General features: G+C 33.0%; 45 protein-coding genes, 5 pseudogenes and 1 riboswitch (1 of these 51 running past the window's edge). Of the genes and pseudogenes, 17 read left to right on the plus strand and 33 right to left on the minus strand.

All coding sequences use genetic code 11. From position 1 onward, the window contains the following. Positions 1 to 1954: vWA domain-containing protein (locus tag LQ608_RS09310; protein ID WP_239751467.1), on the minus strand; the 1954-nt coding region annotated here is incomplete at its 3' end. A 311-nt stretch (positions 1955 to 2265) separates the two neighbouring features. On the opposite strand from LQ608_RS09310, the gene LQ608_RS09315 reads away from it, so the two are divergent. From LQ608_RS09315 to LQ608_RS09330, 5 genes and pseudogenes are all read left to right on the plus strand, one after another. Continuing rightward, positions 2266 to 4131, plus strand: coding sequence for a BglG family transcription antiterminator (locus tag LQ608_RS09315; RefSeq protein ID WP_239751470.1), 1866 nt, complete (start codon positions 2266 to 2268; stop codon positions 4129 to 4131). A gap of 79 nt (positions 4132 to 4210) precedes the next feature. After that, positions 4211 to 5597 (plus strand): annotated as a pseudogene (locus LQ608_RS09320) (PTS fructose transporter subunit IIC); the annotation flags it as partial. A gap of 143 nt (positions 5598 to 5740) precedes the next feature. Beyond that, positions 5741 to 6175 (plus strand): annotated as a pseudogene (locus LQ608_RS12555) (PTS sugar transporter subunit IIA); the annotation flags it as partial. A gap of 84 nt (positions 6176 to 6259) precedes the next feature. Next, positions 6260 to 6359, plus strand: a riboswitch (TPP riboswitch). Positions 6360 to 6468: 109 nt separating this feature from the next. After that, the gene (locus LQ608_RS09325) at positions 6469 to 7221 is read left to right on the plus strand and encodes a 3-oxoacyl-ACP reductase (RefSeq protein WP_239751472.1); all 753 of its coding nucleotides are present in this window, start codon (positions 6469 to 6471) and stop codon (positions 7219 to 7221) included. 30 nt (positions 7222 to 7251) lie between these two features. Continuing rightward, a complete protein-coding gene (locus tag LQ608_RS09330) occupies positions 7252 to 8559 on the plus strand; it encodes an NtaA/DmoA family FMN-dependent monooxygenase (protein WP_239751475.1) in 1308 nt (435 codons plus the stop codon). Here LQ608_RS09330 and LQ608_RS09335 read toward each other — a convergent pair. Continuing rightward, a complete protein-coding gene (locus LQ608_RS09335; protein ID WP_239751479.1) occupies positions 8556 to 9479 on the minus strand; it encodes an AEC family transporter in 924 nt (307 codons plus the stop codon). The two genes, LQ608_RS09330 and LQ608_RS09335, sit on opposite strands and share 4 nt — an antisense overlap. 402 nt (positions 9480 to 9881) lie before the next feature. On the opposite strand from LQ608_RS09335, the gene LQ608_RS09340 reads away from it, so the two are divergent. Continuing rightward, the gene (locus LQ608_RS09340; RefSeq protein WP_239751482.1) at positions 9882 to 11126 is read left to right on the plus strand and encodes a Glu/Leu/Phe/Val family dehydrogenase; all 1245 of its coding nucleotides are present in this window, start codon (positions 9882 to 9884) and stop codon (positions 11124 to 11126) included. 108 nt (positions 11127 to 11234) lie between these two features. Here LQ608_RS09340 and LQ608_RS09345 read toward each other — a convergent pair whose 3' ends face one another. Further along, positions 11235 to 12161: an osmoprotectant ABC transporter substrate-binding protein gene (locus LQ608_RS09345; RefSeq protein ID WP_239751483.1), complete on the minus strand. Its 927-nt coding sequence runs from the start codon at positions 12159 to 12161 to the stop codon at positions 11235 to 11237. Between the two features lie 192 nt (positions 12162 to 12353). Between LQ608_RS09345 and fni the strand changes: the two genes are divergently transcribed. The 5 genes from fni (at position 12354) to LQ608_RS09370 (ending at position 17720) form a co-directional block, all read left to right on the plus strand. Next, on the plus strand, positions 12354 to 13394 hold the full coding sequence (fni, locus tag LQ608_RS09350; RefSeq protein WP_239751485.1) for a type 2 isopentenyl-diphosphate Delta-isomerase: 1041 nt from the start codon (positions 12354 to 12356) through the stop codon (positions 13392 to 13394). Between the two features lie 230 nt (positions 13395 to 13624). After that, a complete protein-coding gene (locus tag LQ608_RS09355) occupies positions 13625 to 14599 on the plus strand; it encodes an SMP-30/gluconolactonase/LRE family protein (protein WP_239751487.1) in 975 nt (324 codons plus the stop codon). Between the two features lie 119 nt (positions 14600 to 14718). Next, positions 14719 to 15642, plus strand: a complete 924-nt coding sequence (gene mvk / locus LQ608_RS09360) for a mevalonate kinase (RefSeq protein WP_107509294.1) — start codon at positions 14719 to 14721, stop codon at positions 15640 to 15642. 5 nt (positions 15643 to 15647) lie between these two features. Next, positions 15648 to 16631: a diphosphomevalonate decarboxylase gene (mvaD, locus tag LQ608_RS09365; RefSeq protein ID WP_239751489.1), complete on the plus strand. Its 984-nt coding sequence runs from the start codon at positions 15648 to 15650 to the stop codon at positions 16629 to 16631. A 12-nt stretch (positions 16632 to 16643) separates the two neighbouring features. Continuing rightward, complete coding sequence (locus LQ608_RS09370; protein WP_239751491.1) at positions 16644 to 17720, plus strand: phosphomevalonate kinase; 1077 nt, start codon at positions 16644 to 16646, stop codon at positions 17718 to 17720. Positions 17721 to 17869: 149 nt separating this feature from the next. On the opposite strand, the gene LQ608_RS09375 is transcribed toward LQ608_RS09370, so the two are convergent. Beyond that, positions 17870 to 18340, minus strand: a complete 471-nt coding sequence (locus LQ608_RS09375) for a peptide-methionine (S)-S-oxide reductase (RefSeq protein ID WP_239751493.1) — start codon at positions 18338 to 18340, stop codon at positions 17870 to 17872. Positions 18341 to 18483: 143 nt separating this feature from the next. Between LQ608_RS09375 and LQ608_RS09380 the strand changes: the two genes are divergently transcribed. Both LQ608_RS09380 and spn read left to right on the plus strand, forming a co-directional pair. Beyond that, a complete protein-coding gene (locus LQ608_RS09380) occupies positions 18484 to 18960 on the plus strand; it encodes a GNAT family N-acetyltransferase (protein WP_239751494.1) in 477 nt (158 codons plus the stop codon). Between the two features lie 133 nt (positions 18961 to 19093). Beyond that, positions 19094 to 19426 (plus strand): SPIN family peroxidase inhibitor, encoded by a 333-nt coding sequence (gene spn, locus LQ608_RS09385; protein WP_239751497.1) that lies wholly within the window; start codon positions 19094 to 19096, stop codon positions 19424 to 19426. A gap of 54 nt (positions 19427 to 19480) precedes the next feature. Here the strand turns inward: spn and gtfB are convergent, their stop codons facing one another. The 7 genes and pseudogenes from gtfB to LQ608_RS12570 form a co-directional block, all read right to left on the minus strand. After that, complete coding sequence (gene gtfB / locus LQ608_RS09390) at positions 19481 to 20800, minus strand: accessory Sec system glycosylation chaperone GtfB (protein WP_239751499.1); 1320 nt, start codon at positions 20798 to 20800, stop codon at positions 19481 to 19483. Continuing rightward, positions 20793 to 22298, minus strand: a complete 1506-nt coding sequence (gene gtfA / locus LQ608_RS09395; RefSeq protein WP_239751501.1) for an accessory Sec system glycosyltransferase GtfA — start codon at positions 22296 to 22298, stop codon at positions 20793 to 20795. Before gtfA ends, gtfB begins: the two co-directional genes overlap by 8 nt. Positions 22299 to 22328: 30 nt before the next feature. Next, positions 22329 to 22505: a hypothetical protein gene (locus LQ608_RS09400; RefSeq protein WP_239751503.1), complete on the minus strand. Its 177-nt coding sequence runs from the start codon at positions 22503 to 22505 to the stop codon at positions 22329 to 22331. Between the two features lie 107 nt (positions 22506 to 22612). Further along, positions 22613 to 23053, minus strand: coding sequence for a hypothetical protein (locus LQ608_RS09405; protein WP_239751658.1), 441 nt, complete (start codon positions 23051 to 23053; stop codon positions 22613 to 22615). A gap of 1263 nt (positions 23054 to 24316) precedes the next feature. Then, positions 24317 to 26482: pseudogene (locus LQ608_RS12560) on the minus strand (hypothetical protein); the annotation flags it as partial. 627 nt (positions 26483 to 27109) lie between these two features. Beyond that, positions 27110 to 29560 (minus strand): annotated as a pseudogene (locus tag LQ608_RS12565) (hypothetical protein); the annotation flags it as partial. Positions 29561 to 32110: 2550 nt separating this feature from the next. Further along, positions 32111 to 32212: pseudogene (locus tag LQ608_RS12570) on the minus strand (YSIRK-type signal peptide-containing protein); the annotation flags it as partial. A gap of 303 nt (positions 32213 to 32515) precedes the next feature. Between LQ608_RS12570 and LQ608_RS09415 the strand changes: the two are divergent. Beyond that, positions 32516 to 32977 carry a MarR family winged helix-turn-helix transcriptional regulator gene (locus LQ608_RS09415; RefSeq protein ID WP_239751505.1) on the plus strand — a complete coding sequence of 154 codons (462 nt, stop codon included), beginning with the start codon at positions 32516 to 32518 and terminating at the stop codon, positions 32975 to 32977. A 215-nt stretch (positions 32978 to 33192) separates the two neighbouring features. Beyond that, the gene (gene trhO, locus LQ608_RS09420; RefSeq protein ID WP_239751507.1) at positions 33193 to 34140 is read left to right on the plus strand and encodes an oxygen-dependent tRNA uridine(34) hydroxylase TrhO; all 948 of its coding nucleotides are present in this window, start codon (positions 33193 to 33195) and stop codon (positions 34138 to 34140) included. 144 nt (positions 34141 to 34284) lie between these two features. Here trhO and LQ608_RS09425 read toward each other — a convergent pair whose 3' ends face one another. The 18 genes from LQ608_RS09425 to LQ608_RS09510 form a co-directional block, all read right to left on the minus strand. After that, positions 34285 to 35019: an SDR family NAD(P)-dependent oxidoreductase gene (locus LQ608_RS09425; RefSeq protein ID WP_239751509.1), complete on the minus strand. Its 735-nt coding sequence runs from the start codon at positions 35017 to 35019 to the stop codon at positions 34285 to 34287. 17 nt (positions 35020 to 35036) lie between these two features. Then, positions 35037 to 35462, minus strand: coding sequence for a MarR family winged helix-turn-helix transcriptional regulator (locus LQ608_RS09430; RefSeq protein WP_237687708.1), 426 nt, complete (start codon positions 35460 to 35462; stop codon positions 35037 to 35039). A gap of 253 nt (positions 35463 to 35715) precedes the next feature. Continuing rightward, positions 35716 to 37119: a 6-phospho-beta-galactosidase gene (gene lacG / locus LQ608_RS09435; RefSeq protein ID WP_239751515.1), complete on the minus strand. Its 1404-nt coding sequence runs from the start codon at positions 37117 to 37119 to the stop codon at positions 35716 to 35718. Between the two features lie 18 nt (positions 37120 to 37137). Beyond that, positions 37138 to 38871 (minus strand): lactose-specific PTS transporter subunit EIIC, encoded by a 1734-nt coding sequence (locus tag LQ608_RS09440; RefSeq protein WP_239751650.1) that lies wholly within the window; start codon positions 38869 to 38871, stop codon positions 37138 to 37140. Positions 38872 to 38873: 2 nt separating this feature from the next. Further along, positions 38874 to 39188, minus strand: a complete 315-nt coding sequence (locus tag LQ608_RS09445; RefSeq protein WP_239751516.1) for a PTS lactose/cellobiose transporter subunit IIA — start codon at positions 39186 to 39188, stop codon at positions 38874 to 38876. Positions 39189 to 39212: 24 nt separating this feature from the next. After that, entirely contained in the window at positions 39213 to 40193 is a 981-nt protein-coding gene (gene lacD / locus LQ608_RS09450; RefSeq protein ID WP_239751519.1) for a tagatose-bisphosphate aldolase, read from the minus strand. 4 nt (positions 40194 to 40197) lie between these two features. Continuing rightward, positions 40198 to 41130, minus strand: a complete 933-nt coding sequence (locus LQ608_RS09455) for a tagatose-6-phosphate kinase (RefSeq protein ID WP_239751521.1) — start codon at positions 41128 to 41130, stop codon at positions 40198 to 40200. A 12-nt stretch (positions 41131 to 41142) separates the two neighbouring features. Next, complete coding sequence (gene lacB, locus LQ608_RS09460) at positions 41143 to 41658, minus strand: galactose-6-phosphate isomerase subunit LacB (RefSeq protein WP_239751523.1); 516 nt, start codon at positions 41656 to 41658, stop codon at positions 41143 to 41145. 17 nt (positions 41659 to 41675) lie between these two features. Beyond that, positions 41676 to 42104: a galactose-6-phosphate isomerase subunit LacA gene (gene lacA / locus LQ608_RS09465; protein WP_078357462.1), complete on the minus strand. Its 429-nt coding sequence runs from the start codon at positions 42102 to 42104 to the stop codon at positions 41676 to 41678. Positions 42105 to 42292: 188 nt separating this feature from the next. Then, a complete protein-coding gene (locus LQ608_RS09470) occupies positions 42293 to 43048 on the minus strand; it encodes a DeoR/GlpR family DNA-binding transcription regulator (RefSeq protein WP_239734779.1) in 756 nt (251 codons plus the stop codon). A gap of 308 nt (positions 43049 to 43356) precedes the next feature. Further along, on the minus strand, positions 43357 to 44010 hold the full coding sequence (locus tag LQ608_RS09475; protein ID WP_239751525.1) for a GntR family transcriptional regulator: 654 nt from the start codon (positions 44008 to 44010) through the stop codon (positions 43357 to 43359). Positions 44011 to 44031: 21 nt separating this feature from the next. After that, positions 44032 to 45309: a TRAP transporter large permease gene (locus LQ608_RS09480; protein ID WP_218702832.1), complete on the minus strand. Its 1278-nt coding sequence runs from the start codon at positions 45307 to 45309 to the stop codon at positions 44032 to 44034. After that, positions 45306 to 45770 (minus strand): TRAP transporter small permease, encoded by a 465-nt coding sequence (locus tag LQ608_RS09485; protein WP_239751527.1) that lies wholly within the window; start codon positions 45768 to 45770, stop codon positions 45306 to 45308. The genes LQ608_RS09480 and LQ608_RS09485 overlap by 4 nt, the downstream gene beginning before the upstream one ends. Positions 45771 to 45781: 11 nt before the next feature. Continuing rightward, positions 45782 to 46768 carry a TRAP transporter substrate-binding protein gene (locus LQ608_RS09490; RefSeq protein ID WP_239751529.1) on the minus strand — a complete coding sequence of 329 codons (987 nt, stop codon included), beginning with the start codon at positions 46766 to 46768 and terminating at the stop codon, positions 45782 to 45784. A gap of 31 nt (positions 46769 to 46799) precedes the next feature. After that, positions 46800 to 47582: a carbon-nitrogen family hydrolase gene (locus LQ608_RS09495; protein WP_239751652.1), complete on the minus strand. Its 783-nt coding sequence runs from the start codon at positions 47580 to 47582 to the stop codon at positions 46800 to 46802. Next, a complete protein-coding gene (locus LQ608_RS09500; protein ID WP_239751531.1) occupies positions 47582 to 48235 on the minus strand; it encodes a DUF2848 family protein in 654 nt (217 codons plus the stop codon). The genes LQ608_RS09495 and LQ608_RS09500 overlap by 1 nt, the downstream gene beginning before the upstream one ends. 123 nt (positions 48236 to 48358) lie before the next feature. Next, on the minus strand, positions 48359 to 50947 hold the full coding sequence (locus LQ608_RS12525) for an AAA family ATPase (RefSeq protein ID WP_239751533.1): 2589 nt from the start codon (positions 50945 to 50947) through the stop codon (positions 48359 to 48361). Between the two features lie 16 nt (positions 50948 to 50963). Then, the gene (locus LQ608_RS09510) at positions 50964 to 51485 is read right to left on the minus strand and encodes a hypothetical protein (RefSeq protein WP_239751534.1); all 522 of its coding nucleotides are present in this window, start codon (positions 51483 to 51485) and stop codon (positions 50964 to 50966) included. 328 nt (positions 51486 to 51813) lie between these two features. On the opposite strand from LQ608_RS09510, the gene LQ608_RS09515 reads away from it, so the two are divergent. Further along, the gene (locus tag LQ608_RS09515) at positions 51814 to 51918 is read left to right on the plus strand and encodes a type I toxin-antitoxin system Fst family toxin (protein WP_107509316.1); all 105 of its coding nucleotides are present in this window, start codon (positions 51814 to 51816) and stop codon (positions 51916 to 51918) included. Positions 51919 to 52029: 111 nt separating this feature from the next. Here LQ608_RS09515 and LQ608_RS09520 read toward each other — a convergent pair whose 3' ends face one another. The 3 genes from LQ608_RS09520 to LQ608_RS09530 all read right to left on the minus strand — a co-directional run bounded on the left by LQ608_RS09520 (position 52030) and on the right by LQ608_RS09530 (position 55831). Further along, positions 52030 to 52686, minus strand: a complete 657-nt coding sequence (locus LQ608_RS09520; RefSeq protein WP_239751536.1) for a hypothetical protein — start codon at positions 52684 to 52686, stop codon at positions 52030 to 52032. A gap of 61 nt (positions 52687 to 52747) precedes the next feature. After that, complete coding sequence (locus LQ608_RS09525; RefSeq protein ID WP_239751537.1) at positions 52748 to 53026, minus strand: hypothetical protein; 279 nt, start codon at positions 53024 to 53026, stop codon at positions 52748 to 52750. Positions 53027 to 53605: 579 nt separating this feature from the next. Further along, positions 53606 to 55831: a beta-glucosidase gene (locus tag LQ608_RS09530; RefSeq protein WP_239751539.1), complete on the minus strand. Its 2226-nt coding sequence runs from the start codon at positions 55829 to 55831 to the stop codon at positions 53606 to 53608. 140 nt (positions 55832 to 55971) lie between these two features. On the opposite strand from LQ608_RS09530, the gene LQ608_RS09535 reads away from it, so the two are divergent. After that, entirely contained in the window at positions 55972 to 57183 is a 1212-nt protein-coding gene (locus tag LQ608_RS09535) for a helix-turn-helix domain-containing protein (protein WP_239751541.1), read from the plus strand. A 136-nt stretch (positions 57184 to 57319) separates the two neighbouring features. On the opposite strand, the gene LQ608_RS09540 is transcribed toward LQ608_RS09535, so the two are convergent. Next, positions 57320 to 57671 carry the 3' portion of a YfiT family bacillithiol transferase gene (locus LQ608_RS09540; protein ID WP_208143477.1) on the minus strand. The gene runs 161 nt beyond the window's last position, so only the last 352 of its 513 coding nucleotides appear in the window; its start codon lies off the right edge, out of view; the stop codon is at positions 57320 to 57322.

Consider the following 57671-nt stretch of genomic DNA (forward strand, 5'->3'; position numbering starts at 1 on the left):
CTTCCGTACTTGGTTCTTCTGTGCTCGGCTCTTCTGTACTTGGTTCCTCCGTACTTGGATCCTCAGTGCTAGGCTCTTCCGTGCTTGGTTCTTCTGTGCTTGGCTCTTCTGTACTTGGTTCTTCCGTACTTGGCTCTTCTGTACTTGGTTCCTCCGTACTTGGCTCTTCAGTGCTTGGTTCCTCTGTACTTGGTTCCTCTGTACTTGGTTCCTCAGTACTTGGTTCTCCCGTACTTGGCTCTTCTGTACTTGGCTCTTCCGTGCTTGGCTCTTCGGTGCTTGGTTCTTCCGTTCTTGGTTCTTCCGTACTTGGCTCGTCCGTCCTGGGTTCCTCGGTGCTTGGGTCTTCCGAGCTTGGCTCTTCCGTACTTGGTTCTTCCGTGCTCGGCTCTTCGGTACTTGGCTCCTCGGTGCTCGGCTCTTCTGTACTTGGTTCCTCGGTGCTTGGTTCCTCTGTACTTGGTTCCTCCGTACTCGGTTCTTCTGTACTTGGCTCTTCGGTGCTTGGTTCTTCCGTACTTGGCTCTTCCGTACTTGGTTCCTCTGTACTTGGTTCTTCCGTACTCGGTTCTTCTGTACTTGGCTCTTCCGTGCTTGGCTCTTCCGTGCTTGGTTCCTCGGTGCTTGGTTCCTCCGTACTTGGTTCCTCTGTACTTGGTTCCTCCGTACTTGGTTCCTCTGTACTTGGCTCTTCTGTACTCGGTTCTTCTGTACTTGGTTCCTCGGTGCTTGGTTCTTCAGTCGAAGGGTCACAATTTAATGTATTAGCATTAATCATGCCTTCTTTTAATAATTGTCGGTCGTTACCAAATTGAACAAATCCACTCGTAACAACAGTGTTGTTTTCAGTCACTTTTTCTTGTTCTTTTAATTTATAATTTACTTTTACATTTCTTATATTACTTCCAGCTTTTAAATCAAATGTAACTTTATTGCCTACTTTTTGATATTGAATATTTTCTCCAGTATCAGTAGTTATATTAAATTCTTTTAAGTCGAAATTCTTATTAATGTTAAGTTCAACTTGTGTTTTAGGTACAGAAAGAATTGAATTTGCTATTAATCCTGATAACCTTTTTGCAAAATTATTAATATCATTTTCAGCAATAAAATGACCTTCACTTGATGCACTATTAGCTAATCCATTTTTAATATATGGTGAAACTTGAGATTGATACTTATCATAATACTGTGTAGGTGAAGACAGCTGATTTATACTTTCCCAGAATCCTACTGACATTTCATAATCAGATGAATTTATAGTTCCCATTAAATTTTGAACTTGTGAAAGTGCCCCTTTATAATCTTGATTATATTCTAATGAGTATGAATCCCCAGTTGTATAATCAGAAGTTTGATTATTTAGTTTATGTACGTACCCATCTAACTGAACATTGGCAACTCCATCAGTTATTAATAAAAATACAGTCTTTCTATCTTCTGACTCATTAGATCTTATACTTTTATATTGATCAATTGCATATTGAAGTCCTGTAGCAGTTGGTGTCCCGCCAGCAAGAACTAAATTATTATAAGCAGTTGTTAAGTCTTTATTCCTACTTAAGTTTTGTAAAGTTTTAGTGGAAACAGGAGTACCCCCTACTGTAGCAGTGTTTCCATTAATATATTTAACTTGATTACCACCTTGATAAGAAGTGAGCATTACTCTGTCTTCAGGATCCATTTTTTGCACGGATTGTGTAACTGCAGACTTAACACTTGCTATATTATCTTTAAAACTACCACTAGCATCTTGAATGATTACTAGATCCACCGGTCTTTTGTCTTCTTTAATATCAAAAGAAAAATTACCTTCTACCGGCCTCATGCACATGTTATCTCCATCACCTACTCTTATTGAGTGTTCGATTGGTTCATCTTTTGCTTGTATAAATTGGTCAAAATAACCAAAAATTAATAAAAAGGATGCAAATAAAAATATTGTTTTCTTCATATATCCTCCTAATGTCATTTTATGGAAATGTATTTAATGGCATTATACTATAATTAACAATCGATTTGTATGATTTTATGTAAAATATTTTCCAGTTAATAATAATATTAATTTATATTTTTTAATAAATTCTTTCATTTTGAATTAATTGAATATTTATATTCTTATTTCTAAAAATTACCAAAATCCCATTAGTTATATCTTTATATTGAAAGAACAATAAATACTTATCAAACTTGTTTATCATATTTTTAATGCTTACAATGTAATGGAAACGGAATAGAATGATTTGGGGAATGTGGTGAAAGAATATGTTAGATAGACACGTTAAGTTAATTAAATTATTACTACTAAATAGTGAAAGTTATTTAAACGGGAATGAAATAGCTGACTATTTAAACGTTTCTAACCGAACTGTAAGAAACGATATTAAATATATTAATACTGAAATTATTGAAAATGTCATTATAAGTGTTAAAGGTCGTGGATATAGGTTAAACAAGGAGCTATATAGCATAAATGAGATTGAAAATATTTTAATACAATATACTGAAAAGAACGGGCAAACGATGATAAAGCTTGCTTATCAACTGCTTATGTATAAACAATCTGTTACTTTAGATCAATTAGCGCAAGATTTTAATTTAAATAAAAATGAAATTATAGACTATATTGCACAAATTCAATCTTGGTGTGAGTCTTTTGATATTTCAATTAAACTCGTTAAAAGAAAAGGTGTAACAATTAAAGGTAATGAAATGGATATACGAAATGCAATTCTCCATTTAAATCAGCTTTCTACTAATGATGTCAAAGTAGAAGATTTTATTATTCATGAAATCCCAAAAGCACATAGTCAGCTAATCATGTATATTATGGAACAACATTTAAATGAACAAGGTATCCAAACTTCTAAAGTCCATATACGACAATTACTTGTACACCTTATTATTATTTTCAAAAGAATTAAAGAATCAAATGAAAAATGGGACATTAACGAAGAAGCACTCGTCATTTCCCGGGCAATTATTCAAGACATTAATCAACAATTAAAATACAATTTAAGCGATGAAACAGCAAAGTTATTTTCATTCTTTATTAGTTATTATTTTGATAAATACGATCTAGGATTTAAGCATATTTTCATCCAAAGTTATATAGATAGACTGATACACCAAATGAATCTGAAAGTTGGCATCGATTTCGAGCATGATGACTTACTTCGTGAAAATATTTATTCACATTTTAGTAGAACTTATTTAAGGATTGTAAAAAATATTTATATAAACAATCCACTTACCGATGATATTAAACGACAATATCCTTTTGTTTTTAATGCATTATATGAAACAGTTAATCATCTTGAGTCCGATGCACACCTTAATTTAAGCGAAGATGAAATTGCCTTTTTAGCATTACATTTTCAATCATCAATTGATAGAAACGTACAAGAACACTTCAATATTGTCATCACGTGCTATTACGGTCTCGGCATTTCAAGTTTATTAGAAGCACGCATACAAAAACTTAACGACAAAATTAACATTACAGATACACTAAAACTTGAAGACGTTCCTCAATATCATTTTTCTAATACTGATATACTCGTTACGACACATGAAATCGATATGGCAAACGTACCTGATTCAGTTGAGGTCGTGCACGTTTCTCCATTATTTTCTGAAGATGATGCAAATAAAATTCAAACCATTTTAAATCAAAAGCAAAACCCAATCCTAAAAAAAGACGCCTTATCACCTATTGAATTTGTATCTCAACCTATTCAACAAAATGAAACTACAACTGTAGATATTTTTGAACAAACTCAAATTATATTGGAAGATAAACATGCTATAACGAATGGTTATATAGAAAGTGCTTTAGAACGCGAAAAATTTTCTTCTACTTATATAGGAAACAATATTGCGATACCACATGGTGATCCTACACGTGTTCTTAAATCTCATGTATTGATGTTTAGACATCGGCAAGAGGTACCTTGGAAGCAACATAAAGTAAAAATGATTTTCTTTTTAGCAATTGCTGATAGAGATGCTCAAGTTATGAAAAAAATCATTCATAGTATAGCTGCACTTAGTGAACAAGATGTAGAATATTTATTAAAACTTGATGACGAACAATTCAAAAATAAAATCATAAAACGATTTAAAGAATAATTGCCACTACTAACGGCAATTATTCTTTTTTATCAGCTTTTGAATGCGTTTACAATTAACTTAAGAAGGAGATGACGTTATGAAAATATTAGCTATAACATCTTGTCCAAACGGGATAGCACATACATACATGGCTCAAGAAAAATTAGAGCAAGCTGCTAAAGAAATGGGCATAGATATAAAAGTAGAAACACAAGGTGGTGTTGGGGCAGAAAATGTACTAACATCAAAAGAAATTAGAGAAGCAGACGGCATCATTATTGCTGCTGACAGACAAGTTGATTTATCACGCTTTGACGGGAAACGATTAATTAACGAAAGTGTAAGAGAAGGTATCCACAATCCTCAACTACTTATTCAACGCATCATTGATCAAGACGCTCAAATACATCATGATAAAAATGGTAATAAACAAGCAGATGATGATAATGATCAAAAAAGTGGTCTACAAATGGTATACCAACATTTAATGAATGGTGTTTCCTTCATGGTTCCATTCATTGTAGTTGGTGGTTTATTAATGGCTATAGCATTAACATTAGGTGGAAATGCTACGCCAGAAGGATTGAAAATTCCAGAAGATTCATTTTGGAAATCTATAGAAAATATTGGTAGCTTAGCATTTAGTTTCATGGTTCCTATACTAGCTGGTTATATTGCGGTCAGTATTGCCGATAAACCTGGTCTAGTTCCAGGTATGATTGGTGGTGCAATTGCCGCTGACGGAAGTTTCTATGGCAGTGAAGCTGGCGCAGGTTTCTTAGGTGGTATTGTTGCTGGTTTCTTAGCTGGTTATATAGCAAAATGGATTAAAAACATCAAAATTCCAAAAGCGATGGCACCTATTATGCCAATTATAATTATTCCGATTATATCTTCAATAATAGTAGGACTTATATTCATATTTGTTATTGGAGCACCAATTGCCAGCATTTTTGAAGGATTAACAACATGGTTAAAAGGTATGCAAGGTGCAAATAGTGTCATCTTAGCCCTTATTATTGGTGCAATGATTGCATTTGATATGGGTGGTCCTGTAAATAAAGTAGCTTTCTTATTTGGATCAGCATTAATTGCTGAAGGTAACTATGCAGTTATGGGTATGGTTGCAGTAGCAGTATGTACGCCACCAATTGGATTAGGACTAGCAACATTCTTTAATAAACGTAAATTTAATAAAGGTGAAATTGAAATGGGTAAAGCTTCATTCACAATGGGACTTTTCGGTATTACTGAAGGTGCTATCCCATTTGCAGCCCAAGATCCATTACGAATTATTCCAGCAAATATGGTTGGCGCAATGGTCGCTGCCGTTATAGCATCTATAGGTGGCGTTGGAGACAGAGTAGCCCATGGTGGACCAATCGTAGCTGTACTTGGTGGTATAGATAAAATATTATGGTTCTTTATAGCCGTTATTGTCGGAAGCATCGTGACAATGCTAGTAACATTACTTTTAAAGAAAAAAGAAAAATCATTAGTCACAACTGATACTGCAGATTCAGACAGTAACCTTACATCTTCTTTCATGGGAACTGAAGATGATGATCATAAAGAAGAAACAACATCAAACACTGAAAAGAAAGAAGAAAATACAGAAACGTTCGAAGTATTTGATAAGAATGTTATAACAATTGAAAATCGTAACATGTCTAGAGATGAAGCTATAGATAAACTTATTCAAAACTTAAAACATCATAACTATATTGAAGATGAACAAATTTTGAAAGAAGGCGTACTTAAACGTGAGTCAGAATCAACGACTGCAATAGGTATGAATGTAGCCATCCCGCACGCTAAATCAAATGTCGTTAAACAACCAGTTGTAGCAGTACTCAATAATAAAAACGGTGTAGATTGGGAAAGTTTAGACCATACACAACCAAAAATCATCTTCCTAATCGCCGTACCAAATGACAGTAGTGATACACACTTAAAACTACTACAAAGACTATCACGTACACTCATGGACGACGAAACACGAGAACAATTAATAAATGCAGATAGTACTGATAAAATATATAATATATTGAAAGAAATATAATTTGAAGCACTCAGTATGAATCTTTGCATCTCTTAGACTAACTTGACATACTTACCTAAAAACTATACATTGAAAATAATTAAATAGATGCACTAGGGGTGTTTTAAACTGAGATGAGTATTTACTCAAACCCTTCGAACCTGAACTAGTTCATACTAGCGTAGGAAAGTGTTGGTGAAATGAATTTGTAGGGATGAATATGCCCTTTTATAAATAGCTTTCTAATTTTACACAACTTTCTTAGGAGATGGTTGTGTATTTTTTTATTTAAATTTTGATTAGGAGTGATTTAAATGACGAGAACAGTATTAGTTACAGGAAGTAGTAGAGGTTTAGGTGCAACAATTGCACGTACATTAGTAAATGAAGGTCATCAAGTTATCATCAATTACAACAACAGTAAGGAATCCGCCGAACATCTTGTTGCTGAACTTGGGAATGAACGTGCTATTGCTATTAAAGCAGACGTTACAAACCGTAAAGAAGTTAATCAATTAATATCAGAAGGAACAAAACACTTTGGACAAATTGATGTTGTTGTTAATAATGCACTCGTTAACTTTAAATTTGATCCTGTTAAGCAACAACCTTTTATCGATCTTTCTTGGGAAGATTATCAACAACAAATTGATGGTACTTTAAAAGCTGCTTTTAATATCGTTCAAAGTGTGGCGCCTCAATTTATTGAAAGAAAACATGGAGCTGTTATAAGTATTGGAACAAACCTATTCCAAAATCCCGTTGTGCCATATCATGAATATACAACTGCAAAAGCCGGATTAATAGGTTTCACACGCAATATTGCAGCAGAATTAGGCCAATATGGTATTACTGCAAATGTAGTATCTGGTGGCTTACTAAAAACGACCGATGCAAGTTCAGTTACAACACCTGATGTGTTTGATTTAATTGCCCAGTCTACGCCTCTAAAAAAAGTTACTACTCCACAAGATGTTGCAAATATGGTGAGTTTTTTAGCGTCAGATAAAGCAACCGGCATAACAGGTCAAAACTATACTGTTGATGGTGGTTTAACGATGAACTAGCATTTCAAACGAGAATTAAGGAGAATATGAATGAAAAAATTCAATCATGAACAACTAAACATCGGTGTCTTATTATATGGATGTGGACATCATCAAGCTGCATGGCTTATGGAAGATTCATATATCGAGCAAATTGGAGATATTTCATACTATCAGTCATTGGCTCAGCTTTCAGAAAAAGGATTATTAGATGCAGTGTTTTTTGCTGATAATCAATCGTTCCCTGCTAATGCAGACAGTGAAATGCCAGCATTTTGGTTAGATCCAATCGTGAATTTAACTGCTATATCTCAAGCAACAAAACATATTGGATTAGTTTCAACAATATCAAGTTCTTTCTCAAATCCTTATACTGCAGCTAGACAACTTTTAACGCTTGATCATGCTACTAATGGACGCGTCGGTTGGAACTTAGTTACATCTATGTCTGACTTAGAAGCACAAAATCATAGTATGTCTGCTCTCCCACCACACGACAGAAGGTATCAACAAGCTTATGAGTTTGCTGATTTAATGGATAAATTGTTCACTTCTTGGCATAAAAAAGATTTCATACATTCGCGAACAACAAATCAATTGATTAAACACGAACATATTCATTCTTTTAATCATTCTGGAGAGCATTTCCAAGTCAATGGACCTTTATCGACACCAAGCAGTCCACAAGGTAAACCTGTTGCTATGCAAGCAGGCGCTTCTAAACAAGGAATTGCTTTAGCAGTCAAACACGCTGATGCTGTCTATTCTGTTTCTTGGAATTTGAAACAAGCAAAAGCCTATAGAACCAAATTAAACAACGCGATTCAACAAAGTAACACTCCAAATAAATATATTAAAGTATTCCCTGGATTAGTAACTTATGTGGCTGAAACGCATGAAGAAGCTTTGCTTAAAAAAGAAAAATTAGATAAACGTCTTCCAATAGAAAATGCTATAAAACAACTCAGCACTTTTGTAAGACAAGACTGTACAAAATGGTCATTAGATGAACCCGTTCCGGAATTGCCTCCAGTAGAATCATTCGATGGTCCAGTAGGCAGATATGAAACTATTTTAGAAATTATCGAAGACACCCAACCTACAGTAAGAGCATTATTAGGTTACCTCAATGCTGGTGGTGGGCATCTTACTTTAATAGGGACACCTGTTGAAATTGTAGATGAAATGGAACGTTGGTTTAAATTAGGCGTAGCTGACGGCTTTAATTTAATGCCCCCTACTCTTCCATATAGTTTAGAAGACTTTGTGAAATTTATTATTCCAGAGTTACAACGTCGTGGACTTTATCGTGAATATTACTCAGGAAATACTTTTAGAGAATGTTTAAATTTACATTAAAAAATAATATGAGATAAATAAATGACGATAACTACAGAAATCGAGCTGAATAAAGTAGACATAAAGACAAGTTCTGCCGCCAATTCTGGATAATTATCATATTCTTGAGCAATAACCGAACTATTTACAGATGTCGGCATAGCTGAAGCAATAAATAAAGTTTGTGCAATAATACCATCCAACCCCATGCATTTTATAATAACAAGTGCAATCGCTGGACCAACTATCAGTCGAACAAATATATAAATATAAGATGACGACCATCTGAAGTTAATTTTAATGTTCGCAATTTGAGCTCCTAATAGAATTAAAGCAACTGCAATCATGGCGTCAGACAAATAACTAACTGTTGTCCACATAAATTCAGGAATTGGAATATGATTGTAGTTTAGGATGATTGCTAGTAAAAGCGCATAAATAATCGGCATTTTAAAATAATTAATGAGTGCTTTAAGTTTACCTATTTGAACAGATTGAATCGCAAAGACACCATATGTAAACGTAAAGATATTTTGTAAAGTTAACACAATCACTTGCGCTGACATTGCTAAAGGATCACTCTTAAAAACAATATCATTTAAAGGTGCACCATAATTACCAGAGTTAAAAAAGAGCACGCTGTTCGTCAATGTCGTTTCTTTACCTTTATCTAAATTTTGTATTTTGGCCAATGCGAAAGCAACGATATATAACATCACGATGTAAATAATAAAGAAGATAACAATAGAAAACAGTAAATTAACAGCTAAGTCAGCTTTGTAGAACTTCGCAAAAATAAACCCAGGAACGAACACGTTAATATTCAACTTAGCTAATGTTCTCAAGTCTAACTTAACACGCTTTTGTAGAACATAACCTAATCCTGTCATTAGAAAGATAGGTACAACAACAGTAAGTAAAATATTCAACATTTCAGCCAAAAAAACACCCCCTCTTTCGAGTAACATATGCTATTGATTACATTTATCATAACATTATTAACAACTTGTTGGAGGGGGGTGTTTTCAACGGGTGCGTTATAACAAAAACGAGGCTAGGACATTTAACTTGTCCTAGCCTCGTTTCACACTATAATAAATCTTTACTCGTTATATTTGAAACAGCTCATAAATTTACTATAGCACGTTTTCCATTTAATCCCAATTAAAAGGCATTACTTCTCTTTTAAAGAATATTTACTATATAAATAAAAATTATAAAATTTTCGAATTTTTTAGTAAATTCTGTTTATTTTATTGAAAAATATTTTCATAAGTACTATGATTAGTTTTAATATGTTTTTTTTAAAACATAGTTTTTATACATACGAAGGAGAGTCAATCATGAGTGAAAAAAGTAATCTTGTTACTTCAACACAGAATATTATTGAAGAAGCATTATATAAATTAGGTTATGATGAAGGCCTTTACGAGCTTATTAAGGAACCTGCTAGATTCTTAAAAGTTCGCATACCAGTAAAAATGGATGATGGTTCAGTACAAACTTTTACAGGCTATCGTTCTCAACATAATAGTTCAGTAGGACCGACTAAAGGTGGCGTTCGTTTCCATCCAGATGTCGACGAAAATGAAGTCAAAGCTTTATCTATGTGGATGACTTTGAAATGTGGCATCGTTAATTTACCTTATGGTGGTGGTAAAGGGGCCATTCAATGTGACCCTCATAATATGAGCAAGACAGAGCTTGAACGATTATCTAGAGGTTTTGTCAGAGCTATATCTCAAATTGTTGGACCTTCTAAAGACATTCCGGCACCTGATGTGTACACGGATGCTCAAATCATGTCGTGGATGATGGACGAATATAGTTTGATGCATAAAGTAAATGCGCCAAACTTTATCACAGGTAAACCGATTGCATTAGGTGGTTCACTTGGACGTGAACAAGCGACTGCATTAGGTGCTGTTATTACAATCGAAGAAGCGGCTAAACGTAAAAATATTAAAATAAAAGATTCACGTGTTGTCATTCAAGGGTTTGGTAATGCTGGTAGCTTTATCGCTAAAATTCTACATGATAAGGGTGCGAAAATTGTCTGTATTTCTGAAAGTCGCGGTGCATTATATGATCCTGATGGTTTAGATATTGATCATTTATTAGAACTGCGTAAAGAACATGGTAGAATCACACCTTTATTTGATAATCTTATTACAAATAGTGAATTATTTGAAATTGATTGTGATATTTTAGTACCAGCAGCGTTAGCTAACCAAATCACTACTCAAAATGCCGGTGATATTAAAGCAACTATTGTAGCTGAAGCTGCTAACGGCCCTACTACACAGGAAGCTACACGCATCCTTACTGAGAAGGGTGTATTATTAATTCCTGACGTATTAGCTAGTGCTGGTGGCGTAACTGTTTCCTACTTTGAATGGGTTCAGAACAATCAAGGTCTTTATTGGACTGAAAAAGAAGTCAATGATTTATTAAAAGAAAAGATGGTTGAAGCTTTTGATAAAGTGTATGAAATATCTCAAAGTCGACATTTAGATATGAGATTATCTGCCTATGTCGTAGGAGTTAGACGAACTGCCGAAGCAACCCGTTTCAGAGGTTGGGCTTAGCATGATATATAAAGGAAGAGGCTGGGACAAATTATTGTCTCAGCCTCTTATCATTAGATTCGCATTAGTTAACCGGATGTGATTTCTGACTTACTTCTGCTTTTACATTTATTCGAAATAATTATGTTTTTTTAGGAACTTTTCTGCAATAATAGCTGGTTCTTCTTTTTCACCATCAGCTTTAAAATTTAGTTCTTGCATTTTTTTCGTAGAAACTTTATCAAGTAATTTTTCGATAGATTTTTTAGATTTCGGATTTTCTTTTAAATATTCATTTGTTGCTAATGGACTTGCATCATAAGGTGGGAAGAAATGACGATCATCTTCTAAAGTCACTAAATCATAAGCAGCAATTCTTCCGTCTGTCGTATAACCAAGTGCTGCATCGATACTCTTATTCTTCAATGCATCATATACGAGTCCAATTTGCATTGATCTTATATGTTCAAATTCAAATCCATAAGCTTTTGTAAATGCTGGATAGCCGTCACCTTTACGCTTTATCCATGTCGCGTCACTTGCAACTCTTAGTTCATCTTTATGTTTTTCTAAATCTGATACCTTTTTCAAATTATATTTTTTAGCTGTTTCTTTAGTTACAGTAAAGGCAAAAGTATTTTCAAATCCATATGAATCAAAAAATGTTTGGTCAAATTTCTTTTGAAAACCTGTCTTAACTGCTTTTTCAGCTTTTTTAGTATTTGTAATAGGATCAGAATCAAGCGCGCCTACTAAATCAGTACCTGTATATCTTGTAGCAGATATTTGAGCATCATCATTTAAAATCGCATTATGTTCAATGGCTGCAGAGCCAAGATTATTTACAATAACTGGTTTAACTTCCCCATTCGTATCATGTTCAATTTGTAGTCGAATCATATGTGCCATAATTTGAGATTCACTTGTCGCAAGCGCAGTTATTTTAACACTGTCAGCTGATGCTCCACCTAACCCCGGCAATGAACACCCACTTAATAATAATGTACAAATCATAATTAAAGTAAATTTTTGAAGTTTAATAACGTTCTCCTCCATAAGTTATATATCTATAGTATTTACTATTTATATTAACACAAATAGCTAATTCTGTTTTTCTAGTCTATATGAACGGCAGTCTACACGGTGTCTAGAATGATATTGTTTAGTTTATATTCAATATGACAACTGCTATAATATGTATGAGATAAAATAAATCATTAAACATTTAGATGCACGGAGGATAAATGAATGGACGACTCACTAAGAAGTAAAAGAAAGAATGAACATATTCAATTAGCTTTAGATACTTATCAATATGCAGGTACTGATTTTGATAAAGTACAGTTAATTCATCAATCCATTCCTTCAATAAATAAAAATCAAATCGACTTATCTGTACAATTCCCTCACTTCACTTTCAAATATCCTATTTATATTAATGCGATGACAGGTGGAAGTGAAAGAGCAGCAACAATAAATAAGGAATTAGCACAAATTGCGAAAGCATGTGATATTCCAATGGCAGTCGGTTCTACACATTCAGCTTTAAAAGATTCTAATGCTGAATCTAGCTTCACAGTTGTACGAGATGAGAATCCTGATGGACTAATTTTTAGTAACGTTGGAGCAGATATCGAATACGCTAAAGCAAAAAAATCAATTGAATTATTAAGTGCAGATGCCTTACAAATTCATGTTAACGCACCACAAGAATTAATTATGCCTGAAGGTGACACTGAATTTGAAAATTGGTTAACAAACATTCAAGAAATCCAAGAAAACATTGATATACCAGTCATTATTAAAGAAGTAGGCTTTGGTATGAGCGCCGAAACAATTAAAAAGGTAAAAGATATAGGAATTCAATATGTTGATATAAGCGGTAGAGGTGGAACTAACTTTGCAGATATTGAGAACCAAAGAAGACCATTAAAAGACATGGCATTCTTAAATCAATGGGGACAAAGTACAGTACAAAGTTTACTAGAAGCTAAATTATTAAACACAGATATCCATGTACTAGCAAGTGGCGGTGTTAAGAACCCATTAGATGCTATAAAATCATTAGTATTAGGTGCAGAAGCAGTCGGCCTATCTGGATACGTACTTAAATATCTAGATGAGTATGGAGTAGAAGATACAATAGAACATATGAAACAATTTATAGAACAAATGCACGTAATAGCAAACTTGTTGAATGCATCTAAAGTATCAGATTTAAGATCAGTCGGTTATGTATTGTCACCAGATTTACAAACATATCTAGAACAACGCTCAAAAGTAATATAATTTCAAAAAACGTAGCAGCTTTTTCTAAATCAGGAAAAGCTGCTTTTCATTTTATATTTATGTATTTATCCTATACACCCCCACTATCTCCTGTATATAAGACTTTTTTACGATATAATATTCATTTTCAATGTAAGATATAAAGTGATAATATTAAACATATATCTTAATCGTATCTTTAAAGTGCACGTGTGCTTTTTTATAGAGTATAAATTGAAGGAGAGTTGAATATGACTAATCAAGATATTCCATCTTTATATTACACAGAAGCCTCTAAAAGTGCTGTTCCACTTCTTGAGAGTGAACAACATATACAAACTGTTACTGCTGAGCCTTGGCTAAAAATTTCTGACGAGGGTCTTCAATTAGAAGGCTTGTGTTTTGATAGAGATCATAATCTTTTTTTATGTGAAGTATTTGGCGGAACCATTTTTAGAGTAGACTTACCTGAGAAAAAAGTGAATACTGTATTCAAATCTGAGAAAACAAACCCAGCTTCTGTTAAAATACATAAGGATGGAAGCTTATATTTGTCTTACTTAGGTGATTTCAAAAATTCTGGTGGTGTTATATCCACTGATTCGAATGGTAATAATCCTCAAAGTATTGTTTCAGACATTGATACTGAATATTGTATTGATGATTTAGTATTTGATAGTAAAGGTGGTTTCTATTTCACTGATTTTAGAGGTTACTCTACTAACCCTCTTGGCGGTGTTTATTATGTTTCACCCGATCATCAAACGATTACACCTATCATTCAAAACATGGCTGTAGCAAACGGCATTGCATTAAGTACAGATGAGCGTATCCTTTGGGTTACTGAAACAAACGCCAATAGATTACATCGTATTTCTTTAGAAGAAGATGGTGTTACGATTGAACCATTTGGCGCATCAATTCCTTATCATTTTACTGGTCATGAAGGTCCGGATTCTTGTTGTATAGACAGTGATGACAACCTTTATGTCGCTATGTACGGTCAAGGAAGAGTTCTTGTATTCAACAAAAATGGTTACCCTATTGGACAAATATTAATGCCAGGTCGAGATCAAGGTCACATGTTAAGATCTACACACCCTGCGTTTATCCCAGGTACAAATCAATTAATCATTTGTGCTAACGATATAGAACGTGGTGGCGATTCTTGGTTATTTACAGCAAAAGGCTTCGCAAAAGGACATAATAGTTATCAATTTCATTAAAAGTGTAATTTATATACATTAATTAGTTAAAGTTTTTGAATATATGGTGACAGAGCTTTATAATAATATAGTGTTGTTTAACAAAAATAAAATAGGAAATATTAAAGGTGATTGAAAATATGGCACAAATAGGATACGGGGAAGCAAATGGTAAAGTCATTTTAATAGGAGAGCATGCTGTTACTTTTGGACAACCAGCAATAGCAATTCCATTTACAACAGGTAAAGTGAAGGTAACAATTAAGTCTCTTAGTAAAGATGACGCTTCATACATTAATAGCGATGTATATGAAGGTCCGTTGCAACAAGCGCCTGAACATATAAAAGCTGTTACGACTCGCTTTGTCGAAAAACATCATATAGAAGACTCTATAAATGTTACTTTTGAAACGAATCTTCCCCCTTCAAGAGGATTAGGTTCCAGTGCTGCTATGGCTATCGCCTTTGTAAGAGCAAGTTATGATTATATAAATAAGCCACTTACCGACGAATTATTAATAGAAGAAGCGAATTGGGCAGAACAAATCGCTCACGGCAAACCGAGTGGCATCGATACTCAAACAATTGTTTCTAATAAACCTGTATGGTTCCATCAAGGAAAAGTAACAACTTTAAATCCTTTAGCATTAAAAGGATATATGGTTGTAATAGACACTGGTGTTAGAGGCTCTACAAAGAAAGCAGTAGAAGATGTCCATAACTTATGTGATCATAATGAGCAATATATGCGATTCATCGAACATATTGGCAATCTCGTATATGAAGCAAACGAAGCAATTGAACGTCATGATTTCAACCAATTAGCACATGTGTTTGAGCTAGCTCAAGATAATTTACGTAAGCTTACTGTCAGTCATGATAATATCGAAGCATTACTTGAAATAAGCAAAACACAAGGAGCAACTGCTGGTAAACTCACTGGCGGTGGTCGCGGCGGTAGTATGATTGTACTCGCACAAAACCTTGAAATAGCTGAAAAAGTGGCAACAAGTGCTGAAAAATTCGGTGCACATCATACTTGGATTGAAAACTTAGGAGGTTAACGAGATTGAATATTAGTGGCAAAGCCCGTGCACACACAAATATTGCTTTAATTAAATATTGGGGAAAAGCCAATGAGGACTTAATCATTCCCATGAATAATAGTTTATCCGTTACACTAGATAAATTTTATACAGAAACTAAAGTAACATTTAGTCCTGATTATAAAAAAGATACTTTAATATTAAATGGACAAGAAGTTAGCGAAGAACAATCTAAGAAAATTTATCGTTTTATGGATATCGTTAGAGAACGTAGTCAATCATCATTACACGCACACATCGAAAGCGTCAATTATGTACCTACTGCTGCTGGTCTTGCATCTTCTGCAAGTGCATATGCAGCCTTAGCAGCTGCTTGTAATGAAGCGTTAGATTTAAACATGTCAGATAAAGATTTATCTAGATTAGCACGAAGAGGTTCTGGTTCTGCTTCAAGAAGTATTTTCGGCGGATTTGCTGAATGGGAAAAAGGAATCGATGATGAAACATCATATGCACATTCAATAGAATCAGATGGTTGGGAAGACGATTTATCTATGATATTTGTCGTTATTAATAACCAATCTAAAAAAGTCTCTAGCCGTTCAGGTATGTCTCACACACGCGATACATCTCGATTCTATCAATATTGGTTAGATCATGTAGATGAAGATATTGCATCTGTAAAGCAAGCAATTAAACAGAAAGACTTCAAACATTTAGGTGAAGTCATAGAAGAAAATGGATTACGTATGCATTCTACAAACTTAGGTGCACAACCACCGTTTTCTTACTTAGTTCCTGAAAGTTATGAAGTTATGGAAATTGTCCACAAATGTAGAAAAGCTGGATATCCATGCTATTTCACAATGGATGCTGGACCAAATGTTAAAATTTTAGTTGAAAAGAACAACCAACAATATATAATAGACGCTTTACTTGAATCTTTTAATGAAGAACAAGTTATTGCGAGTGACATTACTCACACAGGTATTGAAATTATTGAATAAGGAAGAGATAAAATGATTCAAGTCAAAGCACCAGGAAAGCTGTATATCGCTGGAGAATATGCAGTTACAGAGCCTGGATATAAATCTGTATTAATCGCAGTTGACCGATTTGTGACGGCAACTATTGAAGATACTCATTCAACTTCAGGATTTATCCATTCTAAGACTTTACATCATGAACCGATTACTTTTAAGAGAGAACAAGATAAAATAATCATTTCTGATACAGATGCAGCAGATCAACTTAAATATATTACACAAGCTATTGAAGTGTTTGAGCAGTTTGCTAAAAGCTCAAACGTCACTTTAAGACATTACAATCTTACAATAGATAGTAATCTTGATGATTCATCAGGACATAAATATGGATTGGGTTCTAGCGCAGCAGTATTAGTATCCGTTATAAAAGCATTGAATGAATTTTACAATATGCAATTATCCAACTTGTACATCTATAAATTAGCCGTTATCGCAAACATGAAATTACAAAGTTTGAGCTCATGCGGTGATATTGCTGTTAGTGTTTATACAGGTTGGTTAGTTTATAGTACATTTGACCACGATTGGGTAAAACAACAAATCGAAGAAACATCTGTATTGGATGTTCTATTTAAAAACTGGCCAGGCTTACACATAGAACCACTTCAAGCACCAGAACATATGGAAGTACTAATCGGATGGACAGGTTCACCAGCCTCTTCACACCATTTAGTAAGTGAAGTTAAACGCTTGAAAGCCGATCCAACAATATATGGACAATTTCTTGACCAATCGCAAACATTTGTCGAGCAACTTATAAAAGCTTTTAAAACAAATAATATTCAAGGCGTACAAGAAACAATTAGAAAAAACCGCACAGTCATCCAATATTTAGATTCATTCGCTACAATAGACATCGAAACACCACATTTAAAAAAATTATGTGAAATCGGCGAAAAATATGGCGGCGCAAGTAAAACATCTGGCGCAGGTGGCGGTGACTGTGGCATAACAATCGTTGAAAATGATAAAAACAAAAGAAAAATATTTGAAGAATGGTCTAATAACGACATCAAACCACTCAATTTCAGCATTTATCACGGACAATAAAATATACCAAAAGAACCCCTTTGCTGAACGAATAAACACGTTGAGCAAAGGGGTTCTTTCGATATAGAATAAATTAATCTACATCTTCAACTAAAACTCATCTCTTCCTAATCAAAAACTAAGCACATCCATCGGTTTAGGACTGTGCTTTATTTATATTTATTCATTAATGTTTTTGGGATATGACAATAATCATTGGGAAATTTATCTAATCTGTCTTGATGTTCTTCTGCACTTTTTACATAATTCATCAACATCTTAACTTCAACTGCAATTTTTTCTGCATCGTATTGATTTTTAATAAATTGACGAGCAGTTTCTAAATGTTCTGGTTGCTCACTATAAATGCCTGTTCTATATTTCAAACCTACATCTTCACCTTGTTTGTTCACACTATAAGGATCAATAATTTCAAATAAATAACTCATCATATCATCAACTGTTACAATTTCAGGATTAAAGTTAACCTTTACACATTCTGCATAGCCATCATACTCACCTTCAATTGTACTACTATTGCCATTTGCCCTACCTGCTTCAGTCTCTATTACACCTGGTAAAGTCTTCAAAAAAGCTTGCACTCCCCATAAGCAACCACCAGCTACATATATTGTTTCCATCATTAACGCTCCTAAAAATAAGATACACTCATTATACAAGAAAGTTATATAAATACATTGAATTTCAATTGTTATGTTACAATACATTAACTCAATTTTTAAAATTTAGCTGTTTCACAATAAATTGGAGAACGAGGTGTTATATGAAACTAGTAGCTTATGATGACGCATACTATGATAAAATAGAGAACTTTCAAATCAATTCTTCACAATTAGAATTCACTAATGCACCACTTGATAACATAAGATTAGCAAAACAAAACCCTAATAGGCATTGTATATTGGGAATATCCTACCAAAATGATTTAGTTGTATTCTACGTCTTACATGAAGATTGTGAGTTTACAAATTACTTTTCGACCCCAGCAGAATCAACGATATTTATAAGATCTTTATCAACCGACGAACGTCACCTTAGAAAAGGTTATGCTAGGAAAAGTTTAGAACGCTTAGACGCATACTTAATTGAACATATGCCACATATCAAACACATAGCTTTACTCGTAGACATACCAAATCAAATTGCCTATCAATTATATACTAGTCTCGGCTTCAAAGACGTGAAAGTAGAAGTAGATAATGATGGGGATATTCAATTATTGATGGAAAAAAGCTTATAGTAAAGCAACTTATCTACTACCTACCTCCTAATCCTTAACTATTTCTTAACTAATATTAAATAACTTTTAACTGCCTCATTTTTATGTTTTTTTATATTATAATCAACTCATCAAACGATTTGGAGATGATTATATGAATATTAAAAAGTTAATTCCTGTTACTTTAGCAACTGTTATTTTAGGTTTTGGGGCAGCTAATATTACTGAAGCGAATCATGCTGATGCGAGAACTCATTCTCAAAATGGACTCACTTTACATGATGATACTCGCTTACCATTCCATACCAATCAAAATTTAGCAGCGCTTTTGAATAAGGATACAGATGCTTTAACTAAAAACCAACTTATTGATTATTTTAAAATGTTAGGGTTTAAAAATGTAGGGCAAGTTATACAAACTGCTGAAAAACAAAATTTAGATGTATCTGAATTTAATCAGTACAGAAATCACACAGGTTGGGAATAATAAAAAAGCAGGGACAAGTACACGTCCCTGCTTTTTTAAATTCTTGTCGAATTTCTATTTAAATCCTTCTTTAAATGTTGATTTATTTATTGATCCCGCATGTTCTAATTGACGATTTAATCTATCATTTATTACTGATTCATTATTATCAAGTTCTTTCAAAACCTCAACTAAATCATGATATTTTTCTAATGAATATTGATTTTCTGTAGCAACATAATTTTCATTATGTACCGTTTCTTTATATCCTAATATTAATAATTGATAGTCAAATGCTGCTTTAACTGCATCCAAAATTTCATTTCCTTTATTAATATCTAAATAAATATCGCATTTGTTATACAACGAAATAATTTTTTCTTTTGGAGCGTTCGGAAATAACGTTACATTAACGTAACTATTTAGTTTCATTAGTTTTTGTGACATTTCAGTTAAAGCTACAATATGAAATTGGTATTGAGGGAGACTATTAACTAAGTCTTCTAAATTAGGTATTTGATCAGAGTTTGTTAACGTTAATACATTATGCGAATGTTGATTCTGACTCACAAAATCATATACATACCCTAATTCTAAAATTTGATTTTTATGTTCCTCATCTACAAGTTCAATTAAATTGTTATATTCATTTTTACTCGGTGCTATCACGTGGCAGCCTCGCAATTTTTTAGAGAGCATCAATTTCATATTTCCCGGTAAATTACTATTCGATTTCTCTTGCCAAAACAAATAATCATTACCTTCAACCTTCAAGTCATGCAGTACAGCACATGGAATGGATAAAGAATTTATTAAGAAACTGTCCATAGGCATATTAGCTACTTTTAAGTAAAAAATAATAAACTGCACTTTTGAATGAAAAATATATTCTTTCTCTTGCCATTTTAAGATGATATCATTTGTTATAAAATTCTCTGTAATAATTTCTTGATTTTGATCATTGAACCAACGTTTGATGATTCTACGTTGATTTTCGTCTACAATTAATTGAGCATATTTTAGACCATTCTTATTATAGTAGTCTATTACTTGAGTTTTGCTATATTTATTTAGCCATTCAATGCGTTCAACAATTCTAAAGCCAAAATTATTTTTATAAATAATTCTTCCTTTAGTTTCACCCATATCCTTAATTTCTGCTGAGTTATTATTACCTTCTATTTCCCAAAATCGTGGAACATTAACTTGATTAAAAAACAATGCCTCTGATGATTGATCTTGATTACATGCAAAAAATTGATATGGTGTTAAAATATTTGAAGGTAAAAATCCATCTTCTTCAATCACAATTGTTACATTGTCCATATCAACATTTTTGAATGTTTTATAAAGAACTTTTGTTTTAGTATTGAATGATTCAAAAAGATTAATCATATAGCACCTCTTCAATTAAATTAAACCATCTTTGTCTTATTTTTTCTGTTTTAAAAGTTTCAGCAATCTCATAAGAATGATGATGATATGGATCCTGATCATTTTTGAAAAATTGAATAATGGCATTAGCTAAATTATCTACAATTTGTTGTTCAGATTGTTCATTTGTATTTATAGGTATTAAATAACCATTTTCATCATTACTTATAAAAGTTGTATTACCATAATCAACTTTAAAGCCAATCATTCCTAATCCTGAACCAATTGCCTCCATTAAAGTTAATCCAAACCCTTCGCTAGTTGAACCAGATAAAAACAACTCATATTCAGCATACACATCTTTTAAATCCACGTGTCCTAAAAGAGATATATAGTGACTTGCGTCATTTTCATTGATGATTTTTTGTAATGAACTTCTTTGACCACCTTCACCATAAATATCAAATTCAATCGCTGATATAGTTTGTTTGGCAATAACGACTGCTTTAATCAACCAATCTATATGTTTTTCAGAAGCTAATCTCGAAGCCGTAATAATTGAATTAGGACGTCTACTAAATGGCCTAATAATGTTATCAATACTACCAACTGGTATTGTGTATATTACTGGAGTAACATTGTAATATTTTCTGAATTGTCTCGTTAGCAAATCTTTTTGTCGGTCCGTTGCAGCGATATAAAAATCAATTTGCTTAGAATTTGAAAACACATATTCATAATGGTTATTCCATAAAATATGTTTATCTGATGTTGAATTTTCACTATAATGTTCCGCATGAATAACGATCCCTAACTTAGATTCACCTTTATTTTGAATTATAGATTGTGCAAATCCTTTGGAACGATCAACAATCACAATATCTTTGGAGGATAGTCTAAGCGACTCCATAAAATAAGCTACAAATTCTTGTTTAGAATATAAGATTTTATCCTTAAACATATATAATTCGCTAGTATCATTAATATACTCATTATAAGCAATAGACCCATCTTCATTGTAAAATTGTCTCATATATATTTTCGCTCTATTTTCATAAGGTGCATAATACTCTGAAAAAATTCTAGTATAAGAATAATAGTCTTTCCTAATTAATTTACCTCTAGATACAAATTCAGCTCTATCAACAAATGGCTGTCCTTGTTCCTTCAAATAACAAAGGACATACGTTTTATCTACATCATTAAAAAGTTTAATCGTCTTATTTTCTTCAACTTGGTGTGTTATCTCCATATCAAGTGTTTTAATCAAATCATTCACAGTATAAGAAGTTGGTGCAATTTTAATGTCAGTAAAATATTGGTATAGCCAAATAATTTCATCATCAAAAAATCCTAAATGACTCGTTAAAGACTGCAAATTTTCATGAGCAAAAAAATCTAAAAACACAAATTTAAAGTTTTCATTTTGTTTCCTTAACATATTTGCCCTATATAATTGTGCATACTCAACACCACTACTCGCCCAACCAATACCATAATTAATATTATAAATTGTCATAAAAAGCCCCTTCGCTACATATAAAAATCATTAAATAAACACTCTAAAAATACTAAACAACATAAAACTCACAATCATAAAAGTCCCTATAAACTTCAAAGATAAAAATTGTTTCTTCTCCTTGAGTTCCTCTTCAGATTCTTTAAATTGAAGTAACTCCTCTTCAATTTCCTTATTAATTTCTTCTAGATCTTTATAGTTTTCCATAAACTATCCTTCTCCTTTTACATTTGTAATAATTATACACTTTTCACACATTTATCACAAAACAAGCTAAGAGAAAAACCCTTAGCTCATTTAAAAAATTCAATAAATCATGAAGACTGATTATCACGTTTTTTTCTACGACGATTTTTAAATAAGAAAATTCCACCCATAGTAGCAAGTATTCCACTCATTAAACCAGAATTTTCTTTCACAACATCAGCTTCAGGTAATTTATCATCACTAGCTTGTTTATCCTTTTCATCATTACCTCTATCTTGATAATCACTTTGATCATCTAAGTTAGAAATAACCAAACGTTCATCATCAGCATTCAACTTTATATCATCAATTGAACTATTTGAATCACTTACTTCAAGCGTGTTCTCTACATCACTATTCTGAGATAATCTAGAAACACTCATAGTCTCCGAAGTTTCTTGAGATTCATTTGCACTTAAAGACTCACTCTCATTTGGTGACACAGAAATACTTTCTGACTCACTTGAATTAATCACTTCAGATGTATTTAGCGATTCACTTAAAGACACTCTTATTTCCTCGGAAATGCTAGACGATTCAGATGTACTTATTGATTCACTCTCGATTAGAGATATCGACTCACTTAATGATTCTGACGTGCTTAAGGATTCTGATGTACTTAATGATTCACTTTCACTAATAAACTCAGACTCACTTAATGACTCCGATGCACTCATTGATTCAGAAGTACTTAATGATTCCGACGTACTCAATGACTCGGATGCACTTAAGGATTCTGATGTACTTAACGATTCTGACTCAATCAAGGTCTCAGAAGTACTCAATGATTCGGACTCACTTAATGATGTTGACTCACTCAATGACTCAGACGTACTCAATGATTCTGATTCGCTTATTGATTCCGATGTACTTAATGATTCGCTTTCACTTAAGGATTCCGATGTACTCATTGATTCGGATTCGCTTAATGATTCTGATGTACTTAATGATGTTGACTCACTCAATGATTCTGACGTGCTCAACGATGTCGACTCACTCAAGGATTCGGATGTGCTCAATGATTCACTTTCGCTCAATGACTCAGATGCACTAATAGACTCGGATGTACTCAATGACTCGGATGTACTCAACGATTCGGACTCACTAATAGATCCCGACGTGCTTAACGATTCTGATTCACTGATTGATTCAGACGTGCTCAAAGATTCGGATTCGCTTATTGATTCAGACGTGCTCAATGATTCTGATTCACTAATTGACTCAGACGTACTTAACGATTCTGACTCACTAATAGATTCTGATGTACTTATAGATTCCGACTCACTCATTGACTCGGATGTACTTAAAGATTCACTTTCACTTATAGACTCGGATGTACTCAATGATTCACTTTCGCTTAATGACTCAGATGTACTCAATGATTCTGATTCACTGATTGATTCAGATGTACTTATTGATGTTGACTCACTCAATGATTCGGACTCACTTAATGATTCCGACGTACTTAATGATTCTGACTCACTCAATGATTCTGACGTACTTAACGACTCGCTCTCACTCATTGACTCGGACTTACTCAATGATTCTGATTCACTTAATGAATCAGACGTACTCAGCGACTCACTTTCACTCATTGACTCGGACGTACTAAATGATTCGCTCTCACTCATTGACTCCGATGTACTTAACGATTCGGACTCACTCAACGACTCAGACGCACTCAACGATTCTGATTCACTTAATGACTCGCTTTCACTTATTGATTCAGACTCACTCAATGATTCGGAGGTACTCATTGACTCGGATGTACTTAATGACTCTGATTCACTCAACGATTCTGATGTTCTTAATGATTCCGACTCACTTAATGACTCAGATCCACTTAATGACTCTGACTCACTTAATGACTCACTTTCACTTATAGACTCTGATGTACTCAACGATGTCGACTCACTCAATGACTCGCTGGTACTAAACGATGTCGACTCACTTAATGATTCAGACGTACTCAACGATTCACTTTCACTAATTGACTCAGACGTACTCAATGATTCAGATTCGCTCAACGATTCAGATGTACTTAATGACTCTGATTCACTTAATGATTCTGATGTACTTAACGATTCGGATTCACTTATAGACTCGGACGTACTTAACGATTCACTCTCACTGATTGACTCGGATGCACTCAATGACTCTGATGTGCTTAATGATTCACTCTCACTGATTGACTCGGATGCACTCAATGATTCTGATTCGCTTATTGATTCAGACGTACTTAGAGACTCACTTATCGATTCGGACGTACTCAATGATTCACTTTCGCTCAATGACTCAGATGCACTTAATGATTCGGATGTACTTAACGATTCACTCTCACTCAATGATTCTGATTCACTTAAGGATTCCGACGTGCTCAAAGACTCGGACTCACTAATTGACTCAGATGCACTCAACGATTCACTTTCACTTATTGATCCCGATGTACTTAAAGACTCACTTTCACTCAATGACTCGGACGTGCTCAAAGATGTCGACTCACTCAATGATTCGGAAGTACTTAATGATTCGGAAGTACTTAATGATTCGGATTCACTCAACGATTCGGAAGTACTTAATGATTCGGATTCACTCAACGATTCAGACGTGCTCAATGATTCCGATGTACTTAATGATTCCGATGTACTTAATGATTCCGATGTACTTAATGATTCGCTCTCACTCAAAGATTCCGACGTGCTTATAGATTCTGACTCACTAATAGATTCTGACTCACTTAATGATTCTGACGTACTCAATGATGTCGACTCACTCAATGACTCAGACGTACTCAATGATTCTGATTCACTTATTGATTCCGACGTACTCAATGATTCTGACGTACTCAATGATTCACTTTCTCTCAATGACTCTGATGTACTTATTGATTCACTTTCACTTAAAGACTCTGATGTACTCAATGACTCGGATGTACTGAATGATTCTGACGTACTTAATGATACTGACGTACTCAACGATGTCGACTCACTCAATGACTCGGACGTACTTAAAGATTCACTTTCACTTAATGACTCAGACGTACTCAACGATTCTGATTCACTTAATGACTCGGATGTACTCATTGACTCCGATGCACTTAATGATTCTGATTCACTGATTGATTCCGACGTACTTAACGATTCACTCTCACTCAACGATTCCGATTCGCTTAATGATTCGGAGGTACTTAATGATGTTGACTCACTCAACGATTCGGACTCACTCAATGACTCAGACGCACTCAATGACTCCGAAGTACTTAACGATTCACTTTCACTCATTGACTCTGATGTGCTTAACGATTCACTTTCGCTCAATGACTCAGATGTACTTAATGACTCACTGGTACTCAACGATTCACTTTCACTGATTGATCCTGATGTACTTAAAGACTCACTTTCACTTAATGACTCTGACGTACTCAACGATTCACTTTCACTAATAGATTCTGATGTACTTAATGACTCGGATTCACTTATTGATTCTGATGTGCTTAACGATTCTGATTCGCTTATTGATTCCGACGTACTTAACGATTCACTCTCACTTAAGGATTCTGACGTACTTAACGATTCACTCTCACTTAAGGATTCTGACGTACTCAACGATGTCGACTCACTCAATGACTCAGAAGTACTTAACGATTCACTTTCACTCATTGACTCTGATGTACTTAATGATTCACTTTCACTTATAGACTCTGATTCGCTCAATGACTCGGAGGTACTCAATGATTCAGACTCACTCAATGACTCAGACGCACTCAACGATTCCGACTCACTCAAGTACTCGGACGTACTCAACGATTCGGACTCACTCAATGACTCTGACGTACTCAATGATTCAGATTCACTTATTGACTCCGATGTACTTAGCGATTCGGACTCACTAATAGATTCTGATGTACTTAGGGATTCCGATGTACTCAACGATTCTGATTCGCTTAATGATTCAGATGTACTTATTGATTCTGACTCGCTCAATGACTCGGACGTGCTTAATGACTCACTGGTACTTAACGATTCTGATTCACTGATTGATTCTGATGTACTTAATGAAGTTGACTCGCTCAATGACTCTGATGTACTTAATGATTCCGCTGCACTTAATGACTCTGATGTACTCAACGATTCGGACTTGCTCAATGACTCGGATGTACTCAATGATGTCGACTCACTCAAAGACTCAGACGCACTCAACGATTCCGACTCACTCAAGGACTCTGACGTACTTAATGATTCACTTTCGCTAATAGACTCAGACGTGCTTAATGACTCACTGGTACTCAACGATTCTGATTCACTCAATGACTCAGATGCACTTAACGACTCGGACTCACTAATAGACTCGGATGTACTTAATGATTCGCTCTCACTCATTGACTCCGACGTACTTAGCGATTCACTCTCACTTAATGACTCCGACGTGCTTAACGATTCACTCTCACTCAACGACTCGGATGTACTTGTTGATTCACTTTCACTAATAGACTCTGATGTACTCAACGATTCGGACTCACTCACGGACTCCGATGTACTTAAAGATTCGGACTCACTCAATGACTCAGATGCACTCAACGATTCTGATTCGCTTAATGACTCTGACGTACTTAACGACTCGCTCTCACTTAATGATTCTGACGTACTCAATGATTCTGATTCACTAATTGATTCAGACGTACTCAATGACTCGGATTCACTTAATGACTCGGACTCACTTAATGATTCCGACGTACTTAATGATTCACTTTCACTCAATGACTCTGACGTACTCAACGATTCAGATGCACTTAATGACTCGGATTCACTTAAGGATTCCGATGTACTTAATGATTCGGATTCACTCAACGATTCAGACGTGCTCAATGATTCCGATGTACTTAATGATTCGCTCTCACTCAAAGATTCCGACGTGCTTATAGATTCTGACTCACTAATAGACTCTGATGTACTTAAAGATTCTGATTCGCTTATTGATTCAGACGTACTTAGAGACTCACTTTCACTGATTGATTCCGACGTACTCAATGATTCTGACGTACTCAATGATTCACTTTCTCTCAATGACTCTGATGTACTTATTGATTCACTTTCACTCAAAGACTCTGATGTACTCAACGATTCACTTTCGCTTATTGCCTCAGATGTACTTGTTGATTCGGATTCACTCAATGACTCTGACGTGCTTAATGACTCCGACGTACTTAGAGACTCACTCTCACTCATTGACTCTGATGTACTCAACGATGTCGACTCGCTCAATGACTCAGACGCACTCAACGATTCGGACTCACTCAATGACTCAGACGCACTCAACGATTCGGACTCACTTATAGACTCGGATGTACTTATTGATTCACTCTCACTTAATGATTCTGATGTACTTAACGATTCACTTTCACTGATTGATTCTGACGTACTCAATGATTCAGATGCACTTAATGATTCAGATGCACTTAATGATTCGGACTCACTTAATGACTCGGACGTACTCATTGATTCACTTTCGCTCAATGACTCTGATGTACTCAACGATGTCGACTCACTCAATGACTCAGATGCACTTATTGATTCAGATGTACTTAACGATTCACTTTCACTCAAGGACTCAGACGTACTTAACGATTCTGACTCACTAATAGATTCTGATGTACTTAAAGACTCACTTTCACTCAATGACTCGGAAGTACTCAACGATTCGGATGTGCTTAACGACTCGCTTTCACTTATTGATTCCGACGTGCTTGTTGATTCGGATTCGCTTATTGATGCTGACTCACTTATAGACTCGGATTCACTCAATGACTCTGACGTACTTAATGATTCACTCTCACTTAAGGATTCCGATGTGCTCAATGATTCTGATTCGCTTAATGACTCGCTGGTACTCAACGATTCTGACTCACTTATTGACCCCGAAGTACTTAATGACTCGGACTCACTTATCGATTCGGATTCACTCAATGACTCAGACGCACTCAACGATTCGGACTCACTTAATGATTCTGATTCGCTTATTGATTCTGACGTACTCATTGATTCAGACGTACTTAGAGACTCACTCTCACTCATTGACTCTGATGTACTCAAAGATTCACTTTCACTTATAGACTCGGATGTACTCAACGATTCTGACTCACTCAATGACTCTGATGTACTTAAAGATTCGCTCTCACTCATTGACTCCGACGTACTTAGCGATTCACTCTCACTCAACGATGTCGACTCACTCAATGACTCGGACTCACTTAATGATTCGGATTCGCTTAGTGATTCAGATGTACTTAATGATGTTGACTCACTCAATGACTCGGATGTACTCATTGATTCACTTTCACTAATAGACTCTGACGTGCTTAATGACTCGCTGGTACTCAACGATGTCGACTCGCTCAATGACTCTGACTCACTTATTGATTCTGATTCACTTATTGATTCCGATGTACTTAGCGATTCGGACTCACTAATAGATTCTGATGTACTTAAGGATTCCGACGTACTCAATGATTCTGATTCGCTTAATGATTCAGATGTACTTATTGATTCTGACTCGCTTAATGACTCTGACGTACTCAATGATTCTGATTCACTTAATGACTCAGAAGTACTCAACGATGTCGACTCACTTAATGACTCAGAAGTACTCAACGATGTCGACTCACTTAATGACTCAGAAGTACTCAACGATTCACTCTCACTCAATGACTCTGACGTGCTTAATGACTCACTGGTACTCAACGATTCTGATTCGCTTAATGATTCAGATGTACTTATTGATTCTGACTCGCTCAATGACTCGGATGTACTTAATGATTCCGCTGCACTTAATGACTCGGATGTACTCAACGATTCGGACTCACTTAATGATTCCGACGTACTTAATGATTCACTTTCACTCATTGACTCTGATGTACTTAACGATTCTGATTCACTCAATGACTCAGATGCACTTAATGACTCGCTTTCACTTATTGATTCTGACTCGCTCAATGATTCTGATTCGCTTAATGATACTGAATTGCTCAATGATTCAGATGTACTTATTGATTCTGACTCGCTCAATGACTCGCTGGTACTCAATGATTCAGACGTACTTATTGATTCAGACGTACTTATTGATTCAGACGTACTTATTGATTCGGATGTACTTAAAGATTCTGATTCACTTATTGATTCCGATGTACTCAACGATTCTGATTCGCTTAATGACTCGCTGGTACTCAACGATTCTGACTCACTTAATGATTCAGACGTACTCAACGATTCACTTTCACTAATTGACTCCGACGTACTCATTGATTCTGACTCACTTAATGATTCTGATGTACTTAACGATTCACTTTCACTGATTGATTCCGACGTACTTAGCGATTCACTCTCACTTAATGACTCCGACGTGCTTAACGATTCACTCTCACTTAATGATTCTGACGTACTCAACGATGTCGATTCACTCAATGACTCTGACGTACTCATTGACTCACTTTCACTTAATGACTCAGACGTGCTTAACGATTCACTCTCACTTAATGACTCTGATGTACTTAACGATTCACTTTCACTGATTGATTCTGATGTACTTAACGATTCACTTTCACTGATTGATTCTGACGTGCTTAATGATTCCGATTCACTTATTGATCCCGACGTACTTAATGACTCTGACGTACTCAACGATTCAGATGCACTTAATGACTCGGATTCACTTAAGGACTCCGACGTGCTTAACGATTCACTCTCACTCAAAGACTCAGATGTACTTAAAGATTCGCTTTCACTCAATGACTCGGATGTACTTATTGATTCCGACTCACTAATAGTCTCAGATTCACTTAATGATATTGACTCTGATGTACTCAATGATTCTGATTCGCTTAATGATACTGAATTGCTCAATGATTCAGACGTACTTGCTGACTCGGATGTACTCAATGATTCGGACGTGCTTAACGATTCTGAAGCTGCTGTACTTACTGTCAGTGTAGCGATATTAGAGGGATCAAATGGCTTAGCATTATTTCCTTCACCTACTGTTACTATTACATAATATCTTGAACCGTTTAATTCAGTACTGACATTACTTAGGACTAAATTTTTAGCTGTAGATACTTTTGTATCAGCATTTTCATTTATTACATCTCCATTTAATCTGTACCACTTATATGTAACGACTTGACCAATATCGTCAGGAATTAAACTTGGCGTTACTGTAAATGTAGCATCTTCTCCTACTTCAACTGTTTGATCAGATATAATATCTCCTATTTTAACGTCTATAAAATCTTCTATTTTTGAACCGTTTGAGTTAGTCATTTCTACTTTTACTCTAACTGTTCCTTTTTGTGATTTACTTGTTGTTAAAACTCCATATTGGTTTATTGTTGCTAAATTACTATTATTAACTGTCCACTGTATCGTTCCTGTTGCGTTTGTTGGATTAGTTATATATCCTAAGTTCCAATTTCTTTCGTTTGATAACATAATTGGATTATTTGTAATTGTAATCTTATCTGCTTGTATTTGCTTTTGTTGAACGTTCACTGAAAATACATTTGTACCATAAGTTGTAGCGGCACTCAACAAAGGTTTGTTTCGACCAACTAATTGGAAATAATAATCTCCTACATTGGTTAATGTATAATTTAAACTATTACTAGTTTGACCACTGATAGCCGACCACTGATTATTTTGATAGATATACCATTGATAAGTTGTCGTTCCTAATCCGCCATTAAATAAGTCAGATTTCAGTTCTGCATGTGCTTTTACTTTTTCTCCAGCAATAATTACATTTCTTTCAGCAAAAGTATCAGAAGTAAATCCAGGTCTACCAAATAGCCCAAGAAGACCACCATAATATTTTTCAGATACAGCATGATATGGAGCTGGTGCTGTACTTGCTGCTACTTTTGCCTGTTGTTTTACTTTTACATTTAAAGTCTGTTGCACTTTGTTTGTAGCTTGTGCTTTTGTAGTGTCAGATGTTAATTTGTCTTCTGTTATATTTTGTTGTTTTTCTTGAATATTGTCGTTTAACGACGTTGTTTCTTCCTTATTCTCAACTTGTTCTGTAATTGTGGATGAGTTCTCAGATTGTTCTTCTTTAGGAGTTTCATCTTTAGGAGTTTGTGTAGAAGTTATCGAAGAGGGTTCATCTTTTTCTTTTGTTGTTTCAATATGTGGTAATTCATGTTGTATTTCATTATCTTGTTCTTCTGGTTGATTTTCTTTTGTAATATCATTTTCTGCAGTAGGTAATGAAGGTTCTGGTTCAACTTCTTTTGTATCCTCTACTGTTGTATCAGTTGGTTTATCTTGAACAATTTCATTTGGTGATTCATCAGTAATTATTTCTTCATCATTATTTGTTTCATTTTGGTCTTCATTTGTTGTCACTTCAGGATTAACATTTTCATCTTTTTGTACATTTTTATCTTGTGTTGGTTCTTTTGCTTCTGTTACTTCTGTCGTTTCTTCGTTACTTACATTTCTTTCTGTAAGAATTTCCCGGTTCTCACCTTCTCGATTGACTGTTTGCGTACTACTAATTTCACTTGCATTAGCTTGATGTGATGCTGCGACTGAAAAAATTGTAAAGCCAAGTAATACAGATCCTATCCCCATTGAAAATTTTCTAATAGAAAATCTTTGTTTCTCAATATTATTCATTTTAACCTCACTAATTATATTTTTATTTGATTGTTCTTAATATTATACAATATAAGAATTAAAAATCTATTACTTTATAATAATATTACAAAATTAATGTACATATATAAGTACAAACGTAGTTATTTTGTGCATCATTAACTTTGTAAAACGAGGTTATTTATTTAAATAACAATATTCTATAAATAAAATTACATATGATTAACTATATATTCTTCATACTATTTCCCTCCCCAAACTTTTCCTTCTAATAAAAATTTGGTAAAATCTATTCCATAAAATTCATTAAATGGAGGATTTAATATGGAAACGTTAGATAATAATGAAAAATTAAAAGATTTTAAAACGAAACTTTTAAGAGTAAATGCCAATTTTAAATTTCTATGTGCCCATGTTGCTAATGAAAATGGTTATTCATTGAATTTTTGTAACTTATTATATGTTATAAGTGAAAATGAAGGAATGACTTTAGCAGAGTTAGCTGAATCTGTTGATATGGATAAAGGGAATTTAAGTAGATTGCTGAACCAACAAATTCAGAGTGGATATGTTGAGAAGAAAATGGATGCTATTGATAACAGAAAAATTCGTGTTTATATTACGGATACTGGCCAAAGTAAAATAAATGAAATTAGCCAAATTTGTATTACAAATCTTGATCAATTATTAAATATATTGCCTGAAGAAGAACTCGAAAATTTTATGATAACTTTAAATAAATTAGATGCACATTTCAGTGTTCTTTCTAAAAACTTAAAAGATTAAACGTCATTCCATCTCTATTTCTAGTTTAATTTTCTAAATAAAAACGATTTCATATTATTTTACAAAATCAAACAATTGAAAAATGCAACTTTTTTGATACAATATAATGAGGATAAAAATGTGCACTCATATAAATATTGTTCCACACTTCAACAAAGATAATTTCAAATAGACTTTTATATAAATTAATAAAGAAAAATAGAGGAGATAAGAAAATGGATTATAGAGTATTATTGTTTTATAAATATACAACAATTACTGACCCCGAAACTTTTGCAACAGAGCACTTAGAATTTTGTAAAGACTTAGAACTTAAAGGTCGTATTTTAGTAGCAACTGAAGGTATTAACGGTACACTTTCAGGTACGAAAGCTGATACAGACAAATACATGGAACAAATGAAAGCAGATGAAAGATTTGAAGGCATCACTTTTAAAGTTGATGAAGCTGAAGGTCATGCTTTCAAAAAAATGCACGTACGTCCAAGAGCTGAAATCGTAGCTTTAGATTTAAAAGATGATGTAAACCCAATAGAATTAACTGGTAATTATTTATCACCTAAAGAATTTAAAGAAGCATTATTAGCAGATGATACAATTGTTATCGATGCTAGAAATGATTATGAATATGACTTAGGTCATTTCCGTGGTGCAGTTCGTCCGAATATTACGAGATTTAGAGATTTACCAGATTGGATCAAAGAGAACAAAGAACAATTTATGGATAAAAAAATCGTCACTTACTGTACAGGCGGTATCCGTTGTGAAAAATTCTCAGGATTCTTACTTAAAGAAGGATTCGAAGATGTAAGCCAATTAGAAGGTGGCATTGCAACTTACGGTAAAGATCCAGAAACTAAAGGTGAATACTGGGATGGAAAAATGTATGTATTTGACGAACGTATTAGTGTAGATGTGAATCAAGTAGAAAAAACTGTAGTTGGTAAAGAATGGTTCGATGGAACACCATGTGAAAGATATATTAACTGTAGTAATCCAGAATGTAACCGTCAATTCTTAGTAAATGAAGAGAACGAACATAAATATTTAGGTGCATGTTCACACGAATGTGCAGAACACGAAAGCAACCGATATGTAAAAGCACATGATATCAGTGAAGAAGAAAAAGCAAAACGCTTAGAAAACTTTAAAGAATTAGTATAGAAGGATAAGAGGCTGAGACAATTAATTGTCTCAGCCTCTTTTGTTATTGTGGTTTAACGAGCTTGTTTCGTTAGTCCTGATCGTTAGAATTTCTAACGATCATGTTTCCTCAGTCTTGCTCGTTAGCCGACTACAAAACATCTACTATAGAGCAGTAAGTCCACCATCTATTACAAATTCAGCACCAGTAGAATAGCTTGAGTCATCTGAAGCTAAGAAAGTTACCATGTTTGAAACTTCTTCTGCTTGTGCTACACGTCTCATTGGTATTGTCTTTTTGAATTCTTCTACCGCTTCTTTTACGCCTTCTTGTTCCAACATTGGTGTTTGAATAACACCAGGATGTACAGAGTTTACTCGAATATTAAATGGTGATAATTCTCTAGAAGCTGCTTTAGTCATACCTCTTACAGCAAACTTAGTATCTGTGTATCCAATTGCGCCACCAACTAAACCATTCATAGATGAAATATTTATAATAGAACCTTTATTTTGTTCTTTCATAATAGGCGCTACTGACTTCATTCCTAAAAATACTGATAATTGGTTAATTTGTACAATCTTCATATAATCATCTGTAGTCAATTCTTCCAAAGGCGTATTGTACGTAATTCCCGCATTATTCACTAATACATCAATACGTCCCCATTTATCCATAGTTTGTTGAACAACATTTTTCCAATCATTTTCGTCAGATACATTATGTTTAATAAACATAACTTCTCCTTTTAATTCAGATTCAGTCTGATGACCGCTTTCTTCATTAATATCTGTAATGACAACTTTTGCTCCTTGTTCTAATGCTTTTTCTGCATGTATTTTCCCCATGCCTTGTGCTGCTCCCGTGATCATAACAACTTTATTTTCTAATCTTTCCATAATAAACACCCTTCCTTTTATTTTAAACGATCAACTTGTTCTAATAACTTTTTCTGTATTTTAAGAAGTTGTTCGGTTTCTTCATCATTCAATGTTGAATATATATCATTCCTTAAAATTTCTTCTTGCTTTTGAGCTTCTTCAAGTAACTTAATGCCTTTATCCGTAATCGAAATTAGCGTTACTCTACGATCATACTCTTGAGGAACTCTTAAAATATATTCTTCTTTGATTAATTTATTTGTCATACCTGTAATAGCACCAGGTGTATAACCAATCTTTTCAGCAATTGTTGAAGACTTTTGAGGTCCGTCTTCTTTAAGCTTTGATAGTAAAATGATTTGAGAGATATTAACATTTTTAAAACGGTTCATAAATATTGTTATCGTCTTATCTTTTAATAATTCTAGCGTATGTAGCAATTCAAAAAATTTAGTATCCATCATGTCCTCCTTAGCTCTTGTTTGATTTGTTAATTATATTATATGACTAAATAGTTTAGCTGTAAACTATTTAGCATTAAAAGGTTTAGTACTAAAATATTTAGAGATAAAGTTATTGCTGTAAAGCTATTCTTGTGAACATTTCTCCTGAGTTTTGTCTATATGGCTATCCTTATCAGCACTGTAACTTGCTTGCTCAAATAAAAAAGCTTATCTTTTGGTTATATCCCGCTAGATAAGCTTTTTTAAAGTTTTATTCAATTATTTTTGTTTCTGATAACTTCTTATACCAATATGCACTTTTCTTTGGATACCTTTCCTGTGTATCAAAATCTACATAGAATAATCCATATCTTTTTTCATAACCATTTGACCATGAGAACACATCCATTAACGACCAGATAAAATATCCTTGAACATTCGCACCGTCTGCTATAGCGTCTGATATAATTTCTAAATGTTTCTTAACATAATCTATACGCGCATCATCATTAACTGTATTACTTTCAAATTCATCTTTATATCCTAGTCCATTTTCCGTTATATAAATCTTCTTATAGTTTGGATAGTCTGCCTTCACTCTCATAATTTGGTCATAAAGTCCTTTAGGATATATCATCCAATCCCAATCTGTACGTGGCACATCGATGTCAAATTCACGTTGCCCTATACCTTTAAGCTGATATTTAGATCCACCTTTATTACCTTTAGAATTGTGCGTAATTTCAGTTTCTCCATCAAATGCGCTCATCCAATCACTCATATAATAATTGATGCCTAAGAAGTCATTTAAATCTTTTGAATCATTTAATATTCTTAAATCTTCATCACGAATATCAAGTTCTCCCCCATTGACTTCCAAAATGTGCTGAACCCCTTGCATTGTTTTATCGGAATATTTACCCAAATATGTGGCATCTAAAATAAATTTATTATGGATAATGTCTTCAAGTTCTGCCGCTCTCACATCTTCTGGATTATTTGAATCATATGGATACTTAGTAGGAAGTGCATGAACAATACCAATTTCTCCTTTATATCCTTTGTCTTTAAATAATTTAATTGCTCTTGCGTGTGCTATCATCATGTTATGGTGAGACTGAAATACTTTTGCGAAATCATATTTAATACCTGGTGGAAATTTACCTACTAAATACTGCCCGTCTCCGATAGGTCCAATTTCATTAAATGTAGTCCAATAATTCACTTCTTCAAATTCATTAAAGCAAAAATCAGCATATTCAACGAAGTAATCAATATTTTGACGATTTAAAAAATCTCCATCAGAATGTAACTTTTCTGGTGTATCAAAATGATGTAGCGTTACAAACGGTTCTACCTTTCTTTTATGACATTCTTTAAATAAATTATGATAAAATTCAACACCTTTAGCATTCACATTTCCGTAACCATCTGGAAAAATTCTTGACCATGCTATCGAAATTCTTATTCCATTAATCCCAAATTTTTCACTAAGCTCTAAATCTATTGGGTATTGATTATAAAAATCACTAGCTGGCTCTGCTGTGTACCAATAATTTTCTTCTAAATAAGTATCCCAAGCTACTCTACCTTTTCCATCTGTTTGAGTTGCACCTTCAGCTTGATATGCTGCCGTTGCACCACCAAAAATAAAATCTTCTGGTAAGTCTTTCATATCTATATCTATTCCCTTCTATATATTGAGTTGATTTCTTACAAACGCTAAAGCACCTTTACCATCACGTGTTAATTTAATGTATTCTGCACCTTCAGTTTTTGCTAATTTAACACCTAATCTATCGGCATCTTTTTTAATATCCTCATAATTTGAAGCAACTTGTGGTGCAAGAACGATTAGATCATAATCTTTCATAATATCCATATGAGCGCCATAACCTCCAGCTGCTGCAGTAATTGGTTCTCCAAATTCTTTAGCTGCTTTATTTAAAGCGTTAGCAAGCAATCCACTCGTACCACCACCTGCGCATAATACTAATACGCTTTTTGATTCTTTGTTGCATAAATGATCATTGCTTACTTTTCTATCTTCTTTTTTAATTTCATTGTTGCGAGAATTACTTATAATACTTTCAGCCTTACTTGTATCAAAATTTTCTTTAACTTTATTTTGCAAATTTTCAGATTTTTTAAGTCCAGAAATTTCTTCTTCAACAATTTGTCTGTCATAGACCCTCACGAATGGATAATAAATCATAATATCTACAATCACTAACGTAATTGCTAAAATAAATGACCATACACCTAAACCTGTACCCATCACTATTCCAATTGGTGCTGGCGTTGTCCAAGGAAGATTGACACTGAAGCTGTTCATACCTATTACATCAACAAATATTTTAAAAATCCATACGTTTGCAATTGGTGCTAATATAAATGGAATGAAGAACACAGGATTCAAAACTAATGGTGCACCGAAGAGAATTGGTTCATTTACACCAAAGAATGTAGGTACTACAGATGCTCTACCAATCGCTTTATTGCGTTTAGATTTAGTAAGCCACATAAACATGAAGGGAACAACTAAGGTAGCCCCTGTCCCGCCCATAGTTACAATAAACATTTGTGTCCCAGACGTTATTATCTTGTCTGCGTGCGCACCAGAACTTAATAATTGATAGTTCGTTTCAATATTGGCATACGTTATAGCCGCTATTGCTGGCTCTACTATTGAAGGACCGTGAATACCAACGAACCAAAATAATGCAAATGCCCCAAATATGATTGTAATACCGACATAGCCATCAGCTGCTGTAAATAATGGTGCGAAGAATTCAATAATAGCGTGCGCAACATTTGTTCCTAATAAAGCTCTACTTAATAAATCAAATCCATATAACACTAAAATAACTAAAGCGAATGGAATAATATCTTTAAATACTTGTGAAATATTTGGTGGTACTTCTTCAGGCATTTTGATTGTAACGTTTTTCTTAACACAGATGTGATATATGATTACTGTGACAAATGCAGATAGAAATGCTGTTAGTAAACCTTTAGTACCTAAAAATTCACTCGTAAATCCACCATCTTTAATCGAATCAGAAGCTAAAAATAAAAAGCCACAAATCGACGCTATCATAGTAGATATAAAGTTAATTTGATTTGTATTTTCTAATCTTCGGTTATAAGAATCAGTTAACGATTTAGCAGTTGTACCTGCAACTAATAATGCAACAATACCCATTGTGTATTGATAAGGTTTCATAAGTGCCGCTTCAGAAGTCTTGCTCCAAGTGAAACCAAATACGTTTGGTACATATGCTATTAATAAGAAAATACTTGAAAATAAAATGACCGGCATTGCTGAAATAAAACCATCACGAATAGCCCTTAAATAAATATTGCGAGAAATTTTTTCAAAAAGTGGTTTAGCTTTTTCAATTTGCGCGATAATTGCTTCCATAATTATTAACTCCCTCTTTTGTAAAGTTCAACGATATGCTTCATCATATCTTTCAGAAGCAGCGTAGTCATAAGGTGGTCTTGGCCATGCATCATCGTTACACTATACGCAATGTCTTCGCCAGAAGCTTCTTTAGTTAATAATTCTGTTTGTGCATTATGTGCACTTACAATATGTTGATTAGCCTCTTCTATTAATTGTTCTGCTTCATTAAAGTCCCCTTGTTGTGCTGCATTTAAAGCGTTGAGTAATTTTGATCTAGCATCTCCTGCATAAGCTACTATTTCAAAACCTAACATTGTTGTTTCTTCACGATTCATGGTTAACACTCCTTTAATTCCTTGTTATAATTTCTCCCTAACTGAAACAGCTGTTTGTTTAAGCACCTTATTTAATGCATTAATATTGTTAAACCCTTCTGTCTGCAACCATTTTCTAGCCGCTTCTTCCCCTTTTTCTATGTAAATAGGTACGACTCCTGCCCAAGTTGCCCGTCCACAAAGGACACCATTGAATTTAGCGCCAGATGCATGTGCAAATTCCAAAGTATCTTGAAATAATTTTGCTGATACACCTGCACTCAAATAAATATATGGTAGATTTGTAGAAGCTTCTTGCTCTTTAAAATATTGCATAGCTTCTTCTTTCGTATATACCATTTCACTTTCGCCAAATCCTTCAACGTACGCCATGTTTACAGGGACTTCGACTTTTAATACATCGACATTAAATCTCTCATCTGAGAATACTTTCATAGCACCATTAACTTTTCTAGGCTTTACTTTAGCGAATTCAACACTTCCATTATCAGGAATGTTATCGTCATAAGTTAATACTTCTAAGAAGAATGGCATATTTTCAGCTACACACTCAGAACCAATTCTTTCTATGTATGCCTTCTTCTTAAGATTGATACTTTCAGAATCATCAACATCATAATATAGAAGAAATTTAACAGCATCTGCACCATGCTCTTTAATTCTTTTAACTGACCAATCTTCTAGACAATCAGGTAATCGTCCTTTAGTGTTCACATCATAGCCCGTTTTTTCATAGGCTAATAATAATCCTGACTCGTCATTACGTGCTTTAGAAGCTGGTAAACCGTATTCTGGATCCAGCAATATGGACGAAGCATATTCTGTCAAAGTTTTAGAAACCAATGACTTTAAATTTTCTATTTGTTCTAATGTTGGTTCTGTATCTTGATACTTGGCCATCATACGTTTTAAAGCACCTCGTTGATCAAATGCTAAAGCTGATATGATACCTTTCTCATCGCTTAAACTTCTTAATTGTTCAAATTTCCGATCTTTTTTACTCATTTATTCACACCTCAATAATATTGATTTTGTTATAAAGGTCATCATAGTTCTTTAAATTGATAGAACCTGTAACTGTTTCTTGTGCGTTTAACATACCTAGAGTATTCGCCTTTTTAAGTAATGCTTCGTCAGTTGCTTTATTCATCAAAGCAGAAGAAAAACCAGCAATCATTGAATCGCCTGAGCCAACAGGATTCACTACTTGAATTTGGGGTATATCTACTTTGTAATATTTGTCGTTATGTTTAGCGAATACACCATTTGAACCTAAAGAGACAACCACCCACTCGATATTTTCAAACATTGGGTCTGATACTGCTTGCTTCAAGGATTCAATATCTTCATCTATATCTACTCCAAGCAATTCAGACAGCTCATCGATATTCGGCTTAATTAACAATGGTTTATATTGTCCTCTTAACACTTCTATAAGCGCTTTATTAGAACAATCTAGTATTGCAGGAACAGCGTATTTATCACAAATCTTTATTAAATTCGAATAAAATTTGGTATCCACGCCTTTAGGTAAGCTTCCAGAAATTACAGCAATGTCTGATTTACTTACAAGTTCTTCAAAATGTGCTTTGAAATCCTCAATTTCTGCAGAACTAATAGTCGGACCATCTTCAAGAATTTCTGTTTGGTTTCCTTCGTGTAATATAGCGATACAATTTCTTGTGTTGCCTTGAATTTCAAAAAAATGATTGGTTATTTTATAGTCATTCAAAGATTGTTCAAGGTATTCTCCGAGTTTACCGCCTTTTAAACCTGAAGCTACAACTTGTTCATTTATTTGATTTAAGACTCTCGTTACATTTAATCCTTTGCCACCAGCTGTTTTACTCCATTTATTCGTTCTATTCACATGATTGATTGATAAATTATCCACTTGATATGATATGTCTACTGAAGGGTTCATCGTAATCGTTAAAATCATAATAAATTCCCTTTAATCATGATATTCACCTTTATCCCACTTCTCTAAAAATTCATCAAAGAACTGAGGATCTGTTTGGCTTTCGCTTTCTGTTTCTAAATATTTAATTTTGGAAATCAACTTTTTGTTCTCTTCAGTAGGTTTGTATTCAGCATCTATAAAAGCTTCAATAATATCGCACATTAATAATTCACCAACGATCTTGCCCCCAAAACCAATCACGTTAGCATTTAATTCTTCTTTTGCATAAATAGCAGTAGTCATATCTCTTACTAGTGCAGAACGTATACCTGGAACTTTATTAACAGCATTATTTATACCAACACCCGTCCCACAAATACATACACCTAAGTCTGCTTCTCCACTTGAAACTGCTTCTCCAACCTTTTTTCCGAAAATAGGATAATGCGTTCTTGCAAAATCATATGTTCCACAATCCATCACTTCATGACCAAGTGTTTTTAAAAATTGTGAAACTGCCATTTTTGTATCTGTAACAATATGATCACAACCAATTGCAATCTTCATATAAACTTCCTCCTTATTTAGCACATTTTATTTAACATATCGACACGAATTTGATGTCTTCCACCGTCATATTTACCATTAATAAATGCTTTAACAATGTTAATTGCAAGTTGTTCACCAACAATTTCTGAACCTAACGTAATCATTCTCGAATTATTATGTCCCCTAGTCATATACGCTGATCTTTCTTCAGAAACTTCTGCAGCAATCATGCCTTTTATTTTTGTTGCTACCATGAAACTACCTGCACCATATGCATCTATTACAATCCCTAAATTCTTTTCATTTTTCTGTACTTCTTTAGCAACATTTAAAGTTGCATCTACTAAATCCACATCTTTATCTTCTGTAGTATCGACAACTTTATAATTGTTGTTTAATAAATATTGTTTGATACATAATTTTAAATTTTTCCCATTTTCATCTGATCCGATTACGACATTCATTCATATCTTCCTTTCCATTTGTTTATTTCATGTTGCTTTAAACAATATAAACGCTTACAACAATCATTATGTTTAAATTATAAACTCAATTAAACATATATTCAACATTTAATGTTGTATTTTGTTTAAAAATTATAAAAAAAAGACAAAACCTGTTTAGATTTTGTCTTTTTATGTTTAATTTTTATTTATATGATGACTTCTGTAAAATCTGCTATTATTTTATTTTTATCCTCGTCTTTACCATCTGTTATGACTCCGTTTAATGATTTTAAATCACAAAATGAAACGAAATCTTCTTTTCCAATTTTAGAAGAATCAACAAGTAAGTATTTCTCTATCGAATTTCTAAGCGCCAATTTTTGTGTGTATGCTTCTTCATGTGTCGACGTCATCACGTCTATTCCTTTTACGCCGTTAGCGCTGAAGAACATTTTACTAAATCTCATTGTTTCTAATGCACTGTTTGTCATGTCCCCTGTGAACGATTCAGTAATTTCTCTCATTTCTCCACCTATTAAGTAGACTTTGAAATATTCACTTTTCTTTTTAAATAAAATATTAAATACAGGCAAACAGTTTGTTATGACTGATAAATTTTTATTATGAATTTCTTCTGCTAAAAATTCTACAGTAGTACCTGGTCCTAGAAAAACTGTGTTTCCTTCTTCAATAATTGTGGCTGCCTTCTTAGCTATTTGTTTTTTCTCTTCAATATATTGTGTATGCTTCTCTTTATGTGACATTTCTTTAAATTGAAAAGCCGAATTACTTCTTGCACCGCCATGTATTTTGGTTAGTACACCTTGTCCATCTAATTCAGCTAAATCTCGTCTTATTGTCATATCAGAAACATTGAGTTCTTCAACTATTTCAGCAATTCTGATTGAACCTTTTCTATTTACTAAGTCTGTTATTTCGTCTAATCTATCATATTTATTCAATGCATATAGCCCCCTTATAATATTGTTGATTTTACAATAAAATTGTTTGAAAAAGAAACATTTACATACTAATATATCAGACTTTGTTTGATTATGTTAATTTTTAATAAATTAATTACTTTTATAAAACAATTTCAAAAGTTAAAAAGCATGAAGTATTAAAGAAAAATACTCCATATGGGAGGTTAAATATATAATTGTGAATGAAAAAAAGAGCAGAAATTCAAGTTTAACAATGAATTTCTGCTCTTTTAATTTTAAAATATTAATATCACTGGAACGGTTATGATTTAATTGATCTTATAAATTTATTTCACTTTAAATGCTCTCATTGATTTCTCTAGATGTGATTTCATTGAAGTTATAATAGCGTCAGTATTTTTTGTTGAGAGTGCTTTAAGTATTTTATTATGTTCATCAAGGACATCTAACATTCTTCCCTGGCTTTTCAATCCTTGTGTTCCAATCAATATAGATAAGTCATGTTGAACATTATAACTTTTTAGAAATAATTTAAATTCTATTATTTCCATTAAATATGTGTGGAATTCTTTATCTAATAACATGAAAGTATAATAATCATTCTTTTCTGCTGCTATTGATTGATGTTCTATAATGGTTTGTAAATCAAGTATGTGTTTATCAGTAATTACTTCTACTAAAAAAGGTACACATGCGATTTCCAAAGATTCTCTCAATAAAAATATTTGATCAATTTCATGATTTGTAAATGTGTTTACTTTATAACCTTTTCTAGGCTTAAATATCATGAGTTGTTCCAACACCAATTCATTCATTGCTTCTCTAACAGGTGTACGAGACACATCAAGTAAATTAGATAATTCAACTTCAGTAATGAACTCATTTAGTGGCAACTCATTATTGAATAAGGAGTATTTAACTTGATCGTAGATTTCTTGTTTAATTGAATTTCTATTAACTTTTTTTAGTGAATTATACATACATACACCTCCTTAGAAAATTTATTTAAATAATGAAACTGGATAAGTAATTAGCCATGGCACATACGTAATAATTACAAGTACGACGATTAAAATAGCTAATTGTGGAATAATAGATTTAATAATTTTCTTAATATCCACTTTACTTATAGATGAAACAACAAATAGACAGACACCTACTGGCGGTGTAATCATTCCAATTGATAGATTCACTGCCATAACCACTCCAAAATGAATCGGATCAATATTCGTAGCTAATATTAACGGCAAGAATATTGGTGTGAAGATGGTTACTGCACTTATTGTATCTATAAAAGTACCAGCAATTAACAATACTATATTAATAACCAATAAGAGCAATAATGGATTCTCAGCAAATATTCCTAGCATGTTTTGTATCTGTTCTGGCACATTGTTAAATGATACAAACCAAATAAATACTGCTGCACTTCCTATTAAGAATATTATACCAACTGATGTCTTTGTACTGCTAACCAAAGCATCATATAATTTTTTAAAAGTAAGCTCTTTATAAACTAATGTACTTATAAGTATGGCATATAGTACCGCTATTACGCCAGATTCAGTAGCTGTAAATAAGCCACTAATAATACCGCCAATTATAATTGCAGGCATTAATAATGCTAATATCGCATCTTTAAATCCTAGAAGAATATCTTTAATAGGTGGAAAGCTATCCATAGATTTGTAGTTATTCTTTTTACCTACAAAATAACTATAAATCATTAATCCTACACCCATTAAAATTCCTGGAACTATTCCGCCTATAAATAAATCACTTATAGATTGATTGGCCATTACACCAAATAAAATAAATATAATACTTGGTGGTATAATCGGTCCTACTGTAGAAGCTGATGCAACTAATGCAGAAGAAAATCCTTCATCATATCCTTCCTTCTTCATTAAAGGTAAAAGCATTCCACCAATTGCAGCTGCTGCAGCAATCGCTGTACCTGTTAAAGCAGCAAAGAATACACTCGAAATAATAACTACCATCGCTAATCCACCAGGTAATGGGCCAATTAACAACTTAGAAAAATTCACAATTCTTTGGGACATGCCCCCTTTAGACATAATCTCTCCAGCTAGTACAAATAGAGGGATAGCTAACAGTGAAAAGTTATTAATCCCGAAGTACATTTTTCTCGGTATAATTTCTAGAAACTCAATACCTGTCCAGCCTATACCAATTATTGAAACAGCCATTAATGAGAAAGCAATAGGCGTTCTTAAAAGTATGAGTACAAACAGCAAAATAATTAAAAATAGTATCATGATTCATCACCTGTCTTCCATGTGAAATAAATCATGAGTAGAAAACATAAAGCCATCGGAATATACATAATCCATCTACCTATTGGAATTGATGTCATTACTTGATTAGCATCTATACTCAAATATACTTGTAAAATGCTGTAATAAACTAATATTAATAGCACTAATGTAATCACTGTTTTCACAAAATAGCTAAGTATGTTATTAATTTTAGCTGGCATTTCTTCAAATAAATCTACTTGTAAATGCTCTTGTTTATACATTAAGATTACTGCCCCAAACAAAATACTATAAACAAAAAATAGCATTAACACTTCTTGTGACCAAAATATAGAAGTCTTAAATATGAATCGAGTTAGTACTTGCAACAAAATCATAGCAATTGATAAAATCATGAAAAACGTCATGATATGTGTCAAAATATTTATAAACTTCTTCTCTAGTATATCCAGTTTATTCATAATTAGCCCCCTTATTTGCTAAATTGACGAACTATGGATTTAGGTACTTGGTCTGTAATTTGAGAATCTACATTTTTAGTTTTATTTTTAAATTCATCCCTATTAACATTCGTAATAATCATACCTTCATCCTTCAATTGCTTCTTAATTTTCTTCTCTTGACTTGCAATATATTTTCTTTGATAATCAGTTGCCTCTTTCACACTTTCGTCCACTATCTTTTTCTCGTTTTTAGATAATTGATTATAATAATCGTCATTCATAAGCACAACAGCAGGTGTATAAGTATGATTTGTTAAAGATATATATTTTTGTACTTCAAATAATTTCTGAGAATAAATCGTCGGTAAAGGATTTTCTTGTCCATCTACCACACCTTGATCTAATGCTGAGTACAGTTCACTAAAACTGATTGGAGTTGGAATAGCATCAAGTGTTTTTAAATGTTCATTCCATACTTTTGCAGATTGGACTCTTAGTTTCAGATTTTTCATATCTTCTGGATGTTTGATTTCTCGCTTTTTATTAGTAAAATGTCTAAAACCAACTTCCCAATAACCAAGTCCTTTCATGTCTTTCTTTTTAGCTAATACTAATAAATCTTTACCCGGCTTACCGTCTAATTTCGAATAAACATCCTTTTTACTATCAAATAAATAAGGAATACCAAACAAATTCATTTCAGGCATTGTATTGGATAAACTACTATCCGCTGCAACTGTTGTCATTTGTATAGTACCAGTCATCGTTTGATCTACTAACTCATCTTCGTTTCCTAAGCTTCCATTCCCATATACATTCACTTTCATTTTCCCATCAGACTTCTCTTCTACTAACTCTTTAAACTTTTGAGAAGCAATATTATATTGATGAGTATCAGATCCTGTATGCGCTAATCTTATGGTTTTTTGTTCACTTCCATTCACTTTTTCAGTAGAATTTTGACAACCACTTAAGATTAGAAGAAGCAATAAGGATAGTGAAATAAACTTTTTCATTAAACGTCATCCCCTTATAATCTGTCTCCGTTTACGAATATAAATCAGTTCTTCTATTTTTAAATACAGGTATTTGATTACGCATTTCATCAACTTTATCTAAATCGATTTCTACATTAAACGTTGTTTCTTGATTATCAGCTTCTGATAATACATCACCATTTGGAGCAATCACCATAGAATGACCAGCATATTCCGTGTTGCCATCATTTCCACATGAGTTACAAGCCACAATATATGATTCATTTTCAATTGCTCTAGCAATATTTAAATGTCTCCAATGATATAACCTAGACTCGGGCCACTCAGCTACTACAAAAATCACTTTACTGCCTTCAATAGCTAATCGTCGTATAGGCTCTGGAAATCTTAAATCGTAGCAAATAATGCCACTCATTTTGTTCTGACATAATTCAAATGTTTCAGGCAACAATTTACCCGGTGCTAAATACTTAGGTTCATCAAGCATCGGAACTAAATGAATCTTATCGTAGTCATAAATTAAATCACCTTGATTGTTAAATACAATTAGCGTATTATAAACCCCTTCATCCTTCTTATTTGAAACCGAGCCAGCTACAACATTAACGTTAAATTCTCTCGCTAAATTCGATATGAATTTCGTCGAATTTCCCAGGTTATGATCAGCTTTTTCATTTAAATGTTCTAAATCATAACCGTTGTTCCACATTTCAGGTAATACAACAATATCCGTATCACTTCTTAAGTCATTTTTGAAAAAATGCTCAATTTTAGCTTCATTCTTTTCAACATCGCCAAGCACAACCTCAAATTGATAAAGTTGAATATTCATCATAAATTACTCACCCCATATTCCAATTGAATAGACTTATTCCGATTAGCATCAACAAGTTCAGCTTTAAATTTATCAGGATATTTGAAACCATCAACTAAAGGAACAGTCCCACAATAAACAACTGTGCTATTTAAATGAGCACCAAATTCATTCAAAGCATCCATTAACTTGTCATAAGGTAAAATACCACTCACTTTATCCTCTTGGTACAAAGTCCATTTGTCATCATCATAAACATAAGACCTCAACTCTAAATCATCCCAATGCCCCTCAACATCTTCAAATTTCCATACACTATCAGCAATAGGCTTTGCACATAATTGCTTAGACTTATGAATACTTACAGTCTCTAACTCTCTATCAGTATGGTCACTACCTAAAGTTACATATCGCTTATCCCCATCAAAAATGACAACAATTTCCGCTTCACCACTCGAACGTTCACCAATAATAGAAATATCATTATCTTGTCTAAATAAATAAGGATCTAAATGATAAATCTCAGGAATCGAATCCGGTTCAGGAACACCAAGTTCTTTCAACTCATTAATATGTGCCTTCGTCTTCTCAACATCCCTACCAGAATAACCAATACAATATGCATGATCGAAAGATAAATCTATACCTTGCGCACCTAATTTAAATTCCATATTAACACCCCTTTTTAATGTATACATTATACAGTATACATATTAGGGTATATATTTACAACTTTAGGTTAAAAAAACTTATAAAAAAAGCCCCTTACTATTGGAAAAGTAAGGGACTCATTATCAAAATTGATCTATCGTCTTAATTATTGTAGAGTTTTTAATTGTGTGTATGTCCTTATGGCTATCTGAGTCGTTTAAGAAGTCGCTTTTATGTACACTTAATAACTTTTCAACAAAGTTTCGTGCCCATCTGCCATTTGATTTTTGTGACTGTTCTAATTGATTATATTTTTGTTCAACTTGTACGCTTAATATTTGATCGTTAAACTTCCACTCTGAACTTAACCTTCTATAAACAATTTCTGCAACTTCTTCACCTGTATAATCTTCAAAATGAATTTTAGTTGGTACACGAGACTTCAATCCTTCATTCGCATCTAAGAATCGTTTCATATCTCCTTCATAACCTGCAAAAATAGCTAAGAATTTATCTCGTTTATTTTCTAACTCTGTTATTAAAGTTTCAATTGCTAATACACCAAAGTCATTACTACTTCCGTCTTTAGGCAATAATTGATACGCTTCATCGATAAATAGTACACCACCCATTGAACTGTCTACAACTTGGGTTGTCTTCTCTTCAGTTTGTCCTATATAACTTCCGATAAGTTTACTACGTTCAGTTTCTACTAAGTGTCCTTTACTTAATAAACCTAACTCTTTAAAAATTTGAGCAATCAACCTTGCAACTGTTGTCTTGCCTGTCCCAGGTGCACCTGTAAAAATCATATGGTTATTAGATTTTTCAACTTTACTACCACGTTCTTCTAACAATTGATCAAATTTAACATCATTTATTATCGATTTTACTTTTTCTTTAACAGCATTCAAACCAACAAGATTGTCTAATTCTTCTAAATACTTTTCGAGATTATTTTGTTTTGTTTCATCATCAGCTTGATTAAATATTTTATAATCATCATTTTCAATTGTCATTAAACTATCATCATCAAAGTTACTTTCAATAGAAAGTCGATGCATCTGTGACGTTGTTAATTTTTCATTAAAGTTACGCACCCATCTAGCATTACTATCATCAAAAGATCGTCTATATTCATTTCTTAGTACACGACGATATTCTTTTTCATTAAATTCATAACTTTTATTTCTCAAATCCAATACACCTATGTCCAATAATGCATCTAAACTGTAATTTTCAAAGTCAAATACATTTGGGATTCTTGATTCTAAACCTGGATTAGATTTTAAGAATAAATTCATTTCATTGGTATAGCCTGCAAATATAATCATAATACTGTCACGATGATCTTCCATGTACTTCAATATTGTATCGATAGCTTCTTGTCCAACTTGGTTACTACCACTATTCTGACTTAATGTGTATGCTTCATCTATAAACAAGACCCCATTTTCAGCACTTTCTAACACTTCTAAAGTTTGTTGGGTCGTTTTGCCAACGAATTCAGATACTAGATCTTGCTTACTCACTTCTACATAGTTTTCAGATAACACAACGCCTTCTTCATACAATGCTCTCGCAATCAATCTTGCTACAGTAGTTTTACCTGTTCCTGGATTTCCTATAAAGATAGAATGTAATGATGGCATACTTGTCACAATGTTTTTTTCTTGTTTAATTTTATTTATTTTAGCAACATTGATGAATTTTTCAGTCGTTTTCTTTACATTTTCCAGACCAATTAAACTTTCTAGTTCTTCCAAAGCAGATATTGTTTCCTCACTATCAAACTGTACTTCTTCATATTCTTCATCTTCAGGATCTAATTCAAATGCTCTTTCTAACTCCTCATCATCTTCATAATAAGATTCTTGAGTCTCTCCATCCATTTGTCTAACGTTTGCTTGTTTCTGTTCATCTAAATTTAACACTTCAAAATCAGAACCTTGAACTTGAGAGGTATTGTCACTATGAACAATCAGCTCTCTACCATTCTCAAACTCTACTTCTAAATCAACAGCCTTTAATTCAAAAGTACTATCGTCTAACTTTACAAACCCATTTCCTTTAATGACAGTTAATTGATCAAGAAATACTTTACTTTTATCTTGAGCGATTATTTCATATGTATCTTCAATTTCATTTTCGATAAATAGATTTTCAGAACGTAACACGCCCTTCTCATATACCGATGCAGTATCCACTAATAATGTATTATTAACTATTGCATTTCCGCCTATAACAGCAAAATTCTCAATTAATGAATCTGAAATATTAACAGAAGCACCATTTTTGATTACTGCACTAAATAAGTTGTTATTAGCTTTTGTAATTGTCACATTCTGAAAAATACTTCCACTTCTTAAACCTTCCAATACTAGACCATTGCAATCATTATTAGGTTTGATAATGACATTGTTTAAGATAAGTTGACTGTTGAAAGAATTTACAGCAACTACTTCCGCAAGATGGCTAACATCAATTGTCATGTTCTCAATCGTAACAATCGCATTTTCTAGACTAATCGGTACCTCTAAAGTTACTTCTTCAGGAGCAGCATTGCTTTTAAGTTTATACTTACCATTCTTAAAACCAAGCCCACTCGGGAAATAATAAGAGTCTTTCATAGCATCAAATACAATAACAGCCTCATTGCCTATCGGTAGCTCAGCAAATTCTTCAATCGATTTTTTAAAAAAGCCTTTTCCAACTAAAATAGGTTTTTTCACTAATAAAACTCCTTTATTACATTTTTCTTGCTGTAAAACACATATAAACTAATGAAACCAAACCTAAAATAAACGAATATCCCCATACAAAATATAAAAAGACATATTTTATAACCACTCTAATACTAGCAACAAAACAACCAGAGCTTTGTAATTGTTCAGCAAAGCTTGTTTTTTGAGTGAGTTTTCCAATAAAATCATCAACAACACTAATAATAAAAGGAAATAGTAGAAAATTAAGTAGCACCACAATCCAAAGACTATTCCCCATCATCGTAATAAATAACAGAGTAATAATTAATGAAATTAAGTACCTTTTAATCCATTCATTTCTGTCATACAATAAAAACATTTTTTTGAAATTCTCAATAAACGAACTCTTATTCTTATCAGAAGCACCAAATTCATGATGCGTTCTTTGACTCTGAGAACCCTCGTTCTTATCGTCACTATTATGAAATGCCTCTTCATTATTTATCTTTTTAGCCTTACCACTACTTTTAGCACCAAATTGTCTCTTATGATTTCCTTCAGACATAGTTACACTCCAAACATTTTTAATAAATAATAACAAATATATATTTATAATTTTTAAAATACTATTACTGTTAATTCTATACTAAATAAGAATCTATAAAAAGTCCAAAATCCCTTTTTGTGTCAAATTTCAACACTTTGCATTTTTGAGAGTAAATTAGCTTACTTTAATAACCTAACCATTACCCAATCGTTTACCGATCCTCACTTGCATAAATCTAATATAAAAAATCAAAAATAAAGTATTCTCTAAACCACAATTAAACTAAAATATAAATGTCGTCAATCACACTTCATAGACACAGATTTCTGTGGAGGAGGTGATGTCTATGGAGATTATGCTATCTAACATAGTCTCACCTATAATCGTAGGTGCGACACTTACGCTACTATCATACTGGTTAGATAAACGTAAGACAAAAGACGACAAATAACCAGCATCAAATAAACCCCCTTACTACCACAAATAGTAAGGGGGTTTGATGTATGTCTCGGAAATTATGCTCTATAGTTATTATACAAAATCTCCTAGAAAATGTAAATAATCAACTTCTTAAAGATTTTGAATAATACAGATAATCATTTAGATAATCTAAAGTTAATATACATCTTTTATTCCTAGAATCCATTAGATATATCATTTCCTTTTCAAATACAGATAGCATCATAATTAAAGATATTATTTGAATAGCTAATCCAAGCAGTAATAGAGCTAAATCTTTTAATTGTTCAAACTGCAAGACAGCATCATTCGAATTAAAGTAAAAAGCACACAAAAAACCTGAAGGAATCCAGAATACATATAAAAAAATCCTATTAATTCTACCTTTTTTATTATTAAGATCATCTTTTAGTTCAGCAATTTCTATTTTCAATTCTTCTTTTAACAACTGAATACTGCTTTTATCATTAATATTATTCTCATTTAAAATCTTCATTACTTCGTTAGACATAGAGTATTTAATAACCTTAGACCTATAAGTTCTGCTTTTATAACCAATTATGATAGAACAGCTTAAAACAATAATAGTCAGAATGATATATCCCTTTATAGAATTCAAACCAGAAAAAAAGTTCAAACAATATAATATAGAACAGATAATTCCTATAGTAAAAATTGATCTTAAAACCCAATCGAATTTATAAATTTTTTTATGTTTTTTATACACTTCATTTGAAACTTTGAAACATTTATCACTCAAATTTGAAACCCCCATAATAAATCGCAATGTTTCTATTTACATCTTTTTAGTTAAGTTAAATTCATTCAAACGATTTCTTTTTCTCTAGAGCTAAATCAATATATTTTTGTGTATTTTCTTTAAATGTTTCGTAAGGTACTAAAGATATATATGAGTCATGCTTAGAATCATATAGCCCAACACACTTATTCTTTTTAAATTCAGGCTTTATATTCAAAGTGTTTCTACTAACTAAATTATCAAATTCTAATAGATTATTAACAGTATGTTCTTGATTACAAGTAGAACAATTATGCACTGTCTCTCTCATAATTGATGCTTTTGCTTCTTCAGTATACAAAGCTATAACACCATTTGTTTTATTTTTCCGTCTTTCTTCTAAGAAATATTTTATTCCAAGTTAACATTAAGCATTGTTCTCGTTAATATATATCATAATTTTCATAGAAATAACTTAAAACTATATTATTTTAGTATTCAACTTTATACACTTTGATTTTACCATAATGTAATTTACTTTTTTCAAAATTTTATAAATATTTAACTCTTATCCAAATACACAAACCATAAATCCTCATACTATTATATTAGTAAATAAAGTGTCCGTGAGATAATATCTAAGAAAATTAAAAAGAGCAGAAATTCATTGTTAAAACTGAATTCCTGCTCTTATTTCTTATATAAATCATTCACACTTCTTTTAATTTGTGTAAATATGGCTACCCTTGCTTACTCTTCTCTTGACTTGTGTGAATATGACTATCATTACTTACTCTTCTCTCGACTTGTGTGAATATAGCTACCTTTGCTTACTCTTCTCCCGACTTGTGTGAATATGGCTACCCTTGTTTACTCTTCTCTCGACTTGTGTGAATATGGCTATCCTTGTTTACTCTTCTCCCGACTTGTGTGAATATGGCTACTCTTCTTTACTCAACTCTTCATTTGCTGCATCTATAAAGTCGCGAACTGTTTTGATGTCTATGTTAACCATGATAAGTGAGCGTAATGGCATGTTCTCAAATATTGAGGTTAGTTCTGGGTTCTCTATTACGGCATCTATTATTTTATCTAAATTGTATTGTTCTAGTGACTGCTTGAATGCTTCTTTTCTTTTTACGATTTCTGATAGGTATGTGTCTTCGTGTATCTGATTTGATGTTGTTTGGTTTGTTATATTTAGTGTGATTGGTTGTTCTAATCGTATGTCTTCTACTGATGACCCTGCATAAATTATATATTCTCCGTCGTCTATTTGCCATTGTCCTCTGTTTTCATTGTACCAACGCATTGCTTTATGTGGTATTTCAAAGCTGATTGTTTTTGTTTCGTTTGCTTCTAAAGCTAGGCGTTCGAATTCTCTAAGTTCTTTGAATGGCATATCGATATCACTTGTACGATTTCCTATATAAATTTGTACAACTTCTTCTCCAAATATGTTCCCTGTATTTTTAATATCTAGACTAACCTTTAGACTACTCTCTTGATTGGTTATTTGCATATTACTGTAATCGAATGTTGTATAACTTAAACCATGACCGAATGGGAATTGTGTTTCAATATTTTTTGTATCGTAATATCTATAGCCTACGTATATACCTTCTCTATAATTTTCATCTGCTTTACTTTGATTAAATGTTAAGTAGGAAGGGACGTCTTCTATTCGTTGTGGTACTGTTTCTGCTAATTTACCTGCTGGGTTCTGTTTACCTGTTAATATATCGTAAATTGCTTCTCCTACCGCTTCTCCTGGTAAATATGTTTCAACGATAGATTTCACTTTATCCGCCCATGGCATAAGTACTGTTCCACCATTTTGTAAGACTATTGTTACGTTTTCGTTTTCTTTAGTCACTGCATCTATTAAAGCTAATTGGTTGTCTGGTAATGATAAGGAGTCTTTATCTAGTCCTTCTGTTTCATAACTTTCTGGATACCCTAAGAATAATACTACTTGATCATTTTGTTGTGCTACTTTTACTGCTTGTTGTTGAAGTTGTTGATCTACTTCATGATTATTTATATTGTAACCTTGTGCATATACATATTGTTGATTTTTAAAAGCTTCTAATGGTGTTACGACATGATATGGATTTACTTTAGACGAACCCCCACCTTGGTATCTTGGATTTTCTGCAAGTTCACCAATTAATCCTAATGATGAAGGTTTCAAAGGTAGATTTTCGTTTTCATTTTTTAATAAAACAATACTTTTACGTGCAAGTTCTCTTGCGAAATCGTGGTAAGTTTCTTTGTCATAAGACTGTACTTCTTCTTTAATTTGATAGTCTTTCATTAAAGTTAAAACACGATCCACTGAAACATCTAAGATATTCTCATCTAATTGACCATTTTTTATAGCATCTTTCACTTCAGTTAACGTAGCTTCACCTTTACCTGGCATTTCTAAATTTAGACCTGCCTTCAATGACTGTGGGCGACGTTTAACTGCTGACCAATCAGATACAACTACACCTTGATATCCCCATTCATTTCTTAATAAATCTGTAAGTAACCATTTGTTCTCTGAAACAGGAACTTGATTCAAAAAGTTATAAGAACTCATTATTGTTGCAGGTTCCGCTTCTTTTACAATTGTTTCAAACGCACTAAGATAAATTTCTCTTAATGTACGTTCGTCAATGTTAGATGAATTTGTAAAACGTTGATTCTCTCTATTATTAGTCGCAAAATGTTTAACACTTGCACCTACACCTTGAGATTGTAACCCTTTAATATATGCTGTACCAAGTTTACCTGATACAAATGGATCTTCAGACATATATTCAAAATTTCTACCTGCTAGAGGATTTCTCTTAATATTAATCCCTGGTCCTAACAATACATTCACTTTTTCACTTTTAGCGATTTGTCCTAAATATTCCCCATATTGACGTAACAAATCTTTATCAAACGAACATGCGATTAATGCTAAGCTTGGAAAACTAATTGTTTCAATACTTTGATTCAAACCTAAAGCATCAATGTCCTCTTCTTGTTTCCTTACTCCAGAAGGTCCATCTGTAAGTAATAGTGACTTTAATCCTTCATTTTCCAATTCTTTTGTATACCAAAAATCTTGTCCCGTTACAATTTTGATCTTGTCATCTAATGATAAGCTTTTAATGATTTCACTATTTTTCATAGATACCACTACCTTTATATTGTTATAAATATCTGTAAAGATGAATGCTCTTTATATTCAAACTATAATATAGGACAATGATATTTAATTGTATTTATTCTAGAAAAATAGTATATTCTCTATAAATAAGGAGTGATTTTATGGACCATACTATAAATGATGAATTTGATTATATATGTAAACTGACACAAGCTAATACGGGTATGAATATTTTCATCAAAACTTCAAACAACCTGATTAAAGAATATAAATTTCCTTATTTAGAAAACCCCTTTTTCTCTTCAGAAGACTTATGCGAACAACTTTTTACCGAAAATGAAGCAACTGCTGAAATACCTTTCATAAAATTACTCAATAACATAGAGTATTATTCATGTATAAGAACAGCAAAGTTCGACTTTATCATGGGTCCATGTGTATTAGAAGAGGTGTCTAATAATCTCTTTTACGATTATATTAAACGTCATAACGTACCACTTTATTTAAAGAAAAGTTTACAAACTTATTTAAACTCGGTTCCACATTATAAAAAAGCTAATCTCATGAACATGAGTCAACTTGTATACTTTCTGTTATTTAGAAAACAAATTAATGTGTCAGATATCGAAGACCATTCTCAAAACATAACTCATGCAGAAGAAAATATCGATTTTGAACTTTCAATTAAACGTGTAAAAGAACAATTACATCATGATATTTTATTAGAAAATAATTTTAATAAGTATATAAAAAACGGTGATGTAGAAAATATAAAAAGTGCATTTAGAAATACACTGTATATAGATAAAGTTGGCGTAGTGACTCCAGACAATCTTATTCGAAATGATAAGAATTTAGCAATTGCAGCAGTAACAATTGCAACTAGAGCAGCTATAGAAGGCGGCTTACACTATGAAGTCGCATATTCACTAAGTGATATCCTTATTCAAAAAATAGAAACAGAACAAGAATTTGTACTAGTAAAAACAGTCGAACGAATCTTTATAGAATTTGCCACTAAAGTAAAGAACTTAAATACAACTAAATATTCACAACCCATAAACCAAGTTCAACAATATATTTATAACCACTTATACCAACCATTAACATTAGACAAGTTGGCAGAACAAGTACATATAAGTCCAAAATACTTATCCCATCTATTTAAAGAAGAAGTAGGCGTAACTTTAAGCACCTATATAACAGATAAAAAACTAGAAGAAGCTAAAATATGGTTAGATAACTCAAACCTATCCATTTCCGAAATCGCACATCAACTCAGCTTTTCAGATCAAAGCCACTTCATAAAAGTATTCAAACGCAATAACGGAATAACCCCAAAGCAATATCGAGTTAGTAAAGTAGAGGAATAAGAAGGAGGTCTAGATGGTGCTGATAAGAAGTACAGTATAAGCAGGTCCCAGTGAAATTGCTGATAAGAAAAGCCATAAAAATTGACCTGATAACAAAAATAGAAGCTGAGACATAAATTTGTCCCAACTTCTTAATTTATTTCGACAACGCTAATTTTATATGTGCAAGATGATGTTCTTCATGAAATGATAATTTAGCGATTTTATATGCAACTGTTGTTTCTCCGGTATCTTCGTGTAAGAATGCTCGATATAGTTGATCTTCTGTTAATTTACGACCAACAGCTACAATTCGTTCGTTCATACCCTCTAACATTCTAAGTGAACATTCTATCGGTAAATCATTATCCGGTAATTTAATCCATTCTTCTTGGTCAAAAGCTACTATTGTCGGTATTCTATCATCTGTTAAAGCTATTTTTAATCGTTGATACATATTGAGTTGAGAGTCAGCTATGTGATGGACCAATTGTCTTACTGTCCAACTG

Source organism: Mammaliicoccus sp. H-M34, assembly GCF_022386495.1.
Lineage (GTDB): Bacteria > Bacillota > Bacilli > Staphylococcales > Staphylococcaceae > Mammaliicoccus > Mammaliicoccus fleurettii.

Bases quoted from the DNA above. Each gene is read 5' to 3' on its own strand.
- LQ608_RS09355 (WP_239751487.1), top strand. From the start codon at position 13,625: ATGACTAATCAAGATATTCCATCTTTATATTACACAGAAGCCTCTAAA.
- LQ608_RS09315 (WP_239751470.1), top strand. From the start codon at position 2,266: ATGTTAGATAGACACGTTAAGTTAATTAAATTATTACTACTAAATAGT.
- LQ608_RS09510 (WP_239751534.1), bottom strand. From the start codon at position 51,485: ATGTCTGAAGGAAATCATAAGAGACAATTTGGTGCTAAAAGTAGTGGT.
- lacA (WP_078357462.1), bottom strand. From the start codon at position 42,104: ATGAATGTCGTAATCGGATCAGATGAAAATGGGAAAAATTTAAAATTA.
- lacB (WP_239751523.1), bottom strand. From the start codon at position 41,658: ATGAAGATTGCAATTGGTTGTGATCATATTGTTACAGATACAAAAATG.
- LQ608_RS09340 (WP_239751482.1), top strand. From the start codon at position 9,882: ATGAGTGAAAAAAGTAATCTTGTTACTTCAACACAGAATATTATTGAA.
- LQ608_RS09455 (WP_239751521.1), bottom strand. From the start codon at position 41,130: ATGATTTTAACGATTACGATGAACCCTTCAGTAGACATATCATATCAA.
- LQ608_RS09345 (WP_239751483.1), bottom strand. From the start codon at position 12,161: ATGGAGGAGAACGTTATTAAACTTCAAAAATTTACTTTAATTATGATT.
- gtfB (WP_239751499.1), bottom strand. From the start codon at position 20,800: ATGATTAATCTTTTTGAATCATTCAATACTAAAACAAAAGTTCTTTAT.
- LQ608_RS09490 (WP_239751529.1), bottom strand. From the start codon at position 46,768: ATGAAAAAGTTTATTTCACTATCCTTATTGCTTCTTCTAATCTTAAGT.
- fni (WP_239751485.1), top strand. From the start codon at position 12,354: ATGGACGACTCACTAAGAAGTAAAAGAAAGAATGAACATATTCAATTA.
- LQ608_RS09535 (WP_239751541.1), top strand. From the start codon at position 55,972: ATGGACCATACTATAAATGATGAATTTGATTATATATGTAAACTGACA.
- lacD (WP_239751519.1), bottom strand. From the start codon at position 40,193: ATGAGTAAAAAAGATCGGAAATTTGAACAATTAAGAAGTTTAAGCGAT.
- LQ608_RS09400 (WP_239751503.1), bottom strand. From the start codon at position 22,505: ATGGAAAACTATAAAGATCTAGAAGAAATTAATAAGGAAATTGAAGAG.
- LQ608_RS09370 (WP_239751491.1), top strand. From the start codon at position 16,644: ATGATTCAAGTCAAAGCACCAGGAAAGCTGTATATCGCTGGAGAATAT.
- LQ608_RS09500 (WP_239751531.1), bottom strand. From the start codon at position 48,235: ATGGAATTTAAATTAGGTGCGCAAGGTATAGATTTATCTTTCGATCAT.
- LQ608_RS09495 (WP_239751652.1), bottom strand. From the start codon at position 47,582: ATGAATATTCAACTTTATCAATTTGAGGTTGTGCTTGGCGATGTTGAA.
- LQ608_RS09445 (WP_239751516.1), bottom strand. From the start codon at position 39,188: ATGAATCGTGAAGAAACAACAATGTTAGGTTTTGAAATAGTAGCTTAT.
- spn (WP_239751497.1), top strand. From the start codon at position 19,094: ATGAATATTAAAAAGTTAATTCCTGTTACTTTAGCAACTGTTATTTTA.
- LQ608_RS09480 (WP_218702832.1), bottom strand. From the start codon at position 45,309: ATGATACTATTTTTAATTATTTTGCTGTTTGTACTCATACTTTTAAGA.
- gtfA (WP_239751501.1), bottom strand. From the start codon at position 22,298: ATGACAATTTATAATATTAATTATGGTATTGGTTGGGCGAGTAGTGGT.
- LQ608_RS09430 (WP_237687708.1), bottom strand. From the start codon at position 35,462: ATGGATACTAAATTTTTTGAATTGCTACATACGCTAGAATTATTAAAA.
- LQ608_RS09515 (WP_107509316.1), top strand. From the start codon at position 51,814: ATGGAGATTATGCTATCTAACATAGTCTCACCTATAATCGTAGGTGCG.
- LQ608_RS09425 (WP_239751509.1), bottom strand. From the start codon at position 35,019: ATGGAAAGATTAGAAAATAAAGTTGTTATGATCACGGGAGCAGCACAA.
- LQ608_RS09415 (WP_239751505.1), top strand. From the start codon at position 32,516: ATGGAAACGTTAGATAATAATGAAAAATTAAAAGATTTTAAAACGAAA.
- LQ608_RS09380 (WP_239751494.1), top strand. From the start codon at position 18,484: ATGAAACTAGTAGCTTATGATGACGCATACTATGATAAAATAGAGAAC.
- LQ608_RS09530 (WP_239751539.1), bottom strand. From the start codon at position 55,831: ATGAAAAATAGTGAAATCATTAAAAGCTTATCATTAGATGACAAGATC.
- lacG (WP_239751515.1), bottom strand. From the start codon at position 37,119: ATGAAAGACTTACCAGAAGATTTTATTTTTGGTGGTGCAACGGCAGCA.
- LQ608_RS09485 (WP_239751527.1), bottom strand. From the start codon at position 45,770: ATGAATAAACTGGATATACTAGAGAAGAAGTTTATAAATATTTTGACA.
- LQ608_RS09375 (WP_239751493.1), bottom strand. From the start codon at position 18,340: ATGGAAACAATATATGTAGCTGGTGGTTGCTTATGGGGAGTGCAAGCT.
- LQ608_RS09325 (WP_239751472.1), top strand. From the start codon at position 6,469: ATGACGAGAACAGTATTAGTTACAGGAAGTAGTAGAGGTTTAGGTGCA.
- trhO (WP_239751507.1), top strand. From the start codon at position 33,193: ATGGATTATAGAGTATTATTGTTTTATAAATATACAACAATTACTGAC.
- LQ608_RS09330 (WP_239751475.1), top strand. From the start codon at position 7,252: ATGAAAAAATTCAATCATGAACAACTAAACATCGGTGTCTTATTATAT.
- LQ608_RS09475 (WP_239751525.1), bottom strand. From the start codon at position 44,010: ATGTATAATTCACTAAAAAAAGTTAATAGAAATTCAATTAAACAAGAA.
- mvk (WP_107509294.1), top strand. From the start codon at position 14,719: ATGGCACAAATAGGATACGGGGAAGCAAATGGTAAAGTCATTTTAATA.